A 46,443-nucleotide genomic window follows, 5' to 3' on the forward strand; every position below is an offset into this window, starting at 1 on the left:
GTCAGTAACCATATCTACGACAAGACGACGTTGACGCGGTTTAAAGAGATTTTCGAAGAGTATTAAATAGAGGTCTCTTCCATCTTCTCCCATCCTAGCTCTCGGTAACTACAGTCACCAACAACCTCTACGCTAAACTGGCCGTCCTCATATTCAAGGATCGTCACGCTACCATTATCAAGACCATGTGGATGCATACCATTGATCAGATAAACAATGGTTCCAATGGTCATTCCGTGGCTGACGACAAGGGCATTGCCCCCACCTTGTTCTTCCATTTCCTTGGCAATCGCTTCAAAGCCTTCCTTGATTCGACCACTGAGTTTTTCCCAGCCCTCAGCCCAACCAGCTGTATCAACCTCTACCAAGCCCTCAGCCAGTTCAGCATAAGACAATTGGTGAACGTGATCCACATTAAAGATACGAGGAATAATGCCCATGAAAAGATCGCCATCGTAAGCTCCGTCAAAGCTACCAAAACACCATTCTCTGATACGCTTGTCCATGCGATAAGGGATTTTTCCCTGCAAGCCAAGTTCATCAAGGATAATTCCCATTGTCTGAATAGTGCGACCAGAATCACTCGAATAAGCACGCTCAAACTGCAGACCAGATTCTCGCAAACCGATTCCTAACTCTTGAATCCCTCGTTCACCTTCAGCTGTTAAGGGAGTATCGCTCCAACCTTGCGCGCGACCAATCGTGTTAAACATGGTCTTGCCATGACGTACCAAATACAATCGTACTTTTACCATTTTCCGTCCTCCGTTTGCTTCTATTATATCATGGATGATAAAACAAAAGCCACCCAGACAGGCGACTTTTGCAGGAGATTATTATGAAAAAGTTTAGGAGTTCTATTAAATAAAGATATTAGATGAAAATCAAATTCAAACTAAATCAGTATTATCTGTTTCAAATAATATTAGGAGGTCTTTATTTAATGATTATAGTATACACATCCAACCTTAAATAGAGCTTAAAATTTCTCCTATTTTCTTAATTTTTAAAACTATGAATTGGTGCTGGGATTTGTCCTCCACGAGAGATGAAATCAACAGACGAAGCTCCATTGACTTTCATAACAGGTGCAGTTCCTAATAGGCCACCAAACTCAATCATATCGCCTTCTTTTCCTTTTGGAATGATACGAACAGCTGTTGTTTTCATGTTAATGACACCAATGGCAGCCTCATCCGCAATCATAGCCGCAATGGTTTCAACAGGTGTATCTTCTGGGATGGCAATCATATCCAAACCAACAGAACAGATAGCCGTCATAGCTTCTAGTTTTTCCAAATTAAGAGAGCCATTTTGCACTGCAGCAATCATTCCCTCATCCTCGGAAACAGGAATAAAGGCACCAGACAAACCACCAACTTGGTTGCAGGCCATCACTCCACCCTTTTTAACTTGGTCATTCAAGAGAGCCAAGGCAGCCGTCGTTCCATGCGTACCAACTGTTTCTAGCCCCATTTCTTCAAGGACACGTGCAACAGAATCTCCAACCGCAGGAGTTGGCGCCAAACTCAAGTCCACAATACCAAACTCCACACCCAGTCTCTCACTGGCCATTTGACCAACCAATTGACCGATCCGAGTGATTTTAAAGGCAGTCTTCTTGACCGTTTCTGCTACTACGTCAAAGCTCTCTCCACGAACTTTTTCCAGGGCACGTTTCACCACACCAGGACCAGAAACTCCGACATTGATGATAACATCTGCCTCCCCAACACCATGGAAGGCACCCGCCATAAATGGATTGTCCTCAACAGCATTAGCGAATACAACCAACTTAGCTGCCCCCATATCAGATAGAGTTGCCGTTTCCTTGATAACACGTCCCATATCTGCGACAGCCGTCATATTGATACCAGACTTGGTTGAGCCGATATTGACTGACGAGCATACCTTGTCCGTTTCAGCCAAAGCACGAGGAATAGAATTGATGAGAATCTCATCTCCCTTTTGATAACCTTTTTGTACCAAGGCAGAGAAACCACCAATAAAGTCCACTCCAATCTCTTTCGCAGCCTTATCAAGCGCTTTTGCCAGAACCACGTAGTCCGTCGCATCTGTCGCTGCTCCAATTAGAGAAATAGGTGTCACCGATACACGCTTATTAACGATAGGAATTCCCAACTCAGCCGCAATTTCATCGCCAACAGCCACTAAATTAGCTGCCTTGGTCCTAATCTTTTGATAAATTTTCTCCGCAGCACGATTGATATCTGGATCAATACAGTCCAAAAGGGAAATCCCCATGGTAATAGTTCTGATATCGAAGTTTTGCTCCTCAATCATGGCAATAGTTTCAGTAACTTGTCTAATATCCATGATAACCTCCTAGATATTATACATAGCTTCGAAAATCGCTGCACTCTGAATATTAATTTTCACATTCAAAGTTTGCCCAAAAGCTTCAAATTCATTACGAAGATAAGTGAAATCTTGCTTTTCATCACTAGAGACGACAGCCATCATCGTGAAATATTCATCCAAGACAGTTTGAGAGATATCGTCTATGTTCAAACCCATTTCTGCAATTTTACCAGAAACACTTGCAACAATTCCAGATTTATCTTTACCAACAACAGTTATAATCGCTTTCATAAGCAAACTCCAATTCTTCTTAAAATAGGAAACCTGAACATTAAACAGGATTCTTTTCAAATAGTATAGCATAATTCCAACTAAAATACTCAAAAACGCCTGCTTACGAAGTTGTTCTTAAGCAAAAAACAATTTCGTAAACAAGCGTCTACTATCCCAACTTATGATGAGTGTTCCCGCTAGGACCGAAATCCTAGCGGTAGACCAGAGCTAGACTAAGAGCACAAGACTCCATCATCATAACACTCAACAAAATTGATGATTTTATACTAATTCGATGATCGCCATTGGCGCTGCATCACCACGACGTGGTTCAGTTTTAAGGATACGAGTGTATCCACCGTTACGTTCAGCATAACGAGGTGCGATTTCTGAGAACAATTTTTGAAGTGCTGTAGTAGAAGTGTACTTATCAGTTGCTTCATCATAGTTTTCAGATGCGATTTCATTACGTACGAAAGCAGCTGCTTGACGACGTGCATGCAAATCACCACGTTTACCTAGAGTAATCATTTTTTCAACAGTTTTACGGATTTCTTTAGCACGAGCTTCAGTTGTCACGATTGATTCATTGATCAAAAGGTCAGTTGTCAAATCGCGAAGCATTGCTTTACGTTGTGAGCTAGTGCGTCCTAGTTTACGGTAAGCCATGTATTCCTCCTTTATTTATCTTTTAATCCAAGACCCAAATCAATGAGTTTGAGTTTCACTTCTTCCAAACTCTTGCGTCCAAGATTTCGTACTTTCATCATCTCTGCTTCAGATTTTTCTGTCAAATCATGCACAGTATTGATACCGGCACGTTTCAAACAGTTGTATGAACGCACAGACAAGTCCAGTTCCTCAATCGTACGATCCAAAATACGGTCGTCAGATTCAGTATCAGCTTCTTTCATCACTTCAGTTGACTTAGCAATTTCAGTAAGATTTGTAAACAAATCAAGATGTTCTGTCAAAATACGTGCTGAAAGCCCTAAAGCATCTTCTGGAATAATTGTTCCATTTGTCAAGATTTCAAGGGTTAATTTATCAAATCCATCATTGCTACCTACACGAGCAGGTTCCACTTGATAGTTGACTTTTGTAACTGGTGTATAAATAGAGTCTACAGCAAGTGTTCCAACTGGTGCATTATCCTTTTTATTTTCATCAGCAGGTACATATCCACGACCACTGTTAACAGTCATAGTCGCTTTTAGAGAAGAACCTTCACCGATTGTAAAGAGATAATGATCTGGATTTACAATTTCAATATCGCTATCTGTCAAAATGTCACCAGCTGTTACTTCAGCAGGACCTTCAACATCTAGTTCGATGATTTTTTCGTCTTCAACGTACGATTTCACTGCAATTCCTTTAATGTTCAGAATGATTTGCATCACGTCTTCACGAACACCTGGAACTGTGTCAAACTCATGTAACACACCATCAATATTGATAGATGTCACAGCTGCTCCTGGTAGAGAAGCTAGAAGTACACGACGAAGAGAGTTACCAAGAGTTGTACCGTAGCCACGTTCAAGTGGTTCGATTACAAACTTGCCATAATCTTTATTTTCATCAATTTTTGTTATATTTGGTTTTTCAAACTCGATCATTTAGTTACTCCCTCTTAAACGAAAAGCAGTGTAATGCGATGATTATACACGGCGACGTTTTGGAGGACGAGCACCATTGTGTGGCACTGGAGTCACATCACGAATTGCTGTTACTTCAAGACCAGCGGCAGCAAGCGCACGAATAGCTGACTCACGACCAGAACCTGGACCTTTTACAGTAACTTCAACTGATTTAAGACCGTGTTCTTGTGCAGATTTAGCAGCAGCTTCAGAAGCCATTTGGGCAGCGAATGGTGTAGATTTACGAGAACCTTTGAAACCAAGAGCACCAGCTGATGACCAAGCAATTGCATTACCATGCACATCAGTAATCATAACAATAGTGTTATTAAATGTAGCGTGAATATGAGCAATACCAGATTCGATATTCTTTTTCACACGACGTTTACGTGTTGGTTTAGCCAAGACTTTTACCTCCTATATTATTTTTTCTTACCAGCAATCGCAACAGCTTTACCTTTACGAGTGCGAGCGTTGTTTTTAGTGTTTTGTCCACGGACAGGAAGTCCACGACGGTGACGGATACCACGGTATGAACCGATTTCCATCAAACGTTTGATGTTCAAGTTTACTTCACGACGAAGGTCACCTTCAACTTTGATTGCATCCACTTCACGACGGATAGCATCTTCTTGATCTGATGTAAGATCACGTACACGAACATCTTCTGAGATTCCAGCAGCAGCCAAAATTTTCTTAGATGTTGCAAGTCCGATACCATAAACATAAGTCAATGAGATTACTACGCGTTTGTCATTTGGAATATCAACTCCAGCAATACGAGCCATGTTTTCTCCTTTCTATCTTATCCTTGACGTTGTTTGTGTTTTGGATTTGCTGGGCAAATTACCATAACACGACCATTACGACGAATAACTTTACAGTATTCGCAAATTGGTTTGACCGATGGTCTTACTTTCATTTCTTATCCCTCCAAGTTTTTCGATTATTTAAAGCGGTAAGTGATACGCCCACGTGTCAAGTCATATGGACTCATTTCGACAGTAACACGATCTCCCGCTAAAATACGAATATAGTTTTTACGAATTTTACCAGAAACTGTTGCTAAAATCTGATGTCCATTTTCAAGTTCAACCGTAAACATTGCATTCGGCATTGTATCAACTACTTTGCCTTCAACTTCAATCACATCGTCTTTTGCCACGCAAAAGCACCTCCATAAATTTCGATTCGATGCCTCTAGACACAGAGACAACAATTATAAGTCAGACTATCTCAGTATAACATTTGTAGCGGATTTTTGCAAGTGTGAAAAACGCTTTATTTCAAATTTGTCAATACTTTTTCGATATCTGAGAAGACATCATTGATATCCTGATTACCTTCGATGTCATGAACCAAGCCTTTGGCACGGTAGTGAGCAATGATTGGTTCCCCTTGAGCAATATTCACATCCAAACGACGTTTGACTGTCTCAGGCTTATCATCTTCACGTTGGTAGTAATCTTCTTCTTTATAGTCAACTGGTGGGTTAAAGACCTTGTGGAAAGTTTCTCCAGTTACGCGATGGATGATACGGCCACTCAAACGTTCCAAGAGGCTATCTGGATTCACTTCGATGTTGATAACACCTTCTAGTTCGATGCCAAGTTCAGCCAATGTTTTGTCCAAGGCATGAGCTTGTTCGATTGTACGTGGGTAACCATCCAATAAGAATCCTGTTTCTTTAATATCATCTTGTGAAAGACGTTCTTTTACGATCCCATTTGTAACTTCGTCAGGAACCAATTCACCCTTGTCAATATATGACTTAGCAAGAACACCCATTTCAGTTTGATTTGCCATTGCAGCGCGGAACATATCACCTGTTGAGATATGTGCAACATGGAATTGTTCTACGATTTTTGCTGCTTGAGTTCCCTTACCTGCACCAGGTAAGCCCATAATCAAAAGATTCATGATCTGATCTCCTTATTTTATTTTTAAATAGAAGCAAAAAGTCTTTTCACCCCTATTTAAAAACAAAATAGAAGAGGGGAGACCAAACTCTCACAAATGTTAGAGTTTAAACCTCCACTCCCTCAGCATTTACTGCTTCATACTCAATGAAAATCNNGCTGACGTGGTTTGAATTTGATTTTCGAAGAGTATCAGTAAATACTTTTATTCTGTTCTGTCCATGAAACCAACATACTTACGTTTCAATAGGTAACCTTCCAATTGTTTGATTCCTTCGATACCTGTAGAAATAATGATCAAGAGACTTGTTCCACCAAAGGCAACAACATCAGAAAGACCAAATACATCTTTAGCTGCAATCGGTAAAATGGAAATCACACCAAGGAAGAGGGAACCAACCGTTGCAAGACGACGAAGAAGTTTAGACATATATTCTTCTGTACCTTTACCAGGACGAACTCCATGGATATAGGCACCGCTCTTTTGTAGGTTCTCTGCCGCTTTTTCAGGATTAATCTGTACAAACGTATAGAAGAATGTAAAGAGAATAATCAACAAAGCATACATGGCAATACCAGTTGGAGAAGTGGTTGCCAACATCTCTTGTGCTACCCTTACCCAAGCCCAATCATGACCTGTGGCGCTCAAAAACTGAAGAATCGCCGCAGGCGCTGCAGTAATGGAACTGGCAAAGATAACAGGGATAACTCCAGCAGGGTTTACCTTCAATGGAAGGTAAGAGCTAGATGGAGCACCTTGTGCAACCTTAGTATATTGGATTGGAATTTTGTATTCTGCTTGTTGAACATAAGTTGTAAAGTAAATGATCAACAATACAGTAATAATCAAAATGATTACGAAAATGATAGATGAAGTGATCCGGCTACTTGGGACGTTCACAAAGTAGTCCACATAGATGCCCTGAATCATCTCTGGAATTGAGGCAACAATCCCGGCAAAGATAATCATAGAAACACCATTTCCGTATCCCTTATCTGTAATTTGCTCTCCCAACCAAGTGACAATCATACTACCAGCTGTTAAGATGATACCAATCGTCAGAAAAACTTGGGGAGTTAAAGCAGTTTTAATCAATTGAGCTCCAGCCAAGGTATTAAAACCAGCTGTAATCCCGATAGATTGCACAAAGGCTAGACCAAGGGCAATATAACGAGTAGCTTGGTTCAATTTTCTTCGACCTACTTCCCCTTGTTTTCCCCACTCTACAAATTTCGGTAAAATATCCATTTGTAAGAGTTGGACAACGATAGAAGCAGTAATATAGGGACTAACTCCTAGGGCAAAAATCGAAAAGTTTTTTAGGGCATTCCCCGACACCAAGCTCAACATGTTTAAGAAGGATAATCCACTTAAAGCATTCAAGCTATTGGCATTCACACCAGGAACTGTAATGCTAGTTCCGATACGAAAGACCAAAACGATAAAAATTGTAAATAAAATTTTTGATCGAACCTGCTTGACTTTAAGAGCTTCTCTTAATAATTTAAAAAACATAGGTCACCTCTCTTAGATGACTTCTACTGAACCACCTTTAGCAGTGATAGCTTCTTCAGCTGATTTAGAGAATTTAGCTGCTTTCACAGTCAATTTCTTAATCAACTCACCGTTACCAAGAATTTTAATACCTGACTTTTCAGCTTTAACAATTCCTGCTTCGATAAGAACAACTGGAGTTACTTCAGCACCATCTTCAAAGACGTTCAATTGGTCAAGGTTCACAATTGCGTATTCTTTAGCGTTGATGTTAGTGAATCCACGTTTTGGAAGACGACGGAACAATGGAGTTTGTCCACCTTCAAAACCAAGGCGAACTCCGCCACCGCTACGAGCTTTTTGACCTTTTTGACCACGACCAGATGTTTTACCGTTACCTGATGAAGTACCACGACCAACGCGGTTACGTACTTTACGAGAACCTTCTGCAGGTTTCAATTCATGAAGTTTCATTTTTATTTTCTCCTCTTTTGTAAAATGCTAGCGCCGATAAGGGAGAAAAGGTTGTCTCCCCCATCAACTCGCCTATACGACGTCATCATAGATGACTATATCTAGTTTTAGGGGATGGTATAGTGCACATCCCCTAAAAATTCATTAGTTTACTTCTTCAACTGTTACCAAGTGAGATACTGCAGTGATCATACCACGGATAGCAGCGTTATCTTCTTTAATAACAGAGCTGTTCAATTTGCCAAGTCCAAGTGCTACAACAGTTTTACGTTGTGACGGAATGCGTCCGATTGGAGACTTAGTCAAAGTAATTTTAATTTGAGCCATTTTATCCCCTTTCTTATGCCAAATCAGAAACTGAAATACCACGAAGGGCAGCAACTTCTTCAGCGCGTTTCAATTGTTTCAAACCTTCAACAGTTGCACGAACAATGTTGATTGGAGTGTTAGAACCAAGTGATTTAGATGTAATATCTGCCACACCTGCCAATTCCACAACGGCACGAACTGCACCACCAGCGGCAACTCCAGAACCTTCTACAGCAGGTTTCAACAATACTTTAGCTCCACCGAATTCTGAAAGAACTTCGTGTGGGATTGTTGTTCCAACCATAGGAACTTCGATCAAGTTTTTCTTAGCATCATCTACTGCTTTACGGATTGCTTCTGGAACTTCTTGAGCTTTACCAGTACCAAATCCTACGCGACCGTTGTGGTCACCAACAACAACAAGAGCTGCGAAACGAAGACGACGTCCACCTTTAACAACTTTTGTAACACGATTGACAGCAACTACGCGTTCTTCTAATTCAACTGCATTGTCTTTAAATGCCATTTTCTAGTGTCCTCCTATTAGAATTTCAATCCGTTTTCACGAGCTGCATCAGCCAAAGCTTTCACACGTCCGTGATATAGATATCCACCGCGGTCGAACACCACTTCTGAAATACCTTTAGCGTTTGCACGTTCTGCAACGAGTTTACCGACAGCAACAGCTTGTTCAGTTTTAGTTCCTTTTGAAACTTCTTTATCAAGAGTTGAAGCACTTGCGAGCGTTACACCCGCTACGTCATCAATCACTTGAGCGTAGATGCCTGTATTAGAACGGAATACGTTCAAACGTGGGCGATCAGCAGTTCCAGAGAGTTTTCCGCGAACGCGACGGTGGCGTTTTTGGCGGAGTTTGTTTTTATCTGGTTTTGAAATCACAGTTTTCACCTCTTTAGTTTTAAATCGTGTGCTATGCACAAAGTTGGAAAATAGGTTGGTGGTTGAGAATCAACCACTCAACATTATTTACCTGTTTTACCTTCTTTACGGCGAACGAATTCACCAACGTAACGGATACCTTTACCTTTATATGGTTCTGGTGAACGAAGGCTACGTACGTAAGCAGCTGTTTGTCCAACTACTTCTTTTGAAATTCCGCTAACAACGATTGTTGTTGGGTTTGGAAGTTCAAAAGTAATTCCTTCTGGAGCTTCAACTTCGTCTGGGTGAGATTTACCAACAGCCAAAACAAGTTTAGATCCTTGAAGTTGTGCACGGTAACCAACCCCACGCATTTCAAGTTCTTTCTTGAATCCTTCTGATACACCAACAACCATGTTGTTCAAAAGGGCACGAGTAGTTCCGTGGATAGTTTTCATTTCTTTTGAATCGTTTGGACGGTGAAGGGTTACTTCAGTACCTTCCACACGGATTTCAATATCTTTTGAGAACTCACGAGTAAGTTCTCCTTTAGGTCCTTTTACAGTTACAAGGTTGTCATTGTTAGTGATTTCAACACCAGCAGGCAACACGATAACTTTATTACCAATACGTGACATGTTTATTTTCTCCTGTTAAATTGTCAGGCCAGAACGGCCAGTTTTCACGGGGTTCAGATACTTATTTAGTTCAAGAGCTGAACTGAACACGCTCTAACGAGCTTTGTATCTTGATTTGAGTTCGAGCTAAGAATTTGGTGAAAAAGATAAGTTTGTCTTGGAGCATCGCTCCTGCTACAAACTTCCTATTTTCACTGCATTCTTTTAACGCTCTCACATCATCAATTACCAAACGTAAGCGATAACCTCACCACCAACATTCTTTTGGCGTGCTTCTTTATCAGTAAGCAAACCTTCAGAAGTTGAAAGGATAGCAATTCCAAGTCCGTTAAGAACTTTTGGAAGGTCTTCACGTTTTTTGTAGACACGAAGTCCTGGTTTAGAAATACGTTTCAAGTTAGTGATAACTTTTTCACCGTTTGGTCCGTATTTAAGAAATACACGGATGATGCCTTGTTTGTCATCTTCGATGATTTCAACGTTTTTTACAAAACCTTCGCGTTTAAGGATTTCAGCAATCCCTTTTTTGATGTTTGATGCAGGTACTTCAAGTACTTCGTGTTTAGCTTGGTTAGCGTTACGAATACGAGTTAGGAAGTCTGCGATTGGGTCAGTCATAACCATTTTGTTTTTCTCCTCTTACTAGTAGTTTGCAAGTTGCACTTGCTAGTTAATACATGATACAAAGAGCGTAACAGCAAGAGCAAAAATAGGCAATTTGATGCAGGAGCGATGCTCCAAAGAAAATTGGTCTTTTTTTGCCAAAGCTGTAGCTCGTGTTCAAATTGGCTAGCCCAACTGAACCCGGGCTAAACTCTGTGTGAAAAAGATAAACTTTCCTAGAAACCTCAGTTTCTTCGTCAAGTTTCCTATTTTCACTTAGAGTTTTGACGCCCTTGATATCTTAAATTACCAAGATGCTTTTGTTACACCAGGAATTTGACCTTTATGCGCAAGTTCGCGAAAAGCGATACGACTCAGACCAAATTTGCGGTAAACTGAATGTGGGCGCCCCGTAACTCTACAACGATTATGTAAACGAGTCGGTGAGGCGTTGCGAGGTAATTTAGATAAACCTTCATAGTCCCCTGCTGCCTTTAATGCAGCACGTTTTTCAGCATAACGGTCAACAATTTTTTGGCGTTTAGCCTCTCTAGCTACCATTGATTTTTTAGCCATTAGATTTACCTCCTATATTATTTTGCAAAAGGCATTCCAAGGCCTGTAAGCAATGCACGTGACTCTTCGTCAGTGTTAGCAGTTGTTACGATAACAATGTCAAGACCACGAGTTTTGTCAACGTCATCGAAGTTGATTTCTGGGAAAATCAATTGTTCTTTCACACCAAGTGTATAGTTTCCGCGTCCATCAAATGATTTTGTTGGAACACCGTGGAAGTCACGTACACGTGGAAGTGAAACTGAAACCAATTTATCCAAGAATTCGTACATCCGTTCACCACGAAGGGTAACTTTTGCACCGATCGCAACACCTTCACGAAGACGGAAGCCGGCGATTGATTTTTTAGCTTTAGTGATAAGTGGTTTTTGACCTGAGATAAGTGCCAATTCTTCAGCAGCTTTTTCAAGGCTTTTAGCGTTTGATACAGCTTCACCAACACCCATGTTCAAAACGATCTTATCTACTTTAGGCACAGCCATCACTGATGAGTAGTTGAATTGTTCTGTCAAAGCAGGAACTACTTCATTAAGATATTTTTCTTTTAAACGATTTGCCATTATACTTCTCCTTTCCTTCGTGATTAATCAAGCACTTCGCCTGATTTTTTGTTGTAGCGAACTTTTTTACCGTCTACAAATTTGTAACCAACACGACCAGCTACACCATTTTTGTCCAAAACTTGAACGTTTGATACATGGATAGCTGCTTCTTTCTCGATGATACCACCTTGAGGAAGCTCGTTAGTTGGACGTTGGTGTTTCTTAACGATGTTAACACCTTCAACGATAACTTTGTTTACTTTTGGAAGGGCAGTAAGGACAACAGCTTCTGTTCCCTTATCTTTACCAGCGATTACGCGAACTTTGTCGCCTTTTTTTACAAACATTAGGTTTCTCCTTGATTTTTCTTACGCCCATAAGGGCACCCTAGCTTGAAGCTAGGGGACTAGTTTGTTTGTTTTTGCTCTTCGAAAATCAAAGCAATCCTTCGTCAGTTTCAACTCACCTAACTTAAGTTATGCTTTCGTTTTACTTCCTAGACTTGTTTTAATTTTCTTTGAGCAACCAATTAAAGTACTTCTGGAGCAAGTGACACGATCTTCATGAAGCCACCTTCACGCAATTCACGTGCAACTGGGCCAAAGATACGTGTTCCGCGAGGAGTTTTGTCTTCACGGATGATAACTGCTGCGTTTTCGTCAAATTTGATGTATGAACCATCAGCACGACGAGCACCTGATTTAGTACGAACGATAACTGCTTTAACAACGTCACCTTTTTTAACCGCACCACCAGGAGTAGCTTGTTTTACAGATGCCACAATAACATCACCGATGTTTGCAAATTTACGTCCTGAACCACCAAGAACTTTGATAGTCAAGATTTCGCGAGCACCGCTGTTGTCTGCGACTTTCAAACGAGTTTCTGTTTGAATCATTTCAGTTTTCTCCTTTCAGGTTTGATTAGATGATGACCGCTTCTTCAACAACTTCTACAAGACGGAAACGTTTTGTAGCTGAAAGCGGACGAGTTTCCATGATACGTACGATATCGCCTTCTTTGGCAACATTGTTTTCATCATGAGCTTTGTATTTTTTAGAGTAGTTAATACGTTTACCATAGACTGGGTGGTTACGTTTTGTTTCAACTACAACTGTGATTGTCTTGTCCATTTTGTCAGATACAACACGTCCAACAAGAACTTTACGATTATTGCGTTCCATTGAAATTTCTCCTTCCCTAGTCTATTATTTCGCTTCAGATTGAACTGTTTTGATACGAGCGATTTGTTTTTTAACTTCTTTCAAGCGAGCTGTTTGTTCCAATTGACCAGTAGCAGCTTGGAAACGAAGTTCAAACAATTCTTTTTTCAATTCGTTTTCGCGCTTCGCGAGTTCTTCTTGAGAAAGACCACGAAGTTCTTTAACAAATTCTTTTACTTCATTAAGTTTCATGCCTTCTCCTTATTCTGCTTCACGTTTTACGAATTTACATTTAACTGGCAATTTGTGGCTAGCAAGACGAAGCGCTTCGCGTGCGATCTCTTCAGATACACCAGCAATTTCGAACATCACTTTACCACGTTTAACTGGTGCTACCCAACCTTCAGGTGCCCCTTTACCAGATCCCATACGCACACCGATAGCTTTAGCAGTGTATGATTTGTGTGGGAAGATTTTAATCCAAACTTTACCACCACGTTTCATGTAACGAGTCATGGCGATACGAGCAGCTTCGATTTGGCGGTTAGTGATCCAGTGGCTAGTTGTAGCTTGAAGACCGTATTCACCGAATGCTACTTCTTTTCCACCTTTTGCTTCACCGCGCATTTTTCCACGGAATTCACGACGGTGTTTAACACGTTTAGGTACTAACATTGGTTATTTACCTCCTTTAGTGTTTTTGCGAGCTGGAAGAACTTCACCACGGTAAATCCATACTTTAACACCAAGTTTACCGTATGTAGTATCTGCTTCTTCCCAAGCGTAATCGATATCTGCACGAAGTGTGTGAAGTGGAACAGTTCCTTCAGAGTATCCTTCAGCACGGGCGATATCTGCACCGTTCAAGCGACCTGATACTTGAGTTTTAATTCCTTTAGCTCCAGCACGCATTGCACGTTGGATTGCTTGTTTTTGTGCACGACGGAAAGCAACACGTTGCTCCAATTGACGAGCAATTCCTTCACCTACAAGGTGAGCATCCAAATCAGGTTGTTTGATTTCGATGATGTTGATGTGTACTTGTTTTCCAGTCAATTTGTTAAGTTTTGCACGGAGTGCATCAACGTTAGCACCACCTTTACCGATAACCATACCTGGTTTAGCAGTGTGAAGTGAAACGTTAACTTTGTTTACTGCGCGTTCGATTTCAATAGTTGAAACTGCTGCGTCAGCAAGTTCTTTTTGAACGAATTTACGGATTGCAAGATCTTCATGAAGGTAATCCGCGTATTCTTTTTCAGCATACCATTTGGCATCCCAATCACGGATGATGCCGACACGCATACCAATTGGATGTACTTTTTGACCCACGATTTTACCTCCTTATTTTTCTGCAACAGCTACAGTGATGTGAGCTGTACGTTTGTTGATTGGTGAAGCTGAACCTTTCGCACGTGGACGGAAACGTTTCATAGTTGGTCCTTCGTTTGCGAATGCTTCAGATACTACCAAATTAGCTTTATCCAAACCAAAGTTGTTTTCAGCGTTAGCTACAGCTGAGTTCAAAACTTTCAAGATGATTTCAGCAGCTTTGTTTGGAGTGAATGTCAAGATTGCGATTGCATCGGCTACGCTTTTACCACGGATGTTATCAAGAACAAGACGTGATTTACGAGGTGAAACACGTACTGTACGAGCCATTGCTTTAGCTGAAGTAATTTCTGCCATTTATGTTCTCCTTATTTTCTACGTGTTTTCTTGTCGTCTGCAGCGTGACCTTTGTAAGTACGAGTTGGTGCAAATTCACCAAGTTTGTGACCTACCATGTCTTCTTGGATGTAAACAGGTACGTGTTTACGTCCGTCATAAACTGCAATAGTGTAACCAATAAAACTTGGGAAGATCGTTGAACGACGTGACCAAGTTTTAATAACTTTTTTCTTTTCGTCGTTAGCTTGAGCTTCAACTTTTTTCATCAAATGCTCATCGACGAAAGGTCCTTTTTTAAGACTGCGTCCCATTTTTATATTTTCTCCTTTAAATGTTGTACCACAGCGGCTTGCGCTCACATGGAGCGCTACCGAGCTGGCGGATTTACTAGTTGCTTAAGCGACTAGTTTAATATTATTTCTCGTTGCGACGACGAACGATAAGTTTGTCAGATTTCGCTTTCTTGTTACGAGTTTTAAGACCAAGAGCAGGTTTGCCCCATGGAGTAGATGGTGCTTTACGACCAACTGGTGCTTTACCTTCACCACCACCGTGTGGGTGATCGTTAGGGTTCATTACAGAACCACGAACTGTTGGGCGGATACCTTTCCAACGGCTACGTCCTGCTTTACCAAGGTTTACAAGTCCGTGTTGTTCGTTTCCGACAACACCAACTGTAGCACGGCAAGTTCCAAGAATCATACGAACTTCACCTGATTGAAGACGAACAAGAACGTATTTACCTTCTTGACCCAATACTTGAGCAGATGCTCCAGCAGCACGTACCAATTCACCACCACGACCTGGTTTCAATTCGATGTTGTGGATCAAAGTACCAACTGGGATGTTAGCAAGTGGAAGAGCGTTTCCGACTTTGATATCTGCTTCTGGACCTGAAACGATACGTTGACCTACTTCAAGACCTTTTGGAGCGATGATGTATGCTTTCACACCGTCAGTGTAGTGTACAAGAGCGATGTTTGCAGAACGGTTTGGATCGTACTCGATTGTTTTAACAACCGCTTCAACGTTGTCTTTGTTACGTTTGAAGTCAACCAAACGGTAGAAACGTTTGTGTCCACCACCTTGGTGACGAACAGTGATACGACCGTTGTTGTTACGACCAGCCTTGCTCTTCAATGCAACAAGCAATGATTTTTCAGGAGTGCTTGTTGTGATTTCAGCGAAATCCAAAGAAGTCATATTACGGCGACCGTTTGTTGTTGGTTTATAAACACGAATTCCCACGATATTTCCTCCTTAGATTATTCAGCTTCAGCAGCAAACAACTCGATTGCTTTTGAATCAGCTGTAAGTGTGATGATAGCTTTTTTAGTTTTGTTAGTAAAACCAGTGTAACGTCCAACACGTTTAGCTTTTGGTTTTACGTTGATTGTGTTAACATTTGCAACTTTAACGCCTTCGAAAGCAGCTTCAACAGCTTGCTTGATCAAAAGTTTGTGTGCACGAGTGTCAACTTCAAATACATATTTTCCTGCTTCAAGTTGAGCCATTGAGCTTTCAGTGATGACAGGTTTTTTGATAACATCATACAAATTCATTATGCAAGAACCTCCTCGATTTTAGAGATAGCTGCTTGAGTAACAAGAAGTTTGTCACTATTTGCGATGTCAAGAACACTTGCAGTTGTGGCAGTCGCAACTTTCACGTTTGGAAGGTTACGAGCTGAGAGAGCTGCGAATTCGTTTCCTTCTTCAAGAATAACAAGGACTTTAGAATCGATGCTCAAAGCTGCAAGAACTTTTGCAAATTCAGCAGTTTTTGGAGCTGTAAATTCAAGAGAATCAACGGCTACAAATTTATTTTCAGCAACTTTTTCTGAGTAAACAGATTTAAGCGCAAGGCGACGAACTTTTTGAGGAAGTTTGTACGCATAGCTACGTGGAGTTGGTCCGAAGACGATTCCACCACCACGCCATTGTGGAGAGCGGATAGAACCTTGACGAGCACGTCCAGTTCCTTTTTGACGCCATGGTTTGCGTCCGCCACCTGAAACAGCTGAGCGGTTTTTAACTGCGTGAGTTCCTTGACGAAGGCTTGCGCGTTGGCTGATGATTACATCAAACACAACAGATTGGTTTGGTTCGATACCAAATACTGCATCGTTAAGAACAACTTCGCCCGCTTGTTTACCAGTTTGGTCGAATAATGTTACATTTGCCATTTTGACTGTATTCCCCTTTCCTTATTATTTACCAGCTTTAACTGCTGATTTGATAGTGATAAGAGATTTCTTAGCACCTGGTACGTTACCTTTGATAAGGATAACGTTCTTTTCTGGAACAACTTGTACAACTTCAAGGTTTTGAATTGTTACGCGGTCGCCACCCATACGTCCTGCAAGGTTTTTACCTTTAAATACGCGGTTAGGTGCAACAGGTCCCATAGAACCTGGACGACGGTGGTAACGAGAACCGTGAGCCATTGGTCCACGTGATTGTCCGTGGCGTTTGATAACACCTTGGAAACCTTTACCTTTAGAAGTACCAGTTACATCAACAACATCTCCAGCTGCGAATGTTTCAACTGTAATTTCAGCACCAACTTCCAAGCCTTCAACGTTTTTGAATTCACGAATGAAGCGCTTAGGAGCCGTGTTAGCTTTCGCTACATGTCCTTTAGCAGGTTTGTTGCTCAATACTTCGCGTTTGTCATCGAAACCAACTTGGATAGCGTTGTATCCGTCTGTTTCAACAGTTTTAACTTGAAGAACAACGTTTGGAGTTGCTTCAATAACTGTTACAGGGAGCAATTCGCCAGCTTCAGTGAAGATTTGAGTCATTCCCACTTTTTTCCCTAAGATTCCTTTTGTCATGAGAAAATAGTTCCTTTTCTATATTTTTTATTCAAAAAGTTTTTAACGAGCGTTTTTTATGCTCAGGTCTAAGATACAAAGGGCGTCAAACTCAAAGTGAAAATAGGAAACTGACGCAGTGTCTAGCAGACACTAGGAAGTTTATCTTTTTCACACCGAGTTTAGCCCGTGTCCAATTAGATTGAAACACCAGCCTCTGCTCTTTTATATTTTAGATTAAAGTTTGATTTCTACGTTTACACCACTTGGAAGATCCAATTTCATCAAAGCATCAACTGTTTTTTGAGTTGGGTTAACGATATCGATCAAACGTTTGTGTGTACGCATTTCAAATTGTTCGCGAGAGTCTTTATATTTGTGAGTCGCACGAATGATTGTGTAGAGGCTACGTTCAGTTGGAAGTGGGATTGGACCCGCAACTTGTGCACCTGTACGAGTAGCTGATTCTACGATTTTTGCAGCCGCTGTATCAAGCGTACGGTGTTCGTAAGCTTTCAAACGGATACGGATTTTTTTGTTTGCCATCTTTTTCTCCTTTTCGTCTATTTAAGATAATAGGCTAGCTCCACAAGAAAACCGACGCGGTGTTGCGTGGCAATGCAACCGAGCGTGTCGCAACCTCTTGCATCAAAGCTAAAGCTGTAATTTACAGCACCATAATAGAATAACACAAAGCCCCTGCGATTGCAAGGGATTTGTTGCTGTTTTTTCGTTTTTTTACGATGAAACTGTTTTCCTATTTTTTCTTTTTAAAATTAGGGATTTTCTTCCATATAAGTTAAGTCCTCTTGACATCAAATTTACCTTCTGATTGGTCCACTAGAATGTCCGCCCTTGACTCAGTTTCTTTATAGTATCGCAGATACTGCTCCCGTCTCATCTGATGGCTAGCCAATATAAAGGATGCATCGCGATTTCTCACAGTCGTATCTCTAGCTAGGCGCCGCCTTAATTCGGTCTCCTCATCCGTGTAGAAACAGATGGTTTTGTCAAAGAGTTCTTTGGGTAAAAAGCCAACAGACATCCCTTCGACAATCAGAATTGGCTTTGCTCCAGACAAGACCTCACTAGCCTTCCAAGGTTCTTCAATTGTTAAGACATCCATACCTGCCTGCATTGCGTGAATATCTCTCCGCAAACTCTCCAGTTCATGCGCCACTGGCAGACTGGCTGTCACCTTTTGATTCGGCGCGTCCTTGGGTACTACCAGATGGCGTCCTGAGGTGATATAAGGATCTGTCTCTAGCAAATTTACTGTAGTAGAATCTAAAGCTTGGTACAATTCCTGTGCAAAGGTTAATTTACCTGAAGCTCCATGACCGTATATTCCCAGTGTCCTGACTTTCCCCGTCTCGATCTCTGAGACTAGTTGGTCTACTAAGTCTTTTTTCTTCATTCTCTCTTCACCTGTTCATAGCTTTCTTTTCCGTCATTGAGCTTGTCCCAAATCACTACTTGCCCACTTTTGAGCGATTTTTGCACATCGATAATTCGTTGGTTAGACGAACCTCGAAACTGGAGCATAAGATTTCTCTTAGTTCGATCATATCTTCCATCGACAAGAAGGTCAATCAGTGACAAGAGTTCCAGTTTATCTGGAGTTTCCAACATCATTTCTTCCCAAGTGTAGCCGGTCCAGGACCAGATGTCCTTGTCTGGCAATTCCTTCCGAATCCGCTTAACAAGTGGCAAGAGAATCCCAGTATTAAGAAAAGGCTCCCCTCCCAGCAAAGTCAAACCTTGAACATAGGGCTGAGCAAGATCTGCCATAATCTGCTCTTCTAATTCTGCTGTATAGGGAATACCAGCATTAAAAGACCAAGTCGCAACATTATAACATCCCTCGCAGTGAAACATACAGCCTGATACATAGAGAGAGTTGCGCACGCCTTCGCCGTCCACAAAGTTAAAGGCCTTGTAGTCAATGATACGACCTTGACTAAGTTCCTCGCTTTTCCATTCTTGTGGTTTTGGATTATTCATTCGCTACCTCTATCCAATAACGCTCGACTCCATTGCGAGCATCCTCAAATATTCCACCATTTGCTAGAATGACTGCTCTGCTAGCAGGATTATTCACACTACAGGTCACCAGAGCTTTCTTGATGTTCTTTTCCTTAGCAACTTGCAAGCCCTGACGGAGAGTCTCTTTTGCATAACCTTTGCCTCTTTCTGATGGACGGATGGAGTAGCCAATGTGGCCAGCATAATTCAGTAACCCCTCATTCAGTCTCAATCGCAGATTCAAAAATCCTAGAGCACAACCTGATTCACCAAACAATACGAACTGTATCGATGGAACGCGATTTTCAGGTAGCCATATTCCCATTTCTTTATTACGGTTACCTTCTAGCCACTCCTCGTAAGAAAAATCCTCAACATCCCCAAAGCCCCTCATCATGGACTGATTGGCTCTTTTCAAACTCTGCCATCATCTCTAAAACTGTTTCTTTATCTGCCAATATTGGTCTGCGTAGTTCCATCCTTACCTCCCACTAAGAGAAAAGCGAGAGCTGACTCTCACTTTTATTTTTTCTTGTTCTTATTTAAAAATTGTTCTCTGAGGCTGAGCAAACGTTCTTTTTTACCAGCTCCACCCTTAGAATGTTTCTCGTGATAACGGGTCACTTGTGCACGCCCCTTATCGTCTAATTGATATTTTCCCATTTCATTTCTTTCTAATTTGTTACTTGATGCCCAGCTATTTTAATCGTTGAGCCATTCATGTGTTTGACACGCGCAGCGATTTCCTTGTGACGTCCATTGACCATAGGTCTCGCTTGAGGATTACCTAAATAGCCACAAGTCCGTTTAACAACGTCTACTGTTTTAGGGTCGCTATTCCCACAGTTTGGACAAGCAAATCCTCTCTCAGTTGGTTCAAAATCCCCTTCAAAGTCACACTTGTAGCAACGGTCTATTGGAGTATTGGTCCCAAGATAGCCCACACGGTCATAAGCATAATCCCAGACAGCTTCCAAGGCTTTAGGATTTTGCTGGAGGACTGGATACTCACAATAATGGATGAAACCACCTGACGCACCCGCTTCTGGATAGACTTTCTCAAAGTCCAATTTTTCAAACGGTGTTGGATTTTTACGAACATCGTAGTGGAAAGAGTTGGTGTAGTATTCCTTGTCTGTGATATCAGGAATAGAGCCAAACTTGTCTGTATCTAATCGACAGAAACGGTCTGTCAAGCTTTCGGACGGTGTTGAGTAGATAGAGAAATGATAACCATATTGGTCTGACCACTCTTCTACACGGCGTTTCATATCTCGAATGATGTCTAGCGTGAATTCCTTGGCTTCTGGATTGTGTTCCCAGCTATTTCCAAAGAAAACTGTCGCTACTTCATACAAGCCGATATAGCCCAGCGAAACTGTCGCACGACGATTCTTAAAGAGCTGGTCAACACTCTCTTCTTTACCTAGACGATGGCCAAAAGCACCGTACTGATAAAGAATAGGAGCATTTGCCGGTGTCGCTTCCTTGGTTCGTTCGACACGGTAAACCAGAGCATCTTCTGCGATATTCATCCGCTCGTTGAAGATTTCCCAGAACTTGGTCATATCACCTTCAGACTCGAGAGCAATACGAGGCAGGTTAACCGTCACAACACCCAGATTCATGCGACCTGAATTAACTTCTATACCATTCTCATCCTTCCATCCTTGAAGGAAAGAACGGCAGCCCATAGGAACCTTGAAGGATCCTGTCAAGTCAACAATCTTATCGTAAGATAAAACGTCTGGATACATCCGTTTGGTTGCACACTCAAGAGCCAACTGCTTAATGTCGTAGTTGGGAGTCCCTTCTTCCAAGTTAAGTCCTCTTTTAAGCGTGAAGATAAGTTTAGGGAAGATAGCTGTGCGGTGTTCTGAACCAAGTCCCTTGATTCGGATGTTCAAGATAGCTTTTTGAATTTCCCGCTCAAAACGATTGGTTCCTAGACCAAAACCGAGCGAAGTAAAAGGTGTTTGTCCATTTGAAGTGAAGAGGGTGTTGATTTCATACTCAAGAGATTGCATGGCATCGTAGATGTCCTTTTGCGTTTTCTTCCAAGCGTAATCTTCCCGTTTTTCAGGCAAGACCCACTCTTCTGCATCTTTGAGATGTTTTTGATAGTTCTTCTCTGCATAAGGCGCCAGGATTTCATCGATACGGTCAGCTGAACAGCCACCGTACTGGCTAGAAGCAACGTTGGCGATGATTTGAGAAATCTGTGCTGTCGCAGTCTGGATAGACTTGGGACTTTCTACCTCTGCATTTCCAATCTTAAAACCATTTTCCAACATCCCCTTGAAATCAATCAAACAGCAGTTGGTCATAGGGGTATAGGGACTGTAGTCCAAATCGTGATAGTGAATATCCCCCTTTTGGTGGGCATTGCCTACGTGCTTGGGAAGCATTTGCAGTCCGATTGATTTCCCAACAATGCCTGCTGTCAAATCACGCTGGGTATTAAAGACATCGCTGTCTTTATTGGCATTTTCATTGACAACTGCCTGATCTTTATTAAGAAGCTTATGAATACTAAAGTTGATATCTGTAGCTTTTGATCGCTCAAAATCCCTCTGCGTCCGATAAGTAATATACTCCTCAGCCAGCGCATATTCTTTGGCTTCAAGGAGTTCATGTTCTACGATATTTTGAATTTCATAAATCTTCACTCCCTTTGGAAAGCGACTATGAATTTCTGTGACAATTCGCTCGGTCAGAGCATTGAGGCGTTTTTCGACCAAGGGTGTCACATCCATAACCTTGTCTGCCGCCTTGTGGAGAGTCTTGTCAATCTTGTCCACATCAAATACAACACGTCTCCCATCTCGTTTCTCGACGAAGAGAGTTGGCAAAATTGTAATTTTTTCTTCTAGTGCAATCATATGCATGCTCTTTTCTAAAATGTTCTTTCTAAAAAGTATTATACCACTCTAAAAAGAAAAATCAATATCTTGTGTTAAAAATCCTAAAATTTTTAAAAATACACAAGATATTGATTTGGTTATTTGATTTTATAGACTTTAAACTCTGAGTAATCTGTCTTTACTGGTTGATAATTTTCTTTTAAGAGTGTTTCTACTTCAGACCAGACTGGCACCTTGTCATTTACCACAATCACCTTGGGTTGTTTTTCTTTCAAGTCATTGAGTAGCTTATTCCGGTTTTCCTCAGTTGCTGTATAGTGCACGGGAGACAAAATCACCGATGGCGACAAGCGCTCACTCTTACGATAAAGAGTCGCAGTATCATCCCATGCATAGATAGCATCTTCCGTATTTGTCTCCTCTTTTACCAAATCAGCAAGACGATTACGTTCTTGATAAGGTACCGGATAAAGGACTAACTTCATCAAAAAAGGAATAGACAAAAGATAGACAAGCCCTAAAACTGGCAGATATAGATTTCCTTTGAAGAAACGACTCCATAGACTAACTGGCGTTTCTCTTCGTCTTCGTCTAACACTACGCCCCCTCTGTTGACTCTTAATATTGGTTACCAATAAAAGTAGAAAAACAGGAAAGACGACCATCAAACAGGAAGCGTGCAGAGGCTCCTGTGAAAAGAAAAGTAAAATCAAACCTAAAATTGTCACAAGACTTGCAGGAACCGAAATGACGTATAGTTTAGAGGGTTTGGATTGAAAGAGACCTAAAAAGATACAAACCACAAATCCCAAACCAAGGGACAACAAGCCATAAAAAGCCATATTCTCTAAAATTTTAGAAGTGAAATCAAAGCGAATACTGTCAATGGGATAGCGAATACCACTAATAGCATCCCCAAAACTTCCTGTTGCAACACTATAGTAGGCAGTTGGATAAAAGACAAGTGAAAAACCTAAAGCCACTGCAAGAAACTGATAAAATCCATGTGCAAAGCGTCTATGCCCAAGGTTAAAGACCAACAAGCCTAAACTCACTACAGCAATAAACAGGAGCGATGACAAGGGGGCAAAGAAAAATCCTCCCGCCAAAGCCAGCCCAATCCGTATAAATCCCTTATCATGGCTTGGATTGCTTAGATAAGCCGCAACTAAACTAAAGGCCGCGAATAAGAAAGGAAGCGCTAAAAGAGTCGCATAGCCTCCACCAAAAGCAAGACCTGTAACTAGCATGTAAAAAATAGTCACCACTTGTCCAGCTTGCTCTCCTTGCTCTGTCAAGGTATCCGCTGATCTAAAGAGGAAAAATCCTCCTGCTACCAAGGCTAACCACTCAAAGATGGCAAAGAAAAATCCGCCCTGAGTCACGTAAGTCAGCAAATAATAAAGCAAACCTTGACTTCCATAATAATCGCTGTAAATTTTCCCTGTCTGATGAAGCGCCCAACCTGTATAAAAATCCTGCACTTCTTGTGCACTCATTAAATCGAGTAATAGCGGTACTCCTAGAGTTATCCCCGTTACAAGCGTACTCCATAGTAAAATTTTCACCAAAGGAAGACGACTTGATTCACGATGATGCGATTCTTGTTCGATTTGGTATTCTAGAGGTTCACGATTCTCCTGATGAACTTCTTCTACTCTACCATACACACTCATATCGTTTCTCCTATTTAATTTATCTGTCTTAGTATATCAAAAAGTCCTAGGATTGTCAGCTTGCGATGGCTGTTTGAGTGATTTTTTGCATAGTTTCACAAAGGTTTCAATTTCCCGAAAGCGATGCAACTGTGTCTGTTTGAATTCAATTATATCATTCACTTCTTCCTTAGTTAGCATGAATTCCCCTCCTCTTTCTTTCTATTCGTAAAAAGCAAGAAAAATAGGACTGGTTTGTATCCTCAGTCCTAGACTTCTTATAAGATAGGGGCGAATAACTGGGCGATTTCTTTTACAAGCTTTTGATACCAGCTCGTTTTGATAGAATGAGGATAGACTTCCTGAGAATCTGCAAATATATTTTGAAAATCTCGGGCTATTTCCATTATAGAAGGAGTTTTATAGAGTAAGACTGCATTTTCATAATGGTGTACCAAGCTTCGGTAGTCGAGATTGATTGTCCCCACCACTGCAAAATCTTCGTCTACCAACATCTGCTTACTATGAATAAAACCTGGACTATACTCATAAATCCGAACTCCAGCAGAAAGAAGGTCTGGATAAGCGCCTCTTGTGACTAACTGAATGAACTTCTTATCTGGTATGTAAGGGGTGACAATCCGAACATCGACCCCTCTCATAGCAGCATTTTTGATTGTCTCCGTTAAATCATAGTCTATGATCAAATAAGGTGTCGTAATATAGACCGATTCCGTTGCTTGATTGATCAAACTCTGATAAACCTTTTTCCCTACCTGCGTTCGAAAAATTGGCTTGGGTCCACTTCCGTATGGAATGGTTAAACCGTCACTTGGGATAGAATGATTTTCTAAATGATATTGATCAAAATCACTAATCTCTCCTCGATTGATGTACCAAGTGGTTAAAAACAAGCGTGTTAGGGCTTTTACTGCTAGTCCGTCTAAGCGAATTCCACTATCCTTCCAATAACCAAATCTCTCGACATGGTTAATGTACTCATCGGCTAAGTTAATGCCTCCTGTATAAGCTATCTGACCATCAATAATCAATATTTTTCTATGATCTCTGTTATTATAGGCCACTGTCAAACGAGGAATAACTTTATTGAATTTATGGGCCTCGATGCCCAGCTGACGAAGTCGATGTGCATAATCTCCTGTTAAAGTAGCCATACAGCCAATATCGTCATAGAGCAGTTTAACTTCAATGCCTTGAGCAACTTTTTGCTCCAAGATTTCTAAAATACGATTCCACATCAAACCTTCTTCTATAATGTAATATTCCAAGAAGATAAATTTCTCAGCCTTTTTGAGATCTTCTACCATCTTTTTCCACATAGCTTCTCCGTTAGAAAAAAATGTAGAGGCAGTTTGATCATAGACATCAGCATTGGTATCCATACTCAATAAGGACTTGATGACACCATATGCCGCCTTGTCACTTTCTTTTAATTCCTCTTTTAGTAGCTGGCTATTTGCTTCTTGGAAATGCATGGAGCCTAGCTTCTTCAGTTGTTTGATTTCTTTTTTGGACAATCGCCTCTCACCAAACATCAGATAGAGCAAGGGGCCAAATACTGGCACAAAGGCTACTAACAACCAGGTTACCTTATTCTCAGGAGTCGTATTACGGTTGACTATCGAAATGATTGTGATGATACTCAGTAGAATGAGGACAGTAATCCATAAAATGGGAGCCATGCGTCCTAAATAAAGAAAGAGACCAAAAACAAGACAAAGTTCAAGTAGCATAATCGAAAGACTAAAGCCATACTTGGACATCAATAATTGAAATTTTCTATATTTCATATCCCCTCCTTGATATTTTGATACTCAATGAAAATCAAAGAACAAACTAGGAAACTAGCCGCAGGCTGTACTTGAGTACGGCAAGGCGACGTTGACGCGGTTTGAATTTGATTTTCGAAGAGTATGAATGCTAAAAACAAGTAATTGATACTAGTATAACTCAGGTATTCGACAGAAGGCAAGTATTTATGATTATTTTCTAAGCAAAAGTAAAAAGGCTGAAAAATCCAGCCCTTCCTACTTGCATAGTCTTATTTAGTTAAAACGATTTGGTCCGATGGGTCTCTATCCATATCGTCTACGACGATTTGATTACCGTTTACAGTGTAAATTTTGACATCATCACCAATAATCATGCGTTGATTTGCTGCATCAAATGTGACCTGTTTGACTTTCTGATCCCCGTCAGATTCGAGCTCAGTCCATGTACCAGTCGTTCCAGTTACCACTAAAGTGATACGGTCTCCGTCATCTTGGCCTGTATAAGTCCCATCAATATCAGTCGGTTGAGCCTCAGGTGCATTTTGTGAAGAACTTGTTGCTACCTGGTTTGTATTTTCTGTAGACGATGAAGCAGCAGGTTGTGATTGCTGAGTTTGTTATATTTGTGCTTGAGCTGCTGGTTGTTGAATCTGTTGAGCTCTTTGTGAACAAGCTACTACGAGACTAAGACTTGCTAGAGAAGCAAGAGAAAGTGTGAATCTTTTTAATTTCATGATGGATTTCCTTTCTACTACCAATTTAGAGAAATTTTCTCTAACCAGCAATTCCCCTAGTATAACAAGTTCAAAAAAGGTGGTCAATTTATCTGTTCATGCCCCAGCAGGTAGCCCCGTACTTCTGAGATAAAATAGAGAGACCCTGTAATGAATAACAAATCCTGAGCATCTGTTCTTTCTTCAAAATCGCTGATAAATTCTCGGTAAGAAGAAACTATATCGTAACCTGTCACATCCCTTTCGTCCAAAGCTCCCTGATAATCAAAGCCAGTTACCTTGAGTTCCACCTGAGGCAAATTCTCAGTCAGATAACCTAACATCCCTTGATAATCCTTCCGTTTCAAGGACCCAAAGAGGATTTGAGGACGATAGGCTTCCTGCTCTTTTTCTTTGATAAACTCAACCAAGCGAGTCAAGGCAGGGAGGTTATGAGCACCGTCCAAATAAATCTGAGGACAAATACGCTCCAAACGACCAGCCCAATAGGTTTTCGCTAAAGCCTGTCTTACAGCCTGCTCATCAACAATTTCCTTTTCTTCCCTCATAAAGAGAAGAAAAGTTTGCAACGCCAAAGCTGCATTTTCCTGCTGATAAGCTCCTTCTAAACCTATTTTCAGCTGCGAAAAAGTTCCCAAAGAACTTGAAAAATCACCATTCAGCATTGAAAAATCTTGGCCCGCCTGATAAAGGTCAACAGCTAAAGATTCTGCTTTTTTCTGACAGACAAGCCTAGCTTCTGGAGGCAACTTCGCAATCACAGCCTTTTTACCAGCCTTGAAAATACCAGCTTTCTGCTCTGCGATTGCTTCCAGACTATCACCCAAGGTCTCCTGATGGTCAAGCCCGATGGAGCTGATGACAGCAATCTCTCCAGTTACCACATTGGTCGTGTCAAGTAAGCCGCCAATTCCCACTTCTAGTAAAACCAAATCCACTTCTTGCTCCCTAAAATAGAGAAAAGCAAGCAAGGTCAGCAACTCAAAAAAAGACAACTGGTCATGAGTTTGCAGAAGCGTTTTCTCCATCTCCTTGACCTGCTCAGCCAAACGGATAAAGTCTGCATCAGCTATTGGTTGCCCATTAATGCAGATTCGGTCATTGATGGAGATGATATGAGGAGAGGTAAAGGTCGCAACTTTTTTGCCATGTCCCATAAATAACTCCCTCATAAAAGCAATGGTAGATCCTTTCCCATTAGTCCCTGTTACGTGGATAATAGGGTAAGACTGCTCAGGATTTCCTAACAAATCCACCGCTTGCTGTATTCGACCCAAACCTGATCGAAAATTCAAACCAATCCGACTATGGAGCCATTCTTCTACTTCAAACATACACATCTCCTTGATAAATGTCTAATCAATTATCTAGCAAAATTCCGTAGATAACAAAAAATGAGGTCAGGATTTTCGTCCCGACCTCTTCCCTGGTTAGCTAATCACTAGCAACTATGAATATTAACTTGGACTAAAAACATCCCCTGGATGTTCCAACTCTTCCCCATTTCTGGGAGTTGGGCTGATACAGTCTCCCAGACTGTATCACTCCTCCATAAAGCTGTTGAAGACTTCTTCAATCATGTTCCATTCGTCTTCTGAGTCTTCTGGGATTGGTTGCAATTCGCCTTCTGTTCCATCTTCGTTTTCGATGAATGAGTAAGCTTGGATTTCAACTTGTCCGTCTTCGTCTTCTTCCGCGTTAACTGGTACTAGAAGAACATAGTTTTTACCAAATTCTTCTTTTCCGTCAATGGTCAAAAGGATTTCAAACAAGGTTTCATTTCCTTGCTCATCTACTAGTGTAATTAATTCACGTTCTTCGTGGTCGTGGTTATGATCGTGTGACATAGCCTCTCCTTTATATTAAAATTTTCTATCTAAATAATTTTGTAAAATCAGCTGAGCTGCTAATTTATCAATGACTTTCTTGCGCTTATTGCGACTGATATCTGCTTGTTCAATCAACATACGCTCAGCAGCCACTGTTGTCAAGCGTTCATCCTGATAGTCTACTGGTAAACCAAAAAACTCTTCTAGCTTTGCTCCGTAGGCTTGACTAGCTTCTACACGCGGTCCGCTTGTATTGTTCATGTTTTTAGGCAGGCCCACTACAAATCGTTCCACCTTGTAAGTATCAACCAGCTCCTTAACGCGGTCAAAACCAAATTGGCCTTGCTCCTCATTGATTTGGATGATTTCAAGCCCTTGAGCTGTAAAACCGAGCGGATCGCTAATGGCCACCCCTACCGTTTTTGAACCGACGTCCAATCCCATAATTCTCATAGGTTATAGATCGACTCCTTGTCCTTTAAGGTAGTAGCGGACCAATTCCTCAACGATTTCATCACGCTCATACTTACGGATTTGATTTCGTGCATTATTATAACGAGGAACATAGGCAGGGTCTCCACTCAATACGTAACCTACGATTTGGTTGATTGGGTTGTAGCCCTTATCGTTCAACGAAGCATAGACATCAGTCAAAGTTTCGCTAATTTCTTTTTTATTGGAATCGTCCAATTTAAAACGTACTGTTTCTTCAGTAAATCCCATTCTAACACCCTCTTTCCTTAGAATAGTACCATTATAGCATAATTCCTTACCTTCTACAATTCAGGCAGTTTATTTATTTGGATTTTCTATTGTTCTGTCGCACCATTTGCCAATCTGTCTGAAATATATTTGCTTGGTTCATTCTTCAAAAGATTTTCTAAGCCAATATTCTTCAAATATTCTAACTGAGAAGCCTTCTTGACATCCAAAACTTGAAAATCAAAACCAGTCGTTGTTTGAAGTTCTGTTGCACTCAATAGTTTTGTTTCAAGCTTAAATCCTGCTAATTTACGAGCTTCTATGATGGAGTCGTCTTTCTCTTCCGCCTCGAGAAGAGCTTTTTGAGTTTCCTCCACTCCATGTTGGTCAATGTAGGTCTTCAGCTCATCTGAGACTGGACGCTTTTGTTGGATAGTTAGACTCAAAAAAATCTTGTCTTTGTAAGTAATGGTTTGGGTCTGCTGGCTACCATCATCTGACTTGGGCAAGACCAAAGTCTTGGTTACAACTGTATTCTTCTCAGCATTTTCAATAACTGGCAATGCCGACTGAAGCGTATCTTTTTCTGTTTTTGTAGCTGGTCCAGTTTCTTTTTTCTGTCCGCAACCAACCAGGACAAAAAGGAAAGCTAGACTAACAAGAACTATTTTTTTCATTTCTTTCTTCTTTCTTTTTGAAATTAAAATAGAATAAGACTGGGAATTGCTCCCAGCCTTGATGTTTATAGAGCTGCACGCAAACGTGCTTCTGCATTTTCTACATTACGGACAGAGCGTGGTAGGAAGGCACGAATATCGTCTTCCTTATAGCCAACTTGCAGGCGTTTTTCATCTACAAGGATTGGGCTCTTTAAAATTCTAGGTGTTTCCATAATCAGATTGAGGACTTCGTTAACACTCAAATCTTCAATATCCACTCCAAGGGCTTTGGCATAGCGATTTTTAGATGAGACGATACTGGCTATTCCGTTATCTGTTTTGGTTAGAATATCCAGTAATTCTTCTCGCGTAATTCCTTCTTTACCAAGGTTTTGTTCTTTATAACTTAACTGGTGGGCATTAAGCCAGGTTTTTGCTTTTTTACAGCTAGTACAACTTGAGACTGTATAAATTTTAATCATGTACCTACCCCTTTCGCTACATGTTACTATCAGTTTAGTCTATTATACCATAAAAAACATCCGACTTGCGACCTATTTTTAATTTTTTTTGACTTTTTTCGTCATTTTCGTACTTTTTTCTTGACAAACAACTAAATGACTATCAACTCTTTTGGAGCTAGGGTCAATAATTCACAACCTGTCTCTGTAATCAGGATATCATCCTCGATACGAACGCCATATTTGCCTTCGATATAGATACCTGGTTCATCGGTCAAGGTCATACCTGTCTTAATAGTTTCTGTAGAAGTCTGGCTAAAGTAGGGTTCCTCATGGATATCCAGACCAATACCGTGGCCAATGCCGTGAGTAAAGTAGTCGCCATAACCTGCCTCAATGATAATATCACGAGGGATTTTGTCAAAGTCACGGAAACCTAAGCCTGCCTTAGCTTGGTCAATCAAGGCTTGGTTAGCTTTTAGAACCGTATTGTAAATCTCTGCCTGCTCATCGCTAACATGCCCTAGATAGATAGTCCGGGTCATATCACTGACATAGTGGTCATAGAGACAGCCGAAGTCCATGGTAATGGCTTCTCCCAACTCCACTGGTTTGTGCATTGGATGGGCATGGGGTTTAGAAGAATTGATACCGCTAGCTAGGATCGTATCAAAAGATAAGCCAGATGCTCCCAACTCACGCATGCGGAAGTCAAGGAAGTTGGCAATCTCAATTTCAGTTTTTCCTGGTTTGATAAAGTCAAGCGCATCGCGGAAAGCTTGGTCTGAGATAGAACAAGCCTTGCGAATCGCTGCAATCTCTGCCTCATCCTTAATCATACGAAGACCTTCCACAAACTGAGTTTGTGGAAGCAAGTCCAAACCTGCAAAAGCTGCCTGCATACGGTGGTAATAAGACACTGAAATCTCATCTTCAAAACCGATACGAGTCAAGCCCATGTCCTTAACAATTCCTGCAATGACAGCCAATTCATCACGACCAGCCACAATCTCAAAACCACTGGTTTCTTGCTTAGCTGCGATGATATAGCGAGAGTCTGTCACTAAGACCTGACGGTCACGGCTGATAAAGACTGTTCCGTTTGAGCCCCAAAAACCAGTCAAATAATAGACGTTTTTAAGATTGTTGATGATGATACCATCTAGTTCTTTTTCTTGCATTTTAGCTAGAAATGCTTGTACGCGTTTATTCATGATGTAACTTTCCTTTCAAATAGTGTCCTGTATAGCTGGCTTCCTTGGCAGCTACTTCTTCTGGAGTTCCTGTTACGATGATGGTTCCACCACCGACACCGCCCTCAGGTCCCAAGTCAATGATATGGTCTGCCGTCTTGATAACATCCAGATTGTGCTCGATGACGAGGACTGTATTGCCATCGTCTACAAAGCGAGCTAAAACCTTGAGCAGGCGAGCAATGTCCTCTGTATGAAGCCCTGTCGTCGGCTCATCCAGAATGTAGAAAGATTTTCCTGTCGAGCGTTTGTGGAGTTCGCTAGCTAACTTCATACGTTGGGCTTCTCCCCCAGAAAGGGTGGTAGCTGGCTGTCCCAAGGTCACATAGCCTAGACCTACATCCTTGATGGTCTGGAGTTTGCGTTGAATTTTCGGAATGTGTTGGAAAAATTCTACCGCATCGTTGACCGTCATATCCAAGACCTGCGAAATATTCTTTTCCTTGTAGTGAACTTCTAGGGTTTCACTGTTATAGCGGGTTCCGTGGCAAACTTCACAAGCCACATAAACATCTGGCAAGAAGTGCATCTCAATCTTGATAATCCCGTCACCTGAGCAAGCTTCACAGCGACCTCCCTTGACATTGAAACTGAAACGCCCCTTCTTGTAGCCTCGAATCTTGGCTTCATTAGTCTGAGCAAAGAGGTCACGTATATCGTCAAAAACTCCTGTATAGGTAGCAGGGTTAGACCTTGGCGTTCGTCCAATCGGGCTCTGGTCAATATCAATCAAACGATCAACATGCTCAATCCCTGTGATGGTCTTGAATTTACCAGGCTTGTCTGAATTACGGTTGAGCTTCTGAGCAATAGCTTTTTTGAGGATACTGTTGATTAATGTCGATTTCCCTGAACCTGATACCCCTGTCACTGCGATAAATTTTCCTAATGGGAAGCGAGCAGTGATATTTTGCAAGTTATTCTCACGCGCTCCCGTCACCTCGATAAAACGACCATTTCCCACACGGCGCTCTGTTGGCACTGGAATGGCACGTTTGCCTGACAAGTACTGGCCTGTGATAGACTTACTGTTACGAGCTACCTGTTTAGGCGTACCTGCCGCAACAATTTCCCCACCAAAAACACCCGCACCAGGACCAACGTCAATCAGATAATCCGCCTCACGCATGGTATCTTCATCGTGTTCTACCACGATGAGAGTATTGCCCAAGTCACGCATCTTTTTGAGACTGGCAATCAGGCGATCATTATCCCTCTGATGAAGACCGATTGACGGCTCATCTAGGATATAGAGGACGCCTGATAGGTTAGAACCAATCTGAGTTGCCAAGCGAATACGCTGACTTTCCCCACCTGAAAGGGTTCCTGCCGAACGTGACAGGGTTAGATAGTTAAGGCCCACGTTATTAAGGAAGGTCAAACGGTCCTTGATTTCCTTGAGAATGGGACGAGCAATGATGGCTTCATTTTCAGACAAGGTCAGCTGGCTCACCAAGTCCAAGTGGTCAGCGATAGACAGGTCTGAGATTTCTCCAATATGTGGCCCTTGCTGGCCGCCCACACGGACAGACAAGGCCTGGTCATTGAGACGATAGCCTTGACAGGTTCCGCAGGTCAGCTCATTCATGTAGAGACGCATCTGAGTGCGAGTGTAATCGCTATTGGTTTCATGGTAACGACGTTTGATATTATTGATAACTCCCTCAAACGGAATGTCGATATCGCGCACGCCACCAAATTCATTCTCATAGTGGAAATGGAATTCCTTGCCATCTGAGCCGTATAGAATCAAGTTTTTATCTTCTTCTGACAAGTCCTCAAAAGGCTTATCCATATCCACTCCAAAGGTCGTCATAGCCTGCTCTAGCATGTTTGGATAGTAGTTGGATGAGATAGGATTCCAAGGTGCTAGCGCTCCCTCACGTAAGGTCTTGCTGGCGTCTGGCACTACCAAATCAGTATCCACCTCCAACTTGATGCCCAAACCGTCACACTCACTACAAGAGCCAAAAGGAGCATTGAAGGAGAAGAGACGTGGCTCTAACTCTGGAACAGTAAATCCACAAACTGGGCAGGCATAATGCTCAGAGAAGAGCAACTCCGAATCGTCCATAGTGTCGATAATGACATAGCCTTCTGCGATACGAAGGGCAGCCTCAATGGAATCAAAGAGACGACTACGAATGCCCTCCTTGATGACAATACGGTCAACCACGACATCGATATTGTGTTGCTTGCTCTTGGACAACTCTGGCACTTCGGTCACATCATAGACTTCCCCATCCACACGGACACGGACATACCCATCTTTCTGAACCTTCTCGATAACACTCTTATGTTGACCTTTTTTCTTGCGGATGACAGGGGCCAAAATCTGCAAGCGCTGGCGTTCAGGTAACTCCAAAACCTTATCAACGATTTGCTCCACCGAAGAAGCCTTGATAGCTCCATGCCCCTTGATACAGTAAGGCGTCCCCACACGTGCGTAGAGAAGACGCAGATAGTCATTGATTTCAGTCGTTGTTCCCACCGTCGAACGAGGGTTTTTGCTAGTCGTTTTCTGGTCGATGGAAATAGCTGGGCTGAGACCATCAATAGCATCTACATCTGGTTTTTCCATATTTCCCAAGAACTGACGAGCGTAGGCGGACAAACTCTCTACATAGCGACGTTGTCCCTCCGCATAGAGGGTATCAAAAGCCAGACTGGACTTCCCTGAACCTGACAAGCCAGTCACGACAACCAACTTGTCTCGCGGAATCTCCACATCAATATTTTTTAAATTATGGGCACGCGCCCCATGAATGACAATTTTATCTTGCATCTTTGTTCTTTCTAGTCCATTATTGCTTACCATTATACCAAAAAAAGTGAGATTCTATTACCCAAAAGGCCGATTTTGTAGTATAATAGTACGGTGTGAAAAAATCTGAAAAATGAGAAAGGATAAGGGATATGAAACAAGTTTTTCTCTCTACAACAACTGAATTTAAAGAGATCGATACGCTTGAACCGGGTACTTGGATCAATCTCGTCAATCCGACTCAAAATGAATCACTCGAAATCGCCAACACCTTCGATATTGATATTGCCGACCTTCGAGCACCGCTCGATGCGGAAGAAATGTCTCGTATTACCATTGAAGACGAGTATACCCTGATTATCGTAGACGTGCCGGTCACGGAGGAAAGAAATAACCGCACCTACTACGTAACCATACCGCTTGGTATTATCATCACTGAGGAAACCATTATCACTACGTGTTTGGAACCACTACCTGTCCTTGATGTCTTTATCAACCGTCGTTTGCGTAATTTCTATACCTTCATGCGCTCACGTTTTATCTTCCAGATTCTCTATCGCAATGCAGAACTTTACCTAACAGCCCTTCGTTCGATTGACCGTAAGAGTGAACAAATCGAAAGTCAACTGCATCAATCAACTCGTAATGAAGAATTGATTGAGCTCATGGAATTGGAAAAAACTATCGTCTATTTCAAAGCCTCCCTCAAAACAAATGAGCGCGTGATTAAGAAATTGACCAGTTCAACCAGCAATATCAAGAAATACCTTGAGGACGAAGACCTGCTTGAAGACACCCTGATTGAAACCCAACAGGCCATCGAGATGGCAGACATTTATGGAAACGTCTTGCATTCTATGACAGAGACCTTCGCCTCTATCATTTCTAACAACCAGAACAACATCATGAAAACCTTGGCTCTTGTGACCATCGTCATGTCCATCCCAACCATGGTCTTTTCTGCCTACGGGATGAACTTTAAGGATAATGAAATCCCCCTAAACGGAGAGCCAAATGCCTTCTGGTTAATCGTCTTTATCGCCTTTGCTATGAGTGTCTCGCTCACTCTCTATCTCATCCATAAAAAATGGTTCTAAGAGGAGTTCCTATGTCTCAGATTGATCTACAAAAATTAACTAAGAAAAACCAAGAGTTTGTCCACATTGCTACCCAACAATTCATCAAAGATGGGAAAACAGACGCTGAAATCCAGACTATTTTTGAGGAAGTCATTCCCCAAATCCTTGAGGAGCAATCTAAAGGTACAACTGCCCGTTCCCTATACGGCGCACCAACTCATTGGGCTCATAGCTTCACTGTCAAAGAGCAGTACGAAAAAGAGCATCCAAAAGAAAATGATGATCCAAAACTCATGATTATGGACTCAGCTCTTTTCATCACTAGCCTCTTTGCCCTTGTCAGCGCCCTCACAACCTTCTTTGCGGCAGATCAAGCTTTCGGCTATGGATTGATTACTCTTCTATTAGTTGGACTGGTTGGTGGATTTGCCTTCTACTTGATGTACTACTTTGTTTACCAATACTATGGACCAGATATGGATCGCAGTCAACGTCCACCTTTCTGGAAATCTGTACTAGTTATCCTAGCTTCTATGTTCCTTTGGTTGCTTGTCTTCTTTGCAACAAGCTTCCTACCAGCTAGCCTTAACCCAGTACTGGATCCATTGCCACTAGCTATTATTGGAGCAGCCCTCCTAGCCCTTCGCTTCTATCTCAAGAAACGCTTGAATATCCGTAGTGCAAGTGCAGGACCAACACGCTATCAAGAATAAGAAAACGATAAAAGCAACTGCAGGTGCGGTTGCTTTTTCACTTACTTTTTTGATTTTAAAGTATTCTTCTGACATCCACATAGCTCCATCTAATCTTTTGTGATAAAATAGGCTCATACTCAATGAAAATCAAAGAGCAAACTAGGAAGCTAGCTGCAGGTTGCTCAAAGCACAGCTTTGAGGTTGCAAATAAAACTGACGTGGTTTGAAGAGATTTTCGAAGAGTATTAAAAGTATTCTTCTGAAATCCCACATAGCTTTCTCTTATATTTTGTGATAAAATAGGCTCAATCTATTTCTAGGAGGATCAGATATGATTTCTACTATTGGTATTGTTAGTTTATCTAGTGGCATTATCGGAGAGGACTTTGTCAAACACGAAGTAGACTTGGGTATCCAACGTCTCAAGGATCTGGGACTCAATCCTATCTTTTTGCCCCATTCGTTAAAAGGATTAGACTTTATCAAGGACCATCCTGAAGCTCGTGCAGAGGATTTGATTCATGCCTTTTCTGATGATAGCATCGACATGATCCTATGTGCCATCGGTGGAGACGATACCTATCGCTTGCTACCTTATCTTTTTGAAAATGACCAACTCCAAAAGGTTATCAAACAAAAAATTTTTCTTGGCTTCTCGGATACAACCATGAACCACCTCATGTTGCATAAATTAGGAATCAAGACTTTTTATGGTCAATCCTTTTTAGCAGACATTTGTGAATTAGACAAAGAAATGCTAGCCTATAGCCTTCACTACTTTAAAGAATTGATTGAGACGGGAAGAATTTCAGAAATCCGCCCTAGTGACGTTTGGTATGAGGAACGAACTGATTTTAGTCCCACGGCCCTGGGAACACCTCGTGTCAGTCATACAAATACAGGTTTTGACTTGTTGCAAGGAAGTGCCCAGTTCGAGGGGAAAATCCTCGGTGGTTGCCTCGAATCCCTCTACGATATCTTTGACAACTCTCGATACGCAGATAGCACGGAGCTCTGCCAAAAATACAAACTTTTCCCTGACTTGTCAGACTGGGAAGGGAAAATCCTCTTGCTCGAAACAAGCGAAGAAAAGCCTAAGCCAGAAGACTTCAAAAAGATGTTGCTAACTTTAAAGGACACTGGCATATTCGCGGTCATCAATGGACTCTTGGTCGGAAAACCTATGGATGAAACTTTCCATGACGACTATAAAGAGGCACTATTGGATATCATTGACAGCAATATCCCGATTGTCTATAATCTGAATGTCGGCCACGCAACTCCAAGAGCAATTGTACCCTTTGGGGTCCATGCTCATGTAGATGCACAGGAACAAGTCATTCTCTTTGACTATAACAAATAAAGCTGGGAAAAGTTTCTCAGCTTTTTTCTCGGTATCATTACTGGCATTTTCATCACATATTACAGTATATTGAAACTAGAATAGTACACCTCTACTTCTAAAACATTGTTAGAAATCGATTTGTCCTGTTCTCATTTCATTTTACTATACTGATAGCTAAAATGATTAAGGAGAGGCTGTTGCTTAACATGTGAACAAGTAGGGGATAGTAGATATTCTCTTTTTCTTTCACATAAATAATAGAAAAGGCAAGGCCTCCACCTAAGTAACCAACTGCACCAATCCACTCTGATAGAGCCAAACTGTGCATATGAGTCAGAGCAAAAACAAGTCCTACCAGAATAATGCTTAGTAAACCTGGCAACCGTTCCTGCAAGTAATGCAATAAGACCTGACGGAAAAATAATTCTTCTACCAGAGGTCCAATGACACAAGCAAAAACAGCTATCAGTAGTGGTTGTTCTTGAAAGGTACTTTGAATATTAGACTGATTTAGACCTTGTCCATCTAATCCCACAAACTGCTTCAACATCTCTGATACAAATTCAAAGACAACAGTCATCAGAATGAGAAAGAGCCATCCTGTTAAGACGCCAAAGAAGAATTTTCTTTTAGTCTTTCTAATCTCCTTCCATTGTTGGATCAATCTATCCTTGAACAAGAAGGAGCCATATAAAGCTAAAACTACATAAACAAGATAATTTGCAATGACAGATGGCATTAAAGAAGCCAGCAATTTAACGCCATCAAACACAAAGAGGATTGTATAGAGAATCGCAAAAATCAGAATTCCCTTATTTTTGTTAGACATCATTTAAGACCTTTCCACTCACAATCATTCTCGTGGTCATCAACTAGCCCTGCAGCCTGTAGAAAAGACAATACGGCGACTGGGCCTGTGAACTTGAAGTCTCGTTTTTTGAGATCTTTGGCTAATTTCTCAGATAAGGGTGTTTTAGCTGGGGCTTGGCGATAATCAGGAACATCGTTAACGACAGTTTTCCCCTCAACAAAAGACCAAAGATAGGCATCAAAAGAGCCGTACTCTGCCTGTAACTGTAGAAAAGCTTGGGCGTTAGCGCGTGTAGCAAAAATCTTGGCTCTATTTCGAATGATAGCTGGATTCTCCAGCATGGCTTCCAATTCAGTGTCAGTCATCTCTGCGACTGAGTGAATTTGATAGCTATGAAAGGCTTCTCGGAAAGCTTGGCGTTTGTTGAGTACCGTTTCCCAAGACAGGCCTGCCTGATAGGTTTCCATACACAACAACTCAAACAATGCTTGGTCATCATGGAGGGGCTGGCCCCACTCCTCATCATGATAGGCGATGTAGAGCGGGTTGGTCATCTTGACCCACGAACAACGTTTTGTCATTCTCTGCTCCTATTTGACCAACATTTTAAGGGCCGACTTGATATAGTTCTCAGCTGTATCTGTCGTTCCTTCAAAGAATTTCTTGATTTTCTTGAGCTCTGTTGCCTTGTAGCCCAGAGCCAACATGGCTTCCATAGCTTCTTCCAATTCTTGGTTTTCAGCACTTGCTTGCACTGCGACCTTGGCAGGAAGGTCATCTCCTGCAACTACTACCTTGCCTTCCAAGTCCAGCACCATCTGCTGGGCTGTTTTCTTGCCAATTTTAGGGAACTTGGTCAAGTAGGTGATGTTCTTGGTTTCAATGGCTTGAACCAAGCCAGCATTGTCATCAGCAGCGATAATAGCAAGAGCTGATACAGGACCAATCCCAGAGACCGAAATTAGACTAAGAAAGAGCTTTTTCTCATCCTCTGAGCGAAATCCATAAAGCAAATGGGCGTCCTCACGCACAACCTGATGCACATAAATCTGAGCCTCCTGATTAACCTGACCTGAATAGGCATAAGGATTGGCCACATGCAGGATATAACCAATACCATTGGTTTCAAGAACAATGTATTTGGCAGTAATTTTGGTAATGATTCCTTTTAAATATGCGTACATAGTGTTCCTTCTCTCTTATTTCGTTTATCTAGTATATCATATTTTCTTTATCCGAGGAGCGAGAATCGATTATCACAAATACAGTATATCAAAAACAATCGGTATTTATCTGTTGACATATTCAAAATTAAGTACTATAATCATCTGTAATTGAATAACTATCTTCAGGGCAGGGTGCAATTCCCTACCGGTGGTATAGCCCACGAGCCGAAAGGCATGATTTGGTGAAATTCCAAAGCCGACAGTATAGTCTGGATGAAAGAAGATAAAAGTATATTTGTGCTTTTTGCGTGCTCTGAAATGATTACTTGTCATTTCAGAGCATTTTTGTTAATCGCATAAGTTTTCTTTTGTATGCCTTGAGTAGTCCCCTATTCAAGGTATATTTTTTTGGAGGTAGTGAGATGAGCGATTCAAAATATATGAAATTAGCAATAAAACTGGCACAAAAAGGGGCTGGTTACGTCAATCCCAATCCTATGGTTGGCGCAATTATTGTAAAAGATAATCACATTATCGGACAAGGTTATCATGAGTTTTTTGGTGGCCCACATGCTGAGAGAAATGCTCTTAAAAACTGTAGAGAATCCCCTGTCGGAGCGACGCTTTATGTAACACTTGAACCCTGTTGTCACTTCGGGAAAACACCTCCCTGTATAGATGCTATAATCGATAGTGGTATTACAAGAGTAGTCATTGGAAGCCTAGACTGTAATCCTATTGTATCTGGAAAAGGAGTAAAGATACTTGAGGAAAATAATCTTCAAGTTACTGTTGGAATTTTAGAAAATGAGTGTCTTAACTTAATAAAAAGTTTTAGAAAGTATATTACCCAGCATGTACCCTATGTTTTTATGAAATATGCAATGTCAATGGATGGAAAAATAGCCACTAAAACAAATCAATCCAAATGGATTACTGAAGAAGAAGCAAGAAAGCATGTGCATCAGTTACGACACCATGTTAGTGCAATTATGGTGGGAGTCAATACTGTTATTCAAGACGATCCTTTGCTGACATGTAGATTGGAGGAAGGGAAAAATCCTATCCGTATCATATGCGATACACATTTACGAACTCCTCTTACCTCTAAAATCGTAAAAACAGCAAATGATATTAAAACTTACATTGCCACTTCCTCTGAAGACAAAAATAAAATGAAGCTATATCAAAATCATGGCTGTGAAATACTTTCCATAAAGAAAAAAGGCAATCATATAGACTTATCGAGTTTAATGCAACATCTAGGAAACATGCAGATTGATAGCCTAGTTCTAGAAGGGGGCAGTCTAATGAATTGGAGTGCTTTGGAACAACAAATTGTTGATGAGCTGAAAATATATATTGCACCAAAAATTTTTGGAGGCAGTGCCAAGTTTCCTGTCGGAGGTGAAGGCATTTCTTTGCCAAATGACGCTATTAGATTGAAACCTTATGCTTTTTCTCAAATAGGAAATGACTATCTCATAGAAAGTGAAGTGATTTATCCATGTTCACAGGAATAATTGAAGAAATCGGAAAAGTTGAAAGAATACAGAAAGACTCTCGTAATTGTAAACTATCAATTAAAGCCTCAAAAATATTAACGGATATCCATTTAGGCGATAGTATAGCAGTAAATGGTATCTGTCTTACAGTTACTCATTTCAATCATCAATCCTTTACAGTTGATGTAATGAATGAAACATGGAGTCGAACAGCTCTTACTCTATTAAAACATGGAAGTGAGGTGAATCTAGAAAGAGCCTTATCTATCAACGGTCGACTTGGGGGTCACGTCGTTACAGGACACATTGATGGTACAGGAAAAATCTCGTCAATAAAAAAAGATGATAATGCTGTATGGTATCAAATCAACACACAAAAAGAAATTTTAGATTTAATAGTTGAAAAAGGATCTATTACAATTGACGGCATTAGTCTGACTGTCGCTAAAGTCTCCAAAGTAAACTTTTCAGTATCTGTTATCCCTCATACCTTGAAACAAACCATTCTTAAAAGTAAACAAGTCGGGAGTACAGTAAATCTTGAAAATGATATCTTAGGTAAATATGTGCAAAAACTGATGGATAACTCTCCAAAATCAGAAATATCTAAGGAACTATTATATCAAAATGGATTTTAGCAGAAAGGATAATCAGTCAATGGAATATCGAAAAATACAAGAAACATTAGAAGCATTGCAGAAGGGACGACTTGTTCTTGTTATAGACGACAAGGATAGAGAAAATGAAGGAGACTTAATTTGTTCTGCACAAGCAGCTACAACAGAAAATGTTAATTTTATGGCTACTTATGCCAAAGGATTAATTTGTATGCCTATGAGCGAAAGTTTAGCTAATCAATTAATGCTTTCACCTATGGTTGAAAACAATACAGATAATCATAAGACTGCTTTTACAGTTTCAATTGATTATAAAGAAACGACCACAGGTATTTCTGCCGAGGAAAGAGGACTGACCGCACGTATGTGTGTAGCTGAAGATATAACACCCTCTGATTTTCGCAGGCCAGGACACATGTTTCCTTTAATTGCAAAAAAAGGTGGTGTTCTAGAAAGAAATGGACACACAGAAGCAACTGTTGATTTATTAAAATTAGCTGGACTAAAAGAGTGTGGCCTATGTTGTGAAATAATGAATCATGATGGCAAAATGATGAGAACAGATGATTTAATTCAGTTCTCGAAGAAACACAACATTCCACTAATTACCATCAAAGAATTACAAGAATATAGAAAAGTATATGATCAGCTGATAGAACGAGTTTCAACTGTCAATATGCCTACTAGATACGGTAATTTCAAAGCAATTAGCTATATAGATAAACTAAATGGGGAACATCATCTTGCTCTTATTATGGGAAACATAGAGGATGAAGCCAATGTATTATGTCGGGTCCACTCCGAATGTTTAACAGGAGATGTTTTAGGCTCTTTACGTTGCGATTGTGGACAGCAATTCGATAAAGCTATGAAAATGATTGTTGAGAATGGTTCGGGTGTCTTACTTTACTTGCGACAGGAGGGACGAGGAATTGGACTTATCAATAAATTAAAAGCCTATCATTTACAAGATCAAGGCATGGATACGCTTGATGCCAATCTTGCATTAGGCTTTGAAGGTGATTTAAGAGAATATCATATTGGAGCACAAATGCTTAAAGATCTGGGACTTCAGTCACTTCATTTACTGACAAATAATCCTGACAAGGTTGAACAGTTAGAAAAATATGGAATTACCATTTCCAGTAGAATACCAATCGAAATAGAAGCCAATCCTTACGATAGTTTTTATTTAGAAACAAAGAAAAATCGAATGGGTCACATTTTAAATATGGAGGAAAAATAAATGAACACTTATGAAGGTAATTTAGTAGCAAACAATATTAAAATAGGTATTGTTGTAGCGAGATTTAATGAATTTATAACTTCAAAATTATTATCTGGAGCACTAGATAATCTCAAAAGAGAGAATGTAAACGAGAAAGATATAGAGGTAGCCTGGGTTCCAGGAGCTTTTGAAATACCACTGATTGCATCAAAAATGGCAAAAAGTAAAAAATATGATGCAATTATCTGCTTGGGAGCTGTCATTAGAGGGAATACAAGTCATTATGATTATGTATGTAGCGAGGTATCTAAGGGAATCGCCCAAATCAGTTTAAATAGCGAAATTCCTGTTATGTTTGGTGTGCTAACGACAGATACAATTGAACAAGCCATAGAACGAGCTGGTACCAAAGCAGGAAATAAGGGTTCTGAGTGTGCACAAGGAGCTATTGAAATGGTCAACCTAATTCGTACATTAGACGCATAGAACAGACTCTACTTTTAGACGAATAAAGAAACTTGGCAAAATCGCAATTTAATACTCTGTGAAAATCATAGAGCAAACTAGGAAACCAGTCGCAGAGTGGTAAAACACAACTTCGATGTTACAGACAAAACTGGCAAAATTAGCTCAAAACACTGTTTTGAGATTACTGATAAAACTGACGTGGTTTAAAAAGAGTTTCGAAAAGAATTAGGAAAACATGAAGTAACTATTTCCATGATAAAACGCATAAAATCAAGGTTTTTGAACACCTGATTTTATGCGTTTTTCTGATTTTGAAAATTTTTCCCAGACTTTTTTATACTTTTAATATTTCCCCAACTCACGGAGACTGGTGTGATTTTCCTGAATACGTCGGAACATCTTTTCCATATCCGACTTGGTAAAATGCACCAAAACAGGACGTCCGTGAGGACAGTTATAGGGATTGTCACATTGAGAAAGCTGATAGAGGAGTTGTCTAGCTGAATGATCATCAATACGATGATTGGCCTTGATAGATCGCTTGCAAGACATCATGATAGCCAGCTCTGCTCGGTATTTCTTGATAGAAACTTCCTTGGTCAAAAGGAGCATGTCGCACATCTCATAGATGCCTGATTCAATCTCTTCTTCTGCCATCCAAATAGGATGTTCACGTAGAATAAATTGATTTTCTCCGTACTCTGCTAGAAAGACGCCCACTTCCTCTAAGAGAGGCATTCTTTCCTTGAGACGCAGGGCATCATCCGCAGGAAATTCAAAGATATAGGGCACTAGGAGTTGCTGCTGGCTCTGGTCAACATTGCCAATGCTTTCACGGTACTCCTCGTACTTGACCCGTTCCTGAGCAGCGTGCTGATCTATGATGTAAAGTCCATCTCGCCCTTGGGCAAAGAGATAAGTCCCGTGCATTTGTCCGAAAAACTCCAACTCTGGGAAGCTGGATGCTTCTTCTCGCTCCAGTTTGTCATAAGCCTTATCGATGCTAGCAAGATCTAACTCTGGATGGTCTAGCTGGTCGTAGTTAGCAGGCTTTCTCTCTGCAAAATGCAGTTTTGCTGGCTTGGTCAATCGGTCCAAGGTTTCCTTGGCAAACAGGGTCAAATCCTGCCCTTCATCAGTCAATTCTACCTGATAATCAGCTACTTCAGTTTGACTAGGTCTTGACGGCTCAGTTTTCTCATAGTAGAGCGTATTTTCTTTGAGTGGGAGAATAGTTTGCTCCACCTTCTCACGATTGCGCACGGTCGATTTGGCAAGATTTTCCAAGGCATCTGGAATCAAGGTTTGTTCCTTGAGACTATTTGCAATAGCTTCTGAGACCAAGGTCATCAGTTCTTTTTCCTTGGAAATCCGCACCTCTTGCTTGGTTGGATGCACATTGACATCCGCTAGATAAGGGTCGATATGAATGTGAACGACAGCCAGTGGAAAACGCCCCACCATGAGCTTACTGCCATAGCCGTCAAGAATTGCACGATTGAGCAGGAAGTTCTTGATATAACGGCCATTGATGAAGAGGCTGATATAATTGCGGTTAGCCCGAGTCAACTCAGGCAAGGACACAAAACCTGAAATTTCGAAATCTAGGTCAGAGTTCTCAATTTCAATCATCTTCTTGGCACTCGCCAAACCGTAAATTCCTGCGATTGCTTGGCGCAATTGACCAGTCCCTGCTGTCCGCGTCATTTCCTTGCCATCACTAATCAAGCTAAAAGAAATCTCAGGATGGGCCAAGCCCAGACGGTTGACGATATCAATGATATGAGACAACTCTGCTTGCTGGCTCTTCATATACTTGAGACGGGCAGGCGTGTTGAAAAAGAGATCCTCCACACAAACCTTGGTTCCCACAGGACTAGTCGCTGGGATGACTTCCTCAACTTCACCCCCACGCGCGACGAGCTTGGTTCCGTGACTTGCGCCCTCAACTGCTGTCAAAAGAGTTAAAACGCTGACGGACGCAATAGAAGGCAAGGCTTCACCACGAAAACCAAGCGTCCGAATCCGAAAGAGGTCTGCTTGATTTTTTATCTTACTAGTCGCATGACGACGCAGAGCCAGCTCCACCTCATCGTGGGCAATTCCATGACCATTATCTGTGATTTGGATTTTCTTGAGACCAGCTTCCTCAATCTCAATGATAATCTGACTAGAGCCCGCATCAATGGCATTTTCTACCAGCTCCTTAACAACGCTAGCTGGACGCTCGATAACCTCTCCAGCTGCAATCTGGTTTGCCAGCACCTCTGGCAATTCAATAATATGAGACATCTTTCAGCCCCTTTCTGTATCTGTTTTCCTAGAAATTGATAGTGCTATTATACCATATTTCAGAAAGGACAGAAAAGCAAGCGCCACATAGGAGCCAAATTCCTCCACATAGACAAAGGCCCTTGCCATAGGCTGTAAAATAGTGTTTAATAAAGGTGTACAAGAAGTGATCACAATTTTGTATAAAAAACAAGGAGAGAAATTTATGAAAGTAGAACTACAGATTAGTGAAACTTACGAAGAGGAAAAGCTGATTGTTCAAGCACCTCAGCCGACAGATAAAGTCCAGAAAGTCATCGATTTCGCAGAAAATCTGGACCAAAGAGAAAAAATCAAAGGGAAAATCGATGATCAGGTCTATCTAGTTGAGATTGGCAAGATTCAGCGCTTCTATATCGAGAATCGAAAGGTTCTAGCAGAAACCGCGAGTCAGACCTACACCATTGACTTACGACTCTATCAGGTCCTTGAAATTCTGCCAACCAATTTTATCCAAATTTCCCAATCAGAAATCATCAATATCGATTTCATCTCTCATCTCAAGCTCACCCCCAACGGCCTAGTAGAAATTTTCTTGAAAAACGAAAGCTTCACCTACTCTTCACGCCGTTATCTAAAAACCATCAAGGAGAAATTAGAACTATGAAAAAACAAATCTTTCACGACGCAGCCGCCGGTGTTCTTATCGGCCTCATCCTCTCTATCATCTTTTCACTCATTTATGCACCAAATACCTACGCACCGCTCAATCCCTACTCTCTCATCGGCCAAGTGATGACTCAACATCAGGTTCACGGTGCCCTGGTCTTGCTCTACTGTACTCTTATCTGGGCAGCCATCGGTATTCTCTTCAACTTTGGTAAACGATTATTCAGCCGTGACTGGAGCATGCTTCGTGCGACGCTTTCCCATTTCTTCCTCATGCTGGCTGGCTTTATCCCACTGGCAACTCTGGCAGGTTGGTTCCCTTTCCACTGGTTCTTCTATCTCCAGCTCATTATCGAGTTTGCGATTGTCTATCTCATCATCTGGGCTATTCTCTATAAAAGAGAGGCTAAAAAAGTGGATCACATCAATCAACTCTTGAAGCATAAAAAGTAAGAACCTCATAATAAGCAAAGCCGAGAAAGAAACTTCTCGGTTTTTCTTTATCCTGCTGCACCTTATACTCAATGAAAA

At 41.2% G+C, this 46,443-nt stretch carries 59 protein-coding genes, 2 pseudogenes and 1 riboswitch; of the genes and pseudogenes, 9 read left to right on the forward strand and 52 right to left on the reverse strand.

Annotated features, from left to right (window positions below; all coding sequences use genetic code 11):
• Positions 1-62: 62 nt before the first annotated feature.
• From HT736_RS04040 to uvrA, 48 genes and pseudogenes are all read right to left on the reverse strand, one after another.
• Entirely contained in the window at positions 63-755 is a 693-nt protein-coding gene (locus tag HT736_RS04040) for a histidine phosphatase family protein (RefSeq protein WP_119946700.1), read from the reverse strand.
• A gap of 244 nt (positions 756-999) precedes the next feature.
• On the reverse strand, positions 1,000-2,337 hold the full coding sequence (locus HT736_RS04045) for a PFL family protein (RefSeq protein ID WP_119941692.1): 1,338 nt from the start codon (positions 2,335-2,337) through the stop codon (positions 1,000-1,002).
• A 9-nt stretch (positions 2,338-2,346) separates the two neighbouring features.
• Positions 2,347-2,613, reverse strand: coding sequence for an ACT domain-containing protein (locus HT736_RS04050; RefSeq protein WP_119946701.1), 267 nt, complete (start codon positions 2,611-2,613; stop codon positions 2,347-2,349).
• 264 nt (positions 2,614-2,877) lie between these two features.
• The gene (gene rplQ, locus HT736_RS04055) at positions 2,878-3,264 is read right to left on the reverse strand and encodes a 50S ribosomal protein L17 (RefSeq protein WP_000331493.1); all 387 of its coding nucleotides are present in this window, start codon (positions 3,262-3,264) and stop codon (positions 2,878-2,880) included.
• 11 nt (positions 3,265-3,275) lie between these two features.
• On the reverse strand, positions 3,276-4,211 hold the full coding sequence (locus HT736_RS04060) for a DNA-directed RNA polymerase subunit alpha (RefSeq protein WP_000568988.1): 936 nt from the start codon (positions 4,209-4,211) through the stop codon (positions 3,276-3,278).
• Between the two features lie 42 nt (positions 4,212-4,253).
• Positions 4,254-4,637, reverse strand: a complete 384-nt coding sequence (gene rpsK / locus HT736_RS04065) for a 30S ribosomal protein S11 (protein ID WP_001118385.1) — start codon at positions 4,635-4,637, stop codon at positions 4,254-4,256.
• 17 nt (positions 4,638-4,654) lie between these two features.
• Positions 4,655-5,020: a 30S ribosomal protein S13 gene (gene rpsM / locus HT736_RS04070; protein WP_000090781.1), complete on the reverse strand. Its 366-nt coding sequence runs from the start codon at positions 5,018-5,020 to the stop codon at positions 4,655-4,657.
• A gap of 17 nt (positions 5,021-5,037) precedes the next feature.
• Complete coding sequence (gene rpmJ, locus HT736_RS04075; protein WP_001808836.1) at positions 5,038-5,154, reverse strand: 50S ribosomal protein L36; 117 nt, start codon at positions 5,152-5,154, stop codon at positions 5,038-5,040.
• 24 nt (positions 5,155-5,178) lie between these two features.
• Positions 5,179-5,397, reverse strand: coding sequence for a translation initiation factor IF-1 (gene infA, locus HT736_RS04080; protein WP_001029883.1), 219 nt, complete (start codon positions 5,395-5,397; stop codon positions 5,179-5,181).
• Between the two features lie 116 nt (positions 5,398-5,513).
• Entirely contained in the window at positions 5,514-6,152 is a 639-nt protein-coding gene (locus HT736_RS04085) for an adenylate kinase (protein WP_001050436.1), read from the reverse strand.
• A gap of 204 nt (positions 6,153-6,356) precedes the next feature.
• Positions 6,357-7,667: a preprotein translocase subunit SecY gene (gene secY, locus HT736_RS04090; RefSeq protein ID WP_000465393.1), complete on the reverse strand. Its 1,311-nt coding sequence runs from the start codon at positions 7,665-7,667 to the stop codon at positions 6,357-6,359.
• A 12-nt stretch (positions 7,668-7,679) separates the two neighbouring features.
• A complete protein-coding gene (rplO, locus tag HT736_RS04095) occupies positions 7,680-8,120 on the reverse strand; it encodes a 50S ribosomal protein L15 (RefSeq protein ID WP_000766086.1) in 441 nt (146 codons plus the stop codon).
• 144 nt (positions 8,121-8,264) lie between these two features.
• A complete protein-coding gene (gene rpmD, locus HT736_RS04100) occupies positions 8,265-8,447 on the reverse strand; it encodes a 50S ribosomal protein L30 (RefSeq protein ID WP_000057241.1) in 183 nt (60 codons plus the stop codon).
• 13 nt (positions 8,448-8,460) lie between these two features.
• On the reverse strand, positions 8,461-8,955 hold the full coding sequence (gene rpsE, locus HT736_RS04105) for a 30S ribosomal protein S5 (RefSeq protein ID WP_000874202.1): 495 nt from the start codon (positions 8,953-8,955) through the stop codon (positions 8,461-8,463).
• Between the two features lie 17 nt (positions 8,956-8,972).
• Positions 8,973-9,329, reverse strand: a complete 357-nt coding sequence (gene rplR, locus HT736_RS04110; protein WP_000624044.1) for a 50S ribosomal protein L18 — start codon at positions 9,327-9,329, stop codon at positions 8,973-8,975.
• A gap of 83 nt (positions 9,330-9,412) precedes the next feature.
• Positions 9,413-9,949: a 50S ribosomal protein L6 gene (gene rplF / locus HT736_RS04115; RefSeq protein ID WP_000086622.1), complete on the reverse strand. Its 537-nt coding sequence runs from the start codon at positions 9,947-9,949 to the stop codon at positions 9,413-9,415.
• Positions 9,950-10,174: 225 nt separating this feature from the next.
• Entirely contained in the window at positions 10,175-10,573 is a 399-nt protein-coding gene (gene rpsH / locus HT736_RS04120; RefSeq protein WP_000245503.1) for a 30S ribosomal protein S8, read from the reverse strand.
• Positions 10,574-10,858: 285 nt separating this feature from the next.
• Positions 10,859-11,128 carry a 30S ribosomal protein S14 gene (gene rpsN / locus HT736_RS04125; RefSeq protein WP_001085703.1) on the reverse strand — a complete coding sequence of 90 codons (270 nt, stop codon included), beginning with the start codon at positions 11,126-11,128 and terminating at the stop codon, positions 10,859-10,861.
• A 17-nt stretch (positions 11,129-11,145) separates the two neighbouring features.
• Positions 11,146-11,688 (reverse strand): 50S ribosomal protein L5, encoded by a 543-nt coding sequence (gene rplE / locus HT736_RS04130; RefSeq protein ID WP_000013542.1) that lies wholly within the window; start codon positions 11,686-11,688, stop codon positions 11,146-11,148.
• 23 nt (positions 11,689-11,711) lie between these two features.
• Positions 11,712-12,017, reverse strand: coding sequence for a 50S ribosomal protein L24 (gene rplX / locus HT736_RS04135; RefSeq protein ID WP_000497691.1), 306 nt, complete (start codon positions 12,015-12,017; stop codon positions 11,712-11,714).
• Between the two features lie 182 nt (positions 12,018-12,199).
• Positions 12,200-12,568 carry a 50S ribosomal protein L14 gene (gene rplN, locus HT736_RS04140; RefSeq protein WP_000616545.1) on the reverse strand — a complete coding sequence of 123 codons (369 nt, stop codon included), beginning with the start codon at positions 12,566-12,568 and terminating at the stop codon, positions 12,200-12,202.
• A 25-nt stretch (positions 12,569-12,593) separates the two neighbouring features.
• Entirely contained in the window at positions 12,594-12,854 is a 261-nt protein-coding gene (rpsQ, locus tag HT736_RS04145) for a 30S ribosomal protein S17 (RefSeq protein ID WP_000440801.1), read from the reverse strand.
• Positions 12,855-12,878: 24 nt separating this feature from the next.
• Complete coding sequence (rpmC, locus tag HT736_RS04150; protein WP_000772918.1) at positions 12,879-13,085, reverse strand: 50S ribosomal protein L29; 207 nt, start codon at positions 13,083-13,085, stop codon at positions 12,879-12,881.
• A gap of 9 nt (positions 13,086-13,094) precedes the next feature.
• A complete protein-coding gene (gene rplP, locus HT736_RS04155) occupies positions 13,095-13,508 on the reverse strand; it encodes a 50S ribosomal protein L16 (protein WP_000960946.1) in 414 nt (137 codons plus the stop codon).
• 3 nt (positions 13,509-13,511) lie between these two features.
• Positions 13,512-14,165: a 30S ribosomal protein S3 gene (gene rpsC, locus HT736_RS04160; protein WP_000529936.1), complete on the reverse strand. Its 654-nt coding sequence runs from the start codon at positions 14,163-14,165 to the stop codon at positions 13,512-13,514.
• 12 nt (positions 14,166-14,177) lie between these two features.
• The gene (gene rplV / locus HT736_RS04165) at positions 14,178-14,522 is read right to left on the reverse strand and encodes a 50S ribosomal protein L22 (protein WP_000818137.1); all 345 of its coding nucleotides are present in this window, start codon (positions 14,520-14,522) and stop codon (positions 14,178-14,180) included.
• An 11-nt stretch (positions 14,523-14,533) separates the two neighbouring features.
• Positions 14,534-14,815, reverse strand: coding sequence for a 30S ribosomal protein S19 (gene rpsS / locus HT736_RS04170; protein WP_000533766.1), 282 nt, complete (start codon positions 14,813-14,815; stop codon positions 14,534-14,536).
• A 103-nt stretch (positions 14,816-14,918) separates the two neighbouring features.
• Positions 14,919-15,752, reverse strand: coding sequence for a 50S ribosomal protein L2 (rplB, locus tag HT736_RS04175; RefSeq protein WP_000512910.1), 834 nt, complete (start codon positions 15,750-15,752; stop codon positions 14,919-14,921).
• Positions 15,753-15,769: 17 nt separating this feature from the next.
• Positions 15,770-16,066 (reverse strand): 50S ribosomal protein L23, encoded by a 297-nt coding sequence (locus HT736_RS04180; protein ID WP_001055347.1) that lies wholly within the window; start codon positions 16,064-16,066, stop codon positions 15,770-15,772.
• Complete coding sequence (gene rplD, locus HT736_RS04185) at positions 16,066-16,689, reverse strand: 50S ribosomal protein L4 (RefSeq protein ID WP_000024554.1); 624 nt, start codon at positions 16,687-16,689, stop codon at positions 16,066-16,068. Before rplD ends, HT736_RS04180 begins: the two co-directional genes overlap by 1 nt.
• Before the next feature lie 24 nt (positions 16,690-16,713).
• The gene (gene rplC, locus HT736_RS04190; protein ID WP_000160203.1) at positions 16,714-17,340 is read right to left on the reverse strand and encodes a 50S ribosomal protein L3; all 627 of its coding nucleotides are present in this window, start codon (positions 17,338-17,340) and stop codon (positions 16,714-16,716) included.
• A 216-nt stretch (positions 17,341-17,556) separates the two neighbouring features.
• The gene (rpsJ, locus tag HT736_RS04195) at positions 17,557-17,865 is read right to left on the reverse strand and encodes a 30S ribosomal protein S10 (protein WP_001284513.1); all 309 of its coding nucleotides are present in this window, start codon (positions 17,863-17,865) and stop codon (positions 17,557-17,559) included.
• 253 nt (positions 17,866-18,118) lie between these two features.
• Positions 18,119-18,736, reverse strand: coding sequence for a phosphoribulokinase (locus HT736_RS04200; protein ID WP_000725982.1), 618 nt, complete (start codon positions 18,734-18,736; stop codon positions 18,119-18,121).
• Positions 18,733-19,323 (reverse strand): anaerobic ribonucleoside-triphosphate reductase activating protein, encoded by a 591-nt coding sequence (gene nrdG, locus HT736_RS04205; protein WP_001064218.1) that lies wholly within the window; start codon positions 19,321-19,323, stop codon positions 18,733-18,735. The genes HT736_RS04200 and nrdG overlap by 4 nt, the downstream gene beginning before the upstream one ends.
• Positions 19,316-19,823 (reverse strand): annotated as a pseudogene (locus HT736_RS04210) (GNAT family N-acetyltransferase). The gene nrdG and the pseudogene HT736_RS04210 overlap by 8 nt, the downstream one beginning before the upstream one ends.
• A 43-nt stretch (positions 19,824-19,866) precedes the next feature.
• Positions 19,867-20,007 (reverse strand): hypothetical protein, encoded by a 141-nt coding sequence (locus tag HT736_RS04215; RefSeq protein ID WP_000521621.1) that lies wholly within the window; start codon positions 20,005-20,007, stop codon positions 19,867-19,869.
• A gap of 11 nt (positions 20,008-20,018) precedes the next feature.
• Positions 20,019-22,226 (reverse strand): anaerobic ribonucleoside-triphosphate reductase, encoded by a 2,208-nt coding sequence (gene nrdD, locus HT736_RS04220; protein WP_172930780.1) that lies wholly within the window; start codon positions 22,224-22,226, stop codon positions 20,019-20,021.
• 119 nt (positions 22,227-22,345) lie between these two features.
• Entirely contained in the window at positions 22,346-23,884 is a 1,539-nt protein-coding gene (locus HT736_RS04225; RefSeq protein WP_172930781.1) for a damage-inducible protein CinA, read from the reverse strand.
• A 257-nt stretch (positions 23,885-24,141) separates the two neighbouring features.
• On the reverse strand, positions 24,142-25,674 hold the full coding sequence (gene cls / locus HT736_RS04230) for a cardiolipin synthase (RefSeq protein ID WP_172930782.1): 1,533 nt from the start codon (positions 25,672-25,674) through the stop codon (positions 24,142-24,144).
• Between the two features lie 251 nt (positions 25,675-25,925).
• Positions 25,926-26,390: pseudogene (locus HT736_RS04235) on the reverse strand (SP_0198 family lipoprotein).
• 83 nt (positions 26,391-26,473) lie between these two features.
• Positions 26,474-27,724 (reverse strand): folylpolyglutamate synthase/dihydrofolate synthase family protein, encoded by a 1,251-nt coding sequence (locus HT736_RS04240; RefSeq protein ID WP_054392566.1) that lies wholly within the window; start codon positions 27,722-27,724, stop codon positions 26,474-26,476.
• A gap of 207 nt (positions 27,725-27,931) precedes the next feature.
• Complete coding sequence (locus tag HT736_RS04245; protein ID WP_000017620.1) at positions 27,932-28,237, reverse strand: DUF1292 domain-containing protein; 306 nt, start codon at positions 28,235-28,237, stop codon at positions 27,932-27,934.
• A gap of 15 nt (positions 28,238-28,252) precedes the next feature.
• Positions 28,253-28,672 carry a Holliday junction resolvase RuvX gene (gene ruvX / locus HT736_RS04250; protein WP_001808830.1) on the reverse strand — a complete coding sequence of 140 codons (420 nt, stop codon included), beginning with the start codon at positions 28,670-28,672 and terminating at the stop codon, positions 28,253-28,255.
• A gap of 3 nt (positions 28,673-28,675) precedes the next feature.
• On the reverse strand, positions 28,676-28,942 hold the full coding sequence (locus HT736_RS04255) for an IreB family regulatory phosphoprotein (protein ID WP_000507059.1): 267 nt from the start codon (positions 28,940-28,942) through the stop codon (positions 28,676-28,678).
• 86 nt (positions 28,943-29,028) lie between these two features.
• On the reverse strand, positions 29,029-29,598 hold the full coding sequence (locus tag HT736_RS04260; protein WP_000725131.1) for an SP0191 family lipoprotein: 570 nt from the start codon (positions 29,596-29,598) through the stop codon (positions 29,029-29,031).
• 65 nt (positions 29,599-29,663) lie between these two features.
• Positions 29,664-30,062, reverse strand: coding sequence for a transcriptional regulator Spx (gene spx, locus HT736_RS04265; RefSeq protein WP_000591165.1), 399 nt, complete (start codon positions 30,060-30,062; stop codon positions 29,664-29,666).
• Between the two features lie 131 nt (positions 30,063-30,193).
• On the reverse strand, positions 30,194-31,255 hold the full coding sequence (locus tag HT736_RS04270) for a Xaa-Pro peptidase family protein (protein WP_001042866.1): 1,062 nt from the start codon (positions 31,253-31,255) through the stop codon (positions 30,194-30,196).
• The gene (uvrA, locus tag HT736_RS04275) at positions 31,248-34,079 is read right to left on the reverse strand and encodes an excinuclease ABC subunit UvrA (RefSeq protein WP_138706686.1); all 2,832 of its coding nucleotides are present in this window, start codon (positions 34,077-34,079) and stop codon (positions 31,248-31,250) included. The genes HT736_RS04270 and uvrA overlap by 8 nt, the downstream gene beginning before the upstream one ends.
• 131 nt (positions 34,080-34,210) lie before the next feature.
• Between uvrA and HT736_RS04280 the strand changes: the two genes are divergently transcribed.
• From HT736_RS04280 to HT736_RS04290, 3 genes are all read left to right on the forward strand, one after another.
• The gene (locus HT736_RS04280; protein WP_000815629.1) at positions 34,211-35,155 is read left to right on the forward strand and encodes a magnesium transporter CorA family protein; all 945 of its coding nucleotides are present in this window, start codon (positions 34,211-34,213) and stop codon (positions 35,153-35,155) included.
• Positions 35,156-35,166: 11 nt separating this feature from the next.
• Positions 35,167-35,850: a DUF1129 domain-containing protein gene (locus HT736_RS04285; RefSeq protein WP_000078022.1), complete on the forward strand. Its 684-nt coding sequence runs from the start codon at positions 35,167-35,169 to the stop codon at positions 35,848-35,850.
• A gap of 313 nt (positions 35,851-36,163) precedes the next feature.
• The gene (locus HT736_RS04290; protein WP_050207607.1) at positions 36,164-37,195 is read left to right on the forward strand and encodes a S66 peptidase family protein; all 1,032 of its coding nucleotides are present in this window, start codon (positions 36,164-36,166) and stop codon (positions 37,193-37,195) included.
• A gap of 136 nt (positions 37,196-37,331) precedes the next feature.
• Here HT736_RS04290 and HT736_RS04295 read toward each other — a convergent pair whose 3' ends face one another.
• Genes HT736_RS04295 through ruvA form a run of 3 tightly spaced genes read right to left on the reverse strand, consistent with a single transcriptional unit; the run spans position 37,332 to position 39,172 of the window.
• Entirely contained in the window at positions 37,332-38,009 is a 678-nt protein-coding gene (locus tag HT736_RS04295) for a type II CAAX endopeptidase family protein (protein ID WP_000987416.1), read from the reverse strand.
• Positions 38,006-38,569: a DNA-3-methyladenine glycosylase I gene (locus tag HT736_RS04300; RefSeq protein ID WP_000166585.1), complete on the reverse strand. Its 564-nt coding sequence runs from the start codon at positions 38,567-38,569 to the stop codon at positions 38,006-38,008. The genes HT736_RS04295 and HT736_RS04300 overlap by 4 nt, the downstream gene beginning before the upstream one ends.
• A 9-nt stretch (positions 38,570-38,578) precedes the next feature.
• On the reverse strand, positions 38,579-39,172 hold the full coding sequence (gene ruvA / locus HT736_RS04305) for a Holliday junction branch migration protein RuvA (RefSeq protein WP_000271487.1): 594 nt from the start codon (positions 39,170-39,172) through the stop codon (positions 38,579-38,581).
• Between the two features lie 156 nt (positions 39,173-39,328).
• Positions 39,329-39,443, forward strand: a riboswitch (FMN riboswitch).
• A 133-nt stretch (positions 39,444-39,576) separates the two neighbouring features.
• Here ruvA and ribD point away from each other — a divergent pair.
• The 4 genes from ribD to ribE (HT736_RS04325) are packed head-to-tail and all read left to right on the forward strand — an operon-like array spanning position 39,577 to position 42,990.
• Entirely contained in the window at positions 39,577-40,677 is a 1,101-nt protein-coding gene (gene ribD, locus HT736_RS04310) for a bifunctional diaminohydroxyphosphoribosylaminopyrimidine deaminase/5-amino-6-(5-phosphoribosylamino)uracil reductase RibD (RefSeq protein WP_001284088.1), read from the forward strand.
• Positions 40,662-41,297, forward strand: a complete 636-nt coding sequence (gene ribE, locus HT736_RS04315; RefSeq protein ID WP_000493839.1) for a riboflavin synthase — start codon at positions 40,662-40,664, stop codon at positions 41,295-41,297. The genes ribD and ribE (HT736_RS04315) overlap by 16 nt, the downstream gene beginning before the upstream one ends.
• Positions 41,298-41,316: 19 nt before the next feature.
• Positions 41,317-42,522, forward strand: a complete 1,206-nt coding sequence (locus HT736_RS04320; RefSeq protein ID WP_172930783.1) for a bifunctional 3,4-dihydroxy-2-butanone-4-phosphate synthase/GTP cyclohydrolase II — start codon at positions 41,317-41,319, stop codon at positions 42,520-42,522.
• The gene (gene ribE, locus HT736_RS04325; RefSeq protein ID WP_001099502.1) at positions 42,523-42,990 is read left to right on the forward strand and encodes a 6,7-dimethyl-8-ribityllumazine synthase; all 468 of its coding nucleotides are present in this window, start codon (positions 42,523-42,525) and stop codon (positions 42,988-42,990) included. It abuts the gene before it with no gap.
• A gap of 324 nt (positions 42,991-43,314) precedes the next feature.
• Here the strand turns inward: ribE (HT736_RS04325) and mutL are convergent, their stop codons facing one another.
• Positions 43,315-45,264 (reverse strand): DNA mismatch repair endonuclease MutL, encoded by a 1,950-nt coding sequence (gene mutL / locus HT736_RS04330; RefSeq protein ID WP_050207609.1) that lies wholly within the window; start codon positions 45,262-45,264, stop codon positions 43,315-43,317.
• A gap of 205 nt (positions 45,265-45,469) precedes the next feature.
• Between mutL and HT736_RS04335 the strand changes: the two genes are divergently transcribed.
• Both HT736_RS04335 and HT736_RS04340 read left to right on the forward strand, forming a co-directional pair.
• Positions 45,470-45,910: a LytTR family DNA-binding domain-containing protein gene (locus HT736_RS04335; protein ID WP_054388105.1), complete on the forward strand. Its 441-nt coding sequence runs from the start codon at positions 45,470-45,472 to the stop codon at positions 45,908-45,910.
• The gene (locus HT736_RS04340; RefSeq protein WP_023935566.1) at positions 45,907-46,365 is read left to right on the forward strand and encodes a DUF3021 domain-containing protein; all 459 of its coding nucleotides are present in this window, start codon (positions 45,907-45,909) and stop codon (positions 46,363-46,365) included. The genes HT736_RS04335 and HT736_RS04340 overlap by 4 nt, the downstream gene beginning before the upstream one ends.
• Positions 46,366-46,443 lie beyond the last annotated feature (78 nt).

The organism is Streptococcus sp. 339 (genome assembly GCF_013277285.1).
GTDB lineage: Bacteria > Bacillota > Bacilli > Lactobacillales > Streptococcaceae > Streptococcus > Streptococcus pseudopneumoniae.

Coding starts and splice junctions, on each gene's coding strand:
- HT736_RS04040 (WP_119946700.1), bottom strand. CDS start 755: ATGGTAAAAGTACGATTGTATTTGGTACGTCATGGCAAGACCATGTTT.
- HT736_RS04045 (WP_119941692.1), bottom strand. CDS start 2,337: ATGGATATTAGACAAGTTACTGAAACTATTGCCATGATTGAGGAGCAA.
- HT736_RS04050 (WP_119946701.1), bottom strand. CDS start 2,613: ATGAAAGCGATTATAACTGTTGTTGGTAAAGATAAATCTGGAATTGTT.
- rplQ (WP_000331493.1), bottom strand. CDS start 3,264: ATGGCTTACCGTAAACTAGGACGCACTAGCTCACAACGTAAAGCAATG.
- HT736_RS04060 (WP_000568988.1), bottom strand. CDS start 4,211: ATGATCGAGTTTGAAAAACCAAATATAACAAAAATTGATGAAAATAAA.
- rpsM (WP_000090781.1), bottom strand. CDS start 5,020: ATGGCTCGTATTGCTGGAGTTGATATTCCAAATGACAAACGCGTAGTA.
- rpmJ (WP_001808836.1), bottom strand. CDS start 5,154: ATGAAAGTAAGACCATCGGTCAAACCAATTTGCGAATACTGTAAAGTT.
- HT736_RS04085 (WP_001050436.1), bottom strand. CDS start 6,152: ATGAATCTTTTGATTATGGGCTTACCTGGTGCAGGTAAGGGAACTCAA.
- secY (WP_000465393.1), bottom strand. CDS start 7,667: ATGTTTTTTAAATTATTAAGAGAAGCTCTTAAAGTCAAGCAGGTTCGA.
- rplO (WP_000766086.1), bottom strand. CDS start 8,120: ATGAAACTTCATGAATTGAAACCTGCAGAAGGTTCTCGTAAAGTACGT.
- rpmD (WP_000057241.1), bottom strand. CDS start 8,447: ATGGCTCAAATTAAAATTACTTTGACTAAGTCTCCAATCGGACGCATT.
- rpsE (WP_000874202.1), bottom strand. CDS start 8,955: ATGGCATTTAAAGACAATGCAGTTGAATTAGAAGAACGCGTAGTTGCT.
- rplF (WP_000086622.1), bottom strand. CDS start 9,949: ATGTCACGTATTGGTAATAAAGTTATCGTGTTGCCTGCTGGTGTTGAA.
- rpsH (WP_000245503.1), bottom strand. CDS start 10,573: ATGGTTATGACTGACCCAATCGCAGACTTCCTAACTCGTATTCGTAAC.
- rpsN (WP_001085703.1), bottom strand. CDS start 11,128: ATGGCTAAAAAATCAATGGTAGCTAGAGAGGCTAAACGCCAAAAAATT.
- rplE (WP_000013542.1), bottom strand. CDS start 11,688: ATGGCAAATCGTTTAAAAGAAAAATATCTTAATGAAGTAGTTCCTGCT.
- rplX (WP_000497691.1), bottom strand. CDS start 12,017: ATGTTTGTAAAAAAAGGCGACAAAGTTCGCGTAATCGCTGGTAAAGAT.
- rplN (WP_000616545.1), bottom strand. CDS start 12,568: ATGATTCAAACAGAAACTCGTTTGAAAGTCGCAGACAACAGCGGTGCT.
- rpsQ (WP_000440801.1), bottom strand. CDS start 12,854: ATGGAACGCAATAATCGTAAAGTTCTTGTTGGACGTGTTGTATCTGAC.
- rpmC (WP_000772918.1), bottom strand. CDS start 13,085: ATGAAACTTAATGAAGTAAAAGAATTTGTTAAAGAACTTCGTGGTCTT.
- rplP (WP_000960946.1), bottom strand. CDS start 13,508: ATGTTAGTACCTAAACGTGTTAAACACCGTCGTGAATTCCGTGGAAAA.
- rplV (WP_000818137.1), bottom strand. CDS start 14,522: ATGGCAGAAATTACTTCAGCTAAAGCAATGGCTCGTACAGTACGTGTT.
- rpsS (WP_000533766.1), bottom strand. CDS start 14,815: ATGGGACGCAGTCTTAAAAAAGGACCTTTCGTCGATGAGCATTTGATG.
- HT736_RS04180 (WP_001055347.1), bottom strand. CDS start 16,066: ATGAATTTGTATGATGTTATCAAAAAACCTGTCATCACTGAAAGCTCA.
- rplD (WP_000024554.1), bottom strand. CDS start 16,689: ATGGCAAATGTAACATTATTCGACCAAACTGGTAAACAAGCGGGCGAA.
- rplC (WP_000160203.1), bottom strand. CDS start 17,340: ATGACAAAAGGAATCTTAGGGAAAAAAGTGGGAATGACTCAAATCTTC.
- rpsJ (WP_001284513.1), bottom strand. CDS start 17,865: ATGGCAAACAAAAAAATCCGTATCCGTTTGAAAGCTTACGAACACCGT.
- HT736_RS04200 (WP_000725982.1), bottom strand. CDS start 18,736: ATGAAGAAAAAAGACTTAGTAGACCAACTAGTCTCAGAGATCGAGACG.
- nrdG (WP_001064218.1), bottom strand. CDS start 19,323: ATGAATAATCCAAAACCACAAGAATGGAAAAGCGAGGAACTTAGTCAA.
- HT736_RS04215 (WP_000521621.1), bottom strand. CDS start 20,007: ATGGGAAAATATCAATTAGACGATAAGGGGCGTGCACAAGTGACCCGT.
- nrdD (WP_172930780.1), bottom strand. CDS start 22,226: ATGATTGCACTAGAAGAAAAAATTACAATTTTGCCAACTCTCTTCGTC.
- HT736_RS04225 (WP_172930781.1), bottom strand. CDS start 23,884: ATGAGTGTGTATGGTAGAGTAGAAGAAGTTCATCAGGAGAATCGTGAA.
- cls (WP_172930782.1), bottom strand. CDS start 25,674: ATGAAATATAGAAAATTTCAATTATTGATGTCCAAGTATGGCTTTAGT.
- HT736_RS04240 (WP_054392566.1), bottom strand. CDS start 27,724: ATGTTTGAAGTAGAAGAATGGCTCCATAGTCGGATTGGTTTGAATTTT.
- HT736_RS04245 (WP_000017620.1), bottom strand. CDS start 28,237: ATGTCACACGATCATAACCACGACCACGAAGAACGTGAATTAATTACA.
- ruvX (WP_001808830.1), bottom strand. CDS start 28,672: ATGAGAATTATGGGATTGGACGTCGGTTCAAAAACGGTAGGGGTGGCC.
- HT736_RS04255 (WP_000507059.1), bottom strand. CDS start 28,942: ATGGGATTTACTGAAGAAACAGTACGTTTTAAATTGGACGATTCCAAT.
- HT736_RS04260 (WP_000725131.1), bottom strand. CDS start 29,598: ATGAAAAAAATAGTTCTTGTTAGTCTAGCTTTCCTTTTTGTCCTGGTT.
- spx (WP_000591165.1), bottom strand. CDS start 30,062: ATGATTAAAATTTATACAGTCTCAAGTTGTACTAGCTGTAAAAAAGCA.
- HT736_RS04270 (WP_001042866.1), bottom strand. CDS start 31,255: ATGAATAAACGCGTACAAGCATTTCTAGCTAAAATGCAAGAAAAAGAA.
- uvrA (WP_138706686.1), bottom strand. CDS start 34,079: ATGCAAGATAAAATTGTCATTCATGGGGCGCGTGCCCATAATTTAAAA.
- HT736_RS04280 (WP_000815629.1), top strand. CDS start 34,211: ATGAAACAAGTTTTTCTCTCTACAACAACTGAATTTAAAGAGATCGAT.
- HT736_RS04285 (WP_000078022.1), top strand. CDS start 35,167: ATGTCTCAGATTGATCTACAAAAATTAACTAAGAAAAACCAAGAGTTT.
- HT736_RS04290 (WP_050207607.1), top strand. CDS start 36,164: ATGATTTCTACTATTGGTATTGTTAGTTTATCTAGTGGCATTATCGGA.
- HT736_RS04295 (WP_000987416.1), bottom strand. CDS start 38,009: ATGATGTCTAACAAAAATAAGGGAATTCTGATTTTTGCGATTCTCTAT.
- HT736_RS04300 (WP_000166585.1), bottom strand. CDS start 38,569: ATGACAAAACGTTGTTCGTGGGTCAAGATGACCAACCCGCTCTACATC.
- ruvA (WP_000271487.1), bottom strand. CDS start 39,172: ATGTACGCATATTTAAAAGGAATCATTACCAAAATTACTGCCAAATAC.
- ribD (WP_001284088.1), top strand. CDS start 39,577: ATGAGCGATTCAAAATATATGAAATTAGCAATAAAACTGGCACAAAAA.
- ribE (WP_000493839.1), top strand. CDS start 40,662: ATGTTCACAGGAATAATTGAAGAAATCGGAAAAGTTGAAAGAATACAG.
- HT736_RS04320 (WP_172930783.1), top strand. CDS start 41,317: ATGGAATATCGAAAAATACAAGAAACATTAGAAGCATTGCAGAAGGGA.
- ribE (WP_001099502.1), top strand. CDS start 42,523: ATGAACACTTATGAAGGTAATTTAGTAGCAAACAATATTAAAATAGGT.
- mutL (WP_050207609.1), bottom strand. CDS start 45,264: ATGTCTCATATTATTGAATTGCCAGAGGTGCTGGCAAACCAGATTGCA.
- HT736_RS04335 (WP_054388105.1), top strand. CDS start 45,470: ATGAAAGTAGAACTACAGATTAGTGAAACTTACGAAGAGGAAAAGCTG.
- HT736_RS04340 (WP_023935566.1), top strand. CDS start 45,907: ATGAAAAAACAAATCTTTCACGACGCAGCCGCCGGTGTTCTTATCGGC.